A 57,671-nucleotide genomic window follows, 5' to 3' on the forward strand; every position below is an offset into this window, starting at 1 on the left:
AACCCAGCACGATCACTATAAACAGGATGGAAGTAATGTAGAATGTGCCCACCAGGAAAATAAGGTTCAGCACAGAATGAAGACCATATTTCCCAATGGTGAACGCCATAGCTCCGAAAGCCCCGATAGGCGCAAGCTTCATCAGCATATGCACGATCTTGAAGACCGGAGCAGACAGGTCCTGAAGGAATTCAGTGACTTTAGCGCTTTTTTCTTTCGTCAGGACCAGGGCCACACCCATAAGGATGGCTACCAAAAGGACCTGCAGTATGTTTTCACCAACCAGCGGACTAAACAGGGTTTCCGGGATAATATTCATGATGAAACCCGTGAGAGTAGATTCGTGTGCCTTCTGCTGGTACTGTGAAACATCCCCGGAAAGTGTGGCCGGATTAACATTCAGTCCATGTCCCGGCTGCAGCAGGTTGCCCACGACAAGTCCGATGATCAGTGCCAGGGTTGAGAATGTAATGAAATAGATCATTGCTTTCATGGCAATTCTCCCGACTTTCTTAAGATCGGTCATATGCGCAATCCCGAGGGTAAGGGTAATGAAAATCACCGGAGCAATGATCATTTTCACCAGCCGGATGAAACCGTCGCCCAAAGGCTTCATTTTTTCACCCAGTTCCGGGTAAAACCTCCCTAAAAGAATTCCTGCAATGATGGCGACAACAACCTGGAAATAGATCTGCCGGTAAAATTTCTTCGTCTTCAAAATCAATCTTTAAATGTTCAGAGCCGGAAATTAAGAAAATTAATCTGAAGTATGATAAAAGTCAGTAAAAGTTTCGGCGGGGCTGAAAGCCCCGCCGAAACATATAACGTCTAAAACGGTGTTAAAAACGACCAGTGATTGACTGTCATCATTCTATGGCTACGGAATCATCACCCCTGCCGTCCGCTACAGCCTGGATATTACCATTGTCATCCCGGGTGATCATTTCGGTTTTTCCGATCTGTTTGACTTTTTCAAAAGTGTAATTCTTAGCCTTTAATTCTGCTATGGTGCTTTCAGGGAAGTTTTCCTCCACCTTTATTGTTTCAGGCAGCCATTGCTGATGGAATTTCGGGGCATTAACGGAGATATTCGCGTTTTGCCTGAAATCAACCACATTGACAATCGATTGGTATACTGAAGTTGGAATCGTAGTTCCTCCGGGTGTACCCACAACCATATACGGTTTTCCGTTCTTAAGAAGGATTGTAGGCGTCATGGAGGAGAGCATTCTCTTGTTAGGCTGTATGGAATTGGCTTCACCACCTACAGCACCGAACATATTCGGTACACCGGGTTTAATGGAAAAGTCATCCATTTCATTGTTAAGGAAGAATCCGGCTCCGGATACCACGACCTTGCTGCCATAATAGCCGTTAAGCGTTGTGGTGACAGAAGCTGCATTGCCGTCTTTATCCAGCACGGAGATATGGGTTGTCTGCGTCGATTCTTTGGGCTGGGCAATGATCTTGCCAACTTCAGAGCTTGGGGTTGCCCTATCAAAGCTGAAGTTTTTCCACCGGCCCTTCAGGTACTCATCAGAGATCAGGTAATTGGTTTTATCCTGAATAAAATCCGGGTCACCCATATATTCGGCACGGTCTGCAAAAGCCCTTCGTTCCGCTTCTGCCATGATCTGTACAGCTTTTGTTGAGTTCTGCTGGTATTGCTCAAGGTTTTCAAAGCTTGCCATCCTGAGCATCTGGGCCAGGAGGAGCCCGCCGCTTGACGGCAGCGGCATGGAAACCACACGGTTGCCTTTATAATCGAATTCAAGCGCCTTTCTTTCTGCGACCTTATAGTTTTTAAGATCCTGCAGGGTGATAATCCCGTTGCCCTTCTTCATTTCCGCAACGATGAGGGCAGCCGTTTTACCTTCGTAAAAACCTTTGGCACCCAGTTTCTGGATCAGCTTTAACGTTTCCGCCAGCTCTTTCTGGATGAGGATGTCGCCTGCCTTCCAGGGTACATCCTTAACAAACGCATTGGCTGTCGTATTGTGTTTTTTGAATGCATCCCTGTGCCTGTTGAGCATATCCGCTTCCTGTTCCGTGACGGCGAATCCTTTTTCAGCTAAGTCAATTGAGGGCTGGATGATCTTTTCCATCGGAAGCCTGCAGTATTTCAACGTCGCAAAAAAGCCTGCAACACTTCCGGGAATGCCTACGGCAAGCCGCCCGTTCTGGGAAAGGTCTGTACTGGCTTTTCCGCTTTTATCAAGGTACATATCCCTCGATGCTTTCAGGGGAGCAGTTTCCCGGTAATCCAGGGTAAACTTTTCGCCGTTGTTTTTGACGCCGACCAGAAATCCGCCGCCGCCAATATTGCCTGCCTGAGGATAAACGACGGCCAATGCATACTGCGTAGCAACTGCTGCGTCATAAGCATTGCCGCCCATTTTCAAAATGCTGGCACCGGCTTCGCTGGCCAGCGGATGGGCGGAGACTACCACACCTTTGTTTTTTACTTTTACCTCCTTTACAATCGTAATGTCTGTGTACTGTGCTGAGAAATATTGCGTTATCAGTACCCCTATAATGATCATCTTCTTCATGATAAAAAATATACCCGAATTTACAATTTTGTTTTTGAATAGGGGGTTAAAATCTTTATTTTTGCTTCAATCAACTAAAAAGAAAACAATGGAATCCTATACGGAAAAAATCCTGATTACCGGTGCTTTGGGCCAGATCGGCACAGAGCTTACCAACCGCCTGGTTGAAATTCACGGCGCAGACAATGTAGTAGCTTCGGGTCTTGACAAATGGCAGGAAGGCATCAGCTCGGCAGGTCATTATGAGAGACTGGATGTGACCAATACAAAATTGGTGAGGCAAGTCATCAAAGATTATGAAATCACTACGGTATACCATCTGGCATCCCTGCTGTCAGGAACTTCGGAAAAACAGCCGCTGTTCGCATGGAAACTGAACCTGGAGCCTCTTATCGATTTTTGTGAAATGGCGAAGGAAGGGCTTATCAAAAAGATTTTCTGGCCAAGCTCTATTGCGGTCTTCGGGAAAGGGATTCCAAAAGAAAATGTGGGGCAGGAGGTAGTGCTGAATCCTACCACCGTATATGGGATCTCCAAAATGGCAGGGGAGAAGTGGTGCGAATATTACTTCGATAAATACGGCGTAGACGTTAGAAGCATCAGGTATCCCGGATTGATCTCCTGGAAGACTCCGGCAGGCGGCGGGACTACGGATTATGCTGTGGAAATTTTTTATAAAGCCATAGAGGACGGAAAATACACCAGCTTTATTTCTGAAGATACCGCCATGCCGATGCTGTATATGGATGATGCTATTGAAGCTACCCTGAAATTGATGGATGCTCCTAAGGAGAGCCTGACGGTCCGTTCATCGTACAACCTGGGCGGAATGTCTTTCACCCCCAAACAGCTGGCTGAAGAAATCAGGAAAGAAATCCCGGGATTTGAGATCAGCTATGAGCCCGATTTTAGACAGGCCATTGCAGATTCCTGGCCGGCATCCATTGATGATTCCACGGCAAAAAACGACTGGAAACTTTCTTACAATTTCGGAATTTCCGAAATGACTCAGGACATGATTAAAAATCTAAGAATAAAATTAGGTAAAAATTAATGCTTTAATTTTAACTTTAAATAAGAGTATTTTTAACATCTGATTTTTAATATATTATAATAATTATCTAGAATTATATTTAAATGGTATTATTGACTTTTAATATTGTTACTATTGAAGCCTCCTGTCAAAATGGGAATGAAATCTCTGATGAAATGAGGTTGAATATAACTATAGATAATACCAAAGCCATACTCAGGATTTTAGATCTTCATGATGTAAAAGCCAGTTTCTTTATTGAGATTTCCATCACAGGAAAACTTAAAAATCTTATCAAAGCAATTTCATCCCAAGGGCATGAAATTGCTTTTTATAATAAGAATTCTACCATCGAAAATATTGAGGAAACTAAAAAAGAAACGGAATATTTCCTGGAGAAACAGATCAGGGGCATCCGTCAGAAAGACGTGCTGATCCCTTCAGAAGACCTGAAGATGATCGGGTTTAATTATATATCGCGGATCGATCATGCCCATGTGCTTTTTCCTTTCAAGCGGTTAAAGACTACCACAAAGATTACAGAAGAAGACGGATTGAGCATCATTCCCGAAAGTATTTCTCCCTACAGCCAATTGCCTTATAATGATTTTATTTTCCAGTTCCTGCCGGTGAAATACTATCAGAATATGGTCTTTGAAACCCTTAAAAACGACGATTTTGTACTCATCTATCTGGAGTCCTGGCAGTTTACGGACCTGAATAAACACCGCTTTTCTGTCCCCTTCTACAGGCGGCTGAATGCAGGCAAAAAAATGGAGGACAAACTGGATGCCCTCCTTAACTGGATCAATGAAAAAGAACTGGCTACTTCCCGTGTCAAGGATTATATTTTCTGATCTTTTTCTTCATTCATGCAAACCGCCAGAAGATCGGTTGAGTATTGCATATCTTTCTGAAATAGGATAACATCACTGGAATACCCCGAACTGAAGTCATTCTGAGCAATATTTCCTGTAGCAGGTGCATTTCCTGATTTTAATTTTTTCAGGTAATCAAATGCCTTCTTTTGCAGTTTTAACAGGAAAACACGTAATGGATAAGGATATACCGATAATGTCGAAGGAAGTACCATTAGCCGTTCCTTTCTGGTCCGTTTAATTTCTTCAAGGACCAGGTCTGAATCTGACCCGATTTTTAAAATTTCCACTTTGTCAAAGTGCCGTTCAAGCAGGTTTGTAAGGCTTTCCGGGCTGTATTCTTTCAGATGGAAAATATTCCAGGGCTGCTGGTATCTGAATAGCCGGTGTTTCTTATCCGGAGTGGAGATCATTAACATTCCGCCAGGATTCAAAAGCTTTTTTAATGTTGATGCATACGCCTGGTCATCCGGAACATGTTCTATGACCTGAAACGAAGTAATGACATCGAATTTTTCGTTTCCCAATTCGGCAATCGTCATAAAGCTCAGGTTAGGGGACAGGTATTCCTTCCTGGCAAAATCAACCGCCTCCCTGCTGATATCCACGCCTGTAACGCTTTTTGCCTTCAGGGAAAGCATGTGGGAACCGTAACCTGAGCCACAGCCAAAATCGAGCACTTTTTTACCTGCTGCAAATTTTTCAGCATATTCATAAGTAGCAATATGCATCAGGTGCAGGTACAGTTCAGATTTGTTTTTAAAGCTGCCGTTCACGATATGTCTTTCGCCGGTATCTTTCATAGATCTACTTTCTTAAATATTTAATCAGGATAGTTCAAAAAGCGTTATTTCAGGTAAAACACCCACTCTTCCAGGGTAACCCAGCACGCCGAAACCGCGGTTCACATACAGCATTTTGCCCTCGCTTTCGTATAGGTCAGCCCATTTCGGATAGCGGTACTGCACAGGCGACCATTTGATGTTTTTAAGATCAAGCCCGAACTGCATGCCGTGTGTATGGCCGGAAAGCGTCAGCTGGACATTTCCCGGATGTTTTTTAACCACATAATCAAAATGGGTAGGGTCATGGCTCATCAGGATTTTAGCAGCGGATTCCGGGACGTTTTTAAGGGCTTTATCAAGATCCCCGAACTGAGGGAACGGTTTGAGGCCCCAGTTGTCTACCCCAAGGATATACAGCTGTTCGCCGTTCTTCTCAATGATCCTGTGCTCGTTACGCAGCATTTCAAAGCCGGCTTCTTTTTCATATCCGATCAGGGTTTCCAGGTTTTTCCTTTTTGCATCCAGGGAATTCCAGGTAACGTAGTCTGCATAATCATGGTTTCCCAGCACGGCAAATTTACCGTCGTTTGCGTTGATCGTTGAAAACAGGGGGATGAACGGCTTGAATTCCTCTGCCACATTGTTCACCATATCCCCGGTAAACAGCACCAGATCAGGTTTTTGCTCATTGATCAGGTGGATGGCATGTTCAAGCTTTGAAGGGTCGGAGAAGCTTCCGCTGTGGACATCCGAAATCTGAACGATCTTGTATCCCCTGAAACTTTCGGGCAGGTTTTTTATTTTGACCTTTACTCTTCTTACTTTATGCCGGTATTTCCCGAAGGTGATCCCGTCGATGAACAATGCCGAAAGCACACCACCGAGACCCAGCCCTAAAAGGCTTAAAAACTTCCTTCTTTCCGGGAAAAGATGCTCATCCGGCTTTGCAAGGCCGATGAGATAGGTTCCGGTACGGAAGATATCATCGATCAGCAGGAATAAGACAATGAATATTTTAGGCAGGATCGCCACCAGGAACAGCGACATCATCAGATGGATTCTGAAAGGGTTTCTTTCCGAACGCTGGAAATGAGTGATCTCGTACGCAAACACGCCGTAGATGGCCAGAGAGATAATCCAGTACCCGAGCCTCAGCCAGAAGTTGTCCGTAAGGGTCCTTACTGCCTGGTAAACATAGATTTCCAGGACCAGGAAAATTGCTGCTATAAGTAAAAAATTCTTTTGCATAGGGTGGTTTAAAAAAGCACAAAGAATAACTTCCCTGTGCTTCTGAATTTATTAATATTAAATTATGGCTTAAGGAAATCGGTAAACAATAGCATTGATGTTCATTCCGGCTCCCACCGAAGTCATCACTATGTTGCCTTTATCTTTAAACGATTGACCCTCCATTTTTCCTTTAACGATAAGATCGAACATGGTAGGAATGGTGGCCACGGATGAATTTCCGAACTCCTGGATCGTCATCGGGGAGATGCTGTGGTCGTAATCTTTGATTTCATACAGCTTATGAAGCCTTTCGATCATCGCATAGTCCATTTTGGCATTCGCCTGGTGGATCAGGATCTTGTTAATATCCGTGATGGAAAGTCCTGCATCGTCAATGGTTTCTTTAATGGCTACGGGAACATTTTTAAGCGCGTACTCATAAATTTTTCTTCCCTGCATTCTTACGAAGAGTCTGGTCTGGTCGGATTCTTTATTGATGGAAGGTCCGTTCGCCAGGTAATCCAGCTCGGGCCCGTTATCACAGATCGTATTATGAGCAATGATTCCCACATTTTCCTGCTCGGTAGCCTGAACCACAACAGCACCTGCGCCGTCGGCAAAAATCATCCTGTTCCTGTCATAAGGATCGGTTACACGACTTAATGTTTCGCCACCGATAACAAGGATGGTTTTAGCGGTTTTGGCTTTGATCAGGGTGTCGGCAAGGATTATGGCTTCCACCCATCCCGGACATCCGAAAAGCATATCATACGTAACGCATTTTCTGTTCCGGATTCCAAGTTTGTTTTTAACTCTTGCAGCCATGGTCGGCATGAAATCGGCATACCCGTGAGGTGTAACTTCTCCGAAATTGCTGGCATAAATAATATAATCCAGCTCTTCACCGTCGATGTTGGCATCTTCAAGCGCTTTTTTGGCCGCTTCGTAACCGATTTGCGAATTCGAAAGATCATCTTCTATGAATCTGCGGTTTTCGATTTCCGTAATTTCTACAAATTTCCCGATAGTTTCTGCAGCAGGTTTGTCAATCTTTATTCCGTCTTCCGTGTAAAACTCTGAATCTAGAAAGAAATCTCTACCAATAATTCGGCTGGGAATGTAAGACCCGGAACCAATGATGATCGTATTCGGCATTCGTTAATATGTTTTTTTTAAAAATGCAAAGTTAATAATTAATCTTAATAAGAAAGAATTAAAAATATTATTAAATTTGCAAAAATGTACTTTACCCCTTATGAAAAATAACGCATCCCTGAAAGGTTTATTAGTTGCAGTTGTGGCGTTTATGGTTGCTTTTGGGATCTACTACTTTTTTCTGGCAAAAAGAAACTACTACGTTATCGATAACCCTACTTCCGGTACTTTTTACTTCAAGATCAACAATGGCTCGGAAGGGATTATTTCCGGCGGGCAGACGGTTCCCGTAGATCTGGACAAAGGCAAAAATTCTATCAAAGTATTTGACCAAAACAAAAGACTCCTGTACGATTCTGCTTTTGAAGTGAACAAGATCCGTGGCCTTTTGAATATCGCACATCAGGATTATTATATCAATACCCAATATTATGGGTACAACCTTAAGAAAGATTCATTACTTTTGGAGCTCGATAAAACGATGATCGACGGAAAACCTTACCTGGGAGCGCCTAAACGCTTCACTAAGCTCTATACCGACGATTTCTACTACAATGTGGATGAAGACTATGACAAGCTCATTAAAAACATCCAGAAAGTGGAATCCAGATCGAAAATTTTCAGGAAGCAGGATTTCCTCAATTATTATAAAGAATACTATAAGTTTTAAGTTTTGGCAAAAGATATCAATCAAGTAACGCCCTACAATTCTGAGGCTACCAAAAAGAGCCAGGTAGAGGATATGTTCGACAATATTGCACCTAAATATGATCTTCTGAATCATGTTTTATCCATGAAAATTGACGTTTTATGGAGGAATATCCTGGTGAAATGGATGAAAAAAGATGAACCCCGCGAAGTGCTGGATGTGGCTACAGGAACGGGTGATCTGGCCATTGCGGTTCAGAAGGGAACACAGGCCAGAGTAGTTGGTTTGGATTTATCGCAACAAATGTTAAATGTTGGCGTTATTAAAATAAAAAAACTTAATTTAGACGGCAAAATTTCAATGCAAAAGGGCGATGCGGAAAATCTTTCATTTGAAGACAACCGCTTTGACGCAGTATCCGTTGCATTCGGAGTAAGGAATTTTGAAAATCTTACCAAAGGTTTAGCAGAGCTAAGAAGGGTTGTGAAGGATAACAAGAGTGTGTATATACTGGAGTTTTCAAAGGTTGAGGGTTTTATGGGGCCACTGTATATGTTTTATTTTAAAAATATCCTGCCGGCCATCGGCAGACTGGTGTCTAAGGACAACAGGGCATACACATACCTCCCGGATTCTGTAAATGCTTTTCCGTATGGGGAGAAAATGAAGCAGATTCTTTTAGATACAGGATTTAAAAAAGTTGAATATAAAAAACTAAGTTTAGGTATAGCCACAATTTATAAAGCAACAAAGTAACCTATGAATAAATTTCTATTAAAAGCACTGGTTTTAGCCTCAGTAAATGTTGCCGTGTTATCCAACGCGCAATTCAGAACCCGAAACAGAATGGACAAACTGGAAGAGTTTGATCAGCAGACATTCAGCTGGGGGTTCTACTTAAACGGCAACAGGCTGGATTACCGCATCGTCCTCAACCCGAGATACGGTATGAATGGCAATCAGAATCTTGTGACCTCTAAAGAAAGTTATAGCTTCGGCGCCGGATTGATCGGTAAATGGAGGCTGAACGACTATTTGGATCTCAGACTGGAGCCGGGCTTGCAATTTGCTCAAAGGCAGCTTACTTTCAATACCCAATCCAATGACATCTATGCCAACGGAAGCTTAACGAATGCTCCTTTTACCCCGATTCCGTTAACGGAGAAAGACCGGGTAAGGGATGTAAAATCAACTCTGGTGGATATTCCGGTATTGCTGGAGCTTCACGGTGACCGGTGGTACAATTCCAGGCCTTATGTGGCAGCCGGGGTCAACTATATCGTTAACCTGCAGTCCAATTCAGACTCTACGGATGATAACCGTCAGCAGGTATTCAGGTCTACCACCCATAATTTCGCATGGTCTGCGGAAATGGGGGTCCAGTTCTACTTCAATAAATTTAAGCTTACACCTGCCATCAGGGGAACCTTTATCATGAACAATGAGATTGTGGCAGATAACGCTACGACACCGCCATACTGGACGGCTGCTATGTCTACGTTGCAGACCAGGGCAGTAATGTTCGTGTTGAAATTCGAATAAAGACAAAAATAGAAATATACGGGAAGGATGCACGTTTGTGCATCCTTTTTTCGTGCGATTCCAAAATATAGGGAGTTTTATTTTTGTTAGTGTTAATATTTTTTTATTTTTGCTACTAGTTAGAATAAAACCTGAAATGCTTCAAGACTTAGAAAACAATTTTTCAGAGCTGGAAAAAAAGATTGCGGGCCTGCAGAAAAGCCACAGAAATCTTACCGAAAAATTTTCAGAGCTGAATACGGAGCATGAAGAGCTGAAGAAGAGATACGATGAGGAACGGAAAAGAAATCAGGTATTAGCAGAAGAACAAAAACATATAAAACTTTATTCAGCGATATCAGGAAACCCTGAACACAACAGGCTAATGAAAAACCACATTAACCGATTGGTGAAGGAGATTGATTTCTGTATTGCTCAGCTTCAAAACAGTGGATTGTAATGGAAGTAAGAAGAATTACCATTAATATCGCCGGAAGGGTATATCCGCTGAATGTTCCCGCAGCAGAAGAAGAAACGCTGCGTAAAGTGGGGAAGCAGATTGAAAATATGATCAAAGATTTTGAACAGAATTTTGATGTAAGAGACAAACAGGATGCCCTGGCCATGTGTGCCCTTAAGCTGGGAACCAATGCCGAAGTGGTATCTGCGAACTATGATAAGACCGTACATTCTGCCAGCGAAAGATTAGCAAAAATTGCACAATCGTTGAACGAAGTAAAGGAATAATATAAGAGGGAATAGATTTTTTTCCCCGGAAAGACTGCCTACAATAATTCTAACACATTAAAGGTAAACTCAACGCTAAACAATTACCGGACAAATGTTCATGGAATGGCGTGCCGGATCCGTCCGGATTACAGACCATGAAAATCAGTTCAAATCGTGTTGATTAGGAGTTTACTCTCAATCTCTGGATTATTGTGGGCTTTTTTTATGTACAAAAACAGGATATAAAGACAATTAAAACTTAATATACATTATGATAGAATTTATAATCGGCGCTATTTGCCTGGTAATCGGTGCAGTTGCAGGGATCCTATTCTCTAAAAGCTCACTTAATACTAAAGGGAAATTCATTATTGACGATGCCAAGAAAAATGCCGAAAATCTTATAGAAAAAGCCAATGTACAGGCGGAATCCATAAAGAAAGAGAAAAACCTTCAGGCTAAGGAAAAATTCCTGGAGCTGAAATCACAGCATGATGCTGATATCCAGGCCCGAGAAAAGAAAATGCAGGAAGTTGAAAAAAGGATCAAAGACAAGGAGCATAAACTTAATGATGACCTCAGTAAGGTAGGAAAGCTTGAAAAAGACCTTGACAAACAGATTGCAGACTATGCCAAGAAGAATGAGATCTTAGAAAAGAAACAGCACGACCTGGATACGGCTACCGCTAAAAAAGTGGAAATCCTGGAAAAAATCGCCAACTATACTGCCGAGGAAGCCAAAGCAGAACTGGTAGAGACCATGAAGGCTGAAGCCAAAACCAGAGCACAGGCACACGTTCAGAGCATCATGGAAGAAGCCCAGCTGAATGCTAAAAGCGAAGCCAGAAAGATCGTTATCCAGACCATCCAGAGGATCGGAACCGAGCAGGCTATTGAAAACTCCGTCTCCGTATTCAATATAGAATCCGATGAGGTGAAAGGAAGAATCATTGGTAGGGAAGGTAGAAATATCCGTGCCCTTGAAGCTGTTACCGGCGTTGAAATCATTGTTGACGATACTCCGGAAGCCATCCTTCTTTCATGCTTTGACCCTGTAAGAAGGGAAATCGCAAGATTATCCCTCCACAGGCTGGTAACAGACGGAAGAATCCACCCGGCAAGAATTGAGGAAGTCGTGGAAAAGACAAGGAAACAGATCGAAGAGGAAATCATTGAAGTAGGAAAGAGGACTATCATCGACCTGGGTATCCACGGATTGCACCCTGAGCTGATCAAGATCATCGGTAGAATGAAATACCGTTCCTCATATGGACAGAACCTGTTGCAGCACTCCAGGGAAGTAGCGAATATCGCTGCTACGATGGCTGCTGAATTAGGACTGAATGTAAAACTGGCGAAAAGAGCAGGCCTTTTACACGATATCGGTAAAGTTCCTGAACAGGAGTCTGAACTTCCTCACGCATTACTCGGTATGCAGTGGGCTGAAAAATACGGGGAGAATCCTGAGGTGGTAAATGCCATCGGAGCCCACCACGATGAGATCGAAATGAAGTCGTTACTATCTCCGATCATCCAGGTAGCCGATGCGATTTCAGGGGCAAGGCCGGGCGCAAGACGTCAGGTGCTTGAATCTTATATCCAGAGGCTGAAAGACCTGGAATCTGCTGCATTGAGCTTCGACGGAGTATCCAGTGCGTACGCGATCCAGGCGGGTAGAGAACTTAGGGTAATGGTAGAAAGCGGAAAAGTAAATGATGAAGTCGCTTCCCAGCTTTCCTATGATATTTCCGAAAAGATCCAGAATGAGCTTACCTATCCGGGACAGGTTAAAGTAACCGTAATCCGGGAGACCAGAGCCGTGAATATTGCGAGATAATCAGAAGAAAAAGATATTTGACAAAAACCTTTCAGGAAACTGGAAGGTTTTTTATTTTTATCCAAATTAAAACGCAACATGCAGGAACTTTCTTTATCGTCAAAGATCAAACACATACTTTCCATTCCCGTGATCATTTCTGCTTTAGGGTACTTTGTAGACATTTATGACCTTTTGCTGTTCGGCATTGTACGGATCCCAAGTCTCAAAGACCTCGGACTGAACCCGGATACTGACGGAACCTTTATCCTGAACTGCCAGATGGCCGGCCTGCTGATCGGTGGGATATTTTGGGGTATTTTCGGTGATAAAAAAGGACGGCTCTCCGTTCTTTTCGGGTCTATCCTCGTGTATTCGCTGGCTAATATTGCCTGCGGATTCCTGCCCTATTTTCCTAAAACCCACCTGGAGTACCAATATGCAGCTTTAAGGTTTATTGCAGGTATCGGGCTGGCCGGAGAACTGGGAGCGGGCATTACCCTGGTTTCCGAAAGCCTGCCGAAGAATCTTAGGGCAATAGGGACTTCCGTGGTTGCCGGTTTCGGGTTGATGGGAGCGGTAGTTGCCCAACTGACGGTAGAACTGGCCGGCGGATGGAATATTTCCTATATCATTGGCGGTGTTCTGGGTATTGCACTCCTTTTTCTGAGGATCAGTGTTTCAGAATCCGGGATTTACAAAACAATGGAGCATAAGGCTGTTTCAAAAGGCAATTTCCTCTCTTTCTTTACCCATAAAGACCGGTTCATACGGTATCTGAAATGCATCGCCGTGGGATTGCCTACGTGGTACTGCATCGGCATCCTGGCCGTTCTGGCGAATCAGTTTGCTCCTGAGCTGGGAATCAGGGATATCAGCCCTGGTAAGGCTATTATGTGGGCTTACGTAGGTATTTCAGTAGGGGATCTGCTGAGCGGTTTTATTTCCCACGCACTGAAGTCCCGGAAAATGGCCATTTTTTATATGCTGGCTTTTACCGTTGTGGGGGTGGCCAGCATGCTGTTCGGCCATACGGATTCCGAGACCAAATATTATCTGTTCTGCGTTTGGCTCGGCCTGGGAACAGGCTATTGGGCTATGTTTGTAACGCTTGCGGCAGAGCAGTTCGGAACCAACATCAGGAATACGGCAACCACGACTGTCCCGAATATGGTCAGGGGACTTGTTCCGGTCATGATTTTTGCTTTTGATTTTTTTAAGAAAGATTTCTCCGTGGTAATCAGTGCTGCGATTGTAGGGGTGATTGTATTCGGGCTTGCCTTTTATTCTTCCTTTACCATATCGGAAACCCACAATAAGGATCTTGATTTTACAGAATAATTACAGGTGTTTAAGAAATATTTATGAAGGTTTCTGCGTTATAAGATTAATAAGTCAGTCATAATAAATAATTTATAAAAATACTATTAAATTATGCTGTGAATAATTAATATTTGTTTAACTTTGAAGCATACCAAACAATTTGTTTAATCTATAAAAATCCAAAATCACATGTCAAACAACATTTTCAAAAACGCAAAAAAATTAGGGAAGTCTGATCTTAGAAACATCACAGGGGGAATCAGCGGAAACCCGGATCTCAGCCAGTGTAAATGCAGCTGTTCAGGTGCCGTTACAGGTCCTGCTTATTGCGTGAAGTATATCGGATGTCCGCAGGTATATACCTGCAACGACCAGGTATAATGCTGAGGATCTTAAATTAAAAAACATTTCCACATTTAATACGCAGAAGCCTTCCGGATTTCCGGGAGGCTTTTGTACTTATTGCATAACCTTGCCAGGGTTCAAAACCCTGACAAGGTTACAGGTCAGAAAAGCTTTTGTCACGGTCGTTGCGGTACCGGCTGTTTTTTTCTGAACCGATTTTCTGCTGGGAATAAATGCTGTTGTGCCCGGAAAAGAGATAGGAAACCACACAGGCAATGGCAACATAGATGCCGCATTCGGCGCCGAAGAGTTCAATACCCATCAGGATGCAGGCCAGAGGCGTATTGGTCGCTCCTGCAAATACGGCCACAAAACCCATTCCGGCAAGTAATCCGAACGGGAGCGGAATGAAAAGGGATAAGGCGCTGCCCAATGCTGCGCCTATGAAGAACAGCGGGGTAACTTCCCCGCCTTTAAAACCTGCGGCAAGAGTGATGATGGTAAAAGCCATTTTTAAGGCAAAATCATACATCGGAAGACGGTGTTGAAATGATTCCGTGATGACCGGAATTCCGAGGCCTATATAACGTGTTGTTCCCAATGCAAAAACAGCCAAAGCAACTATAATTCCTCCGATGAACGGACGAAGCGGCGGAAATGCTATCCTTGCTCTTAACACCGCGCCCGTTTTATGGAGCAGCTTACTGAATGCTGCTGCGCAGATCCCGAAGACCATTCCCGCGATAATGCTGTATATTACCGGTAAAAAATCAGGAGCAGGGATTTTTCCGATGTGGTAATGGGTATGCTTTGCTCCCCAGAGATCCGTCATGAGGCTGGCCAGGACTGCGGAAACAAAAACCGGAAAGATAGCATGGTACCGGATTTTCCCGATGAACAGTATTTCCAGGGCAAAAACGGCTCCGGCCAGTGGCGTCCCGAATACAGACCCGAAACCGGCCGCGATGGCTGCCATCAGCAGTGTTTTTCTGTCATCACGGTTAAGGCTGAAAGGTCTGGAAAGCTGATCCGAAATGGCTCCTGCCATCTGAAGCGCCGTTCCTTCACGCCCAGCCGAACCCCCGAAAAAGTGTGTCATCACGGTGCCCAGGTAAACGAAAGGTGCCATTCTGAACGGAATCGTTTTTGCGGGATCATTAATGGTATTCAGCAGAAGGTTATTCCCGGCTTCCACCTCCTTGCCCCAGTAATGGTATAAAAGCCCAACAGCCATACCTGCAACAGGTAAAAGCCCGATAAGCCAGAGATGGTTTTCCCTGAAATCCGTAGCCCATTGAAGGGAAATGAGAAAACCTGCGGAAGCGGTCCCTACCAATGCTCCGATGACTAAGCTGATGCACAGCCATTTCAGCACATAAGGCAATGCCGGATATTTCCTGAAGAAAAACCTGATGTTAAATAACACTATTCCGATATAATTTCGATGACGTACAGACATAGTTTCCTGATTCAATTACGGTTAATAATCTATTAATCAGGCGTCATCAGTCCCGTATGAAACGGGGCGGTTGGGTAAGGAAGAACACCATTTCCTTTTGTAAGGCAAAGATAAAAATAATTTTTAGTTTTTATAATGCATCGCCTTGTCAATCTCAACAGGGTTATTGTATTTTTTGATGATCTCCTGCATGCTTTTAACCTGAGCATTCAGTTCATCGATAGTAGAAACCTCTTTTGCGTTGATATTGATGTGCAAAGTGTCATTCTTAGTGAAGTTTGTTCTTTCAAATGAAAAAGGATCATCAAAAAATTCTGTTAAAAGCTTTTGCCTCTGTTTTTCATTAATATAAATTGCTTTATTCCCAAAATTGGATTCAAGAAAGTCCTCGGTATGAAATGTGTCCGATAATTCCCGGCTTTTAATAAGGTTGTAAATAAAATTTTTCTTTGTATCGTAAATTTCGAAAACCAGGCCCGGAAGTCCGGAAAATTTGAAAGGTCCTTCATTAAAGGGAATCTCCTTGCTAAACCAGGCTATCCAATTTCTTCCTCCAAATGTTGCAGTCGCCTTTTGCAGCGTATATGGCTGGACCTGTCGGGTTTCGCCGGAGATCTTCCAGTTTATTTTGTCGGTAGTTTTAAAGGAATAATATCCAAATTTAATATTGATAAAATTTTCGTTTTCACTGGTATTTGTTTTCCTTTTTACCACTTGCCCGGTCATGTCAATATGCCTGTTATCAATATTTCCGAACTTTTTATTGAGGGAATCGTTAACCAAAAGGTCTCTTCCATAAAATTTCATCTCTCTCGAATTGATATCCAGAATCATGTTGTATTTCTGATAATCTGCGTCGGTAGAATCCATTTTACACTGAAGCTCATAGATAAACCGATGCGTTTGTGAATTCAGTACGCTGATAATCAATATGAAAAAGAGTATTGGAATTTTTTTCATGGTTCATCTTTTTGATCGGATTTTATTTAAAATAAGGATGTTCAGAAATATATTTTTTACTTATTTTAATGCTGTCAAACATGTCCTTATCACTCGAATCCTGCTCCAAAAACCAATACTGAAGACCTGCTTTTTCCCGGGCTTTAAAAATTCTCTCAAAATCGATGGTTCCGTTTCCGATTTCTGCAAAATCTTTTGAGCCGGCTTTCATGTCTTTTACATGCCACAGCGGAAATCTTTTCGGATATTTTTCGAAATAAGACAACGGGTCAATTCCTGCTTTTGCCATCCAGTACAGGTCAAGCTCCATTTTTACCAGTTCCGAGGAAGAGCAATTTAAGATAAAATCATATACAGTGCCCGATTCATCAAGCTTTTCAAATTCAAAATCATGGTTGTGATACGCCATCTGCATTCCGGCTTTCCGGACAGTAGTTCCTGCAGTATTGAGAAGGTCGGGCAATTTACGGTAATTCTCAGGTGTCCTTTCTTCCGGGAAAATATACGAGCAGACCATATATTCTGCACCCATATTCTGCATATCTTCCACTGTTTTTTCCCAGCCGTGGAGCAATGTCCCAGGATCAGGATGCGCGATTCCTGTGGTGTGGTGCGAACTGACTACGCGCTGGCCGGTATTCTTCAGGATGGATCTGAACTCATTCGCGGTCCGGCCGAAAAATGTCCCGTTATAACCATAGATTTCCAGGTCTGTAAAACCCATTTCAGCGAGTTTTTCCAAAGCTTTTTCCGGGTCGGCAGAAAGTGCTTCTCGTACCGTATACAACTGGATGCCCAATGTTCTGTTCTGGTGGTGGTTCTTTTTATGTGTCATTCCGCAGGAGTATAATCCTAAGAGCCCAAATGATGAAAGTCTGATGAAATCTTTTCTTTGCATGTGTATTACAGGAACGGTTTCATTTCATTTTCGATCTGGCTCCTCAGTTCCATCAGGCGTTTGGCATACTGTTCAAGCTGCTTTTCCTCATCGGTTTCGGGTGTCCATTTGGGAACCGGAAGCTTTTTACCATTCTCGTCTACGGCAACAAACACAATAATGCAGTGGGTTTTCTTTTCGAAATCCGGCTGCTTCAGGTTTCTGGAATAGACGTTGATGGCAATATGCATGCTCGACGTCCCGGTGTAAATGACCTGGGCATCTACTTTGACCACTTCACCGATCTTGATGGGATCATAAAAACGGATTCCTCCCACATAGACTGTAACGGAATAATTCCCGCTCCAGGTCGTGGCACAGGCATAGCCGGCTTGGTCGATCCATTTCATGACGCTTCCGCCGTGTACATTGCCTCCGTAGTTGACATCCGAAGGCTCGGAAATAAACTGAAAGGTGATAGGTTTATTCTGCATGCTGAAAAATTTCGAATAAAGATATTTAATAATTTCCGGAATTTTAGATTAAATCCTACTTTTGACCTTTGAAACTCCTGAAAAGGACAGCAAAATAAAAGAAACCGACAATGAAGAAAGTATTTTACCTCAAAACATGTGATACCTGCCGGAAAATCATGGCTCAGTTTGACCTTACCGACTGGGAGCTGCGGGAAATTAAAAAGGATCCGGTAAAGGAAACCGAACTGGAAGAGATGCATCAAAAAAGCGGATCATACGAAGCACTGTTCAGCAAGAAATCTACCCAGATCAAATTGAGGGGGCTGGATTTAAAAACGCTTGGTGAAAAGGACTTCAAATCGCTGCTACTTGATCATTACACTTTTCTCAAACGACCGATTTTTATCACTGATGAAAAGATTTTCATTGGTAATGACCAGAAAACCGTTGCAGATCTCAGGACATTTTTCGGGGTTGAATAAGTGATGAATCCCGCCAGTAGAACAATGACCATCCTGCTGATCTGTTGTTCAGCCTGCATTCCTGTTCAAGCCCAGCAAAAGAAACCATCGGAGACTGTTGCAGATAAGGTAAAGCCGGCAATACCGGATACTTTATCCTACCTCAAAGCTTTTGAAATTCATAAAAAGGACTATATCGGCAAGCCATTCTCTGTTCTTTTAAATAAAATGACCCTGATCAAACCTAAAACCGTCTGGACAGTTCCCGGTAAATATGACCATAATGTGATTGAAAAATCTGTATTCCGGTTTTATACACTGAACTATCCCGTGATGAATGAAACCAAAATGCTGATCACCTGGGAGTCTCCTCTGTCCTACCGAACAGTAAGCAGCAATACCCAACGGAATAAGTTTTATTTTTCCGAATCTGAGGAGAAGTTTTACGGAAAGCAGGTAGTGAAGAATATTCTGGTCTATCGGTGACAGTTGGAGTGTAATATGGTTAAAGGGTAAGAGTGTTGGAGTGTTATAGGGTTGGAGAGATTTAGGGTTTGAGTGTCTGAGCGTAAAGGATTTGAAATGAGCTAGTGAGTTTTTATAGTATATGCTTAGGTATTGATGTGACGAGTGGCCTATATTGATCTCGTCTGAATATTAGTCAGAATTTGAAATAGGAGAGGAGATTGATGAAATTAGGTTTTGATCGCCAGAAAAGCCTATGGAATATCTGTAGTCCTACTGTAAACAGACAATCACACCAGACAGATCCATAAGCTTTTTCAGTGGATCACGAGGCTGTTGTTATTTTTTCTCAATACTGTTGCCAACTCCGCTGGAAGATACAGCCGGTTTTCCGGTCTTCGTAGGAGCGCTTTTGTAATATACTTTATTACTGGTCCCTTCAACAACAATGCTCGAAACTTTATCTGTCATGATCGTATTACCGGATCCGGATACTTCGAGTCTTGATATACGTCCATTGATAGTAATGATGTTATTGGCCCCGGAAACTTCAGCGTTTCCGCCTTCTGAGATATAGGTCTTTGTCTGGCCAACGCCCTCAACTGAAATCGTCTTATTGTTTTTTGATTGAGTCCCTGCCTGTGCACTTACATATTGTACACCAAATAAAAGAATGCATACAGCGGCTAATTTTTTCATAATAATGATTTAGGAAACTGATAGCAAGGAAAATGCCAATTGAAAAAATGGATAAAAAAAGCCGTCCTTTCAAAGGGACGGCTTAGTATATTGTTGTTCCGGTCGTTATACGAAAGGGGCCTTCACAACTTTAGCCGGGATATTTTTGTTCCTTACCTGGATAAAGATTTCTGATCCCAGTTTGAAATGCGGCTGATCTACGTAAGCCAGTCCCAAACCGATTTTCTTCATCGGGGATTGGGTTCCTGAAGTTACTTTGCCGATCACGTTACCTTCAGCATCAACCACCGGATAGTCGTGTCTCGGAACACCTTTGTCCGTCAGCTCAAAACCAACCAGTTTTCTGCTTACGCCTTCTTCTTTCTGTTTGGCAAAGGTATCTTTTGAAACAAAATCCTTATCGAATTTGGTGATCCATCCCAGTCCGGCTTCAATCGGCGACGTAGTGTCATCAATGTCGTTTCCGTACAGGCAGAATCCTTTTTCCAGTCTCAGGGTATCTCTGGCAGCCAGTCCGCAAGGGATGATGCCTTCTTCTTTTCCGGCTTCCATGATGGCATCCCAAAGTTTCTCAGCCGATTCGTTCTTAAAGTAGATTTCGAAACCGCCGCTTCCGGTATATCCGGTATTTGAAATGATCACGTCGCTTACACCGGCAACGGAACCTACGGTAAAATGATAGTAAGGAATATCTGAAAGCTGAGTGTCCGTAAGTTTCTGAAGAATTTCAGTTGCTTTAGGCCCCTGAACCGCCAGTAACGACATTTCGTCTGAAGCATTGGTCATTTTTGCCCCGAATGTATTGTGTTTTGAGATATGATCCCAGTCCTTTTCGATATTGGAAGCATTAACAACCACGAAATACTTTTCGTCTTCCATTTTGTACACGATAAGGTCATCCACGATCCCTCCGTTTTCATTCGGAAGGCATGAATACTGTGCTTTTCCGTTTTCCAGAGCGTCTACGTTATTGGTGGTTACCCACTGTAAAAGTTCCATGGCCCCCGGACCTTCCACAAAAAACTGTCCCATGTGGGAAACATCGAATATTCCGGCTTTTTCTCTTACGGCAAAATGCTCTTCCGTAACTCCTGAATATTGTACAGGCATTTCAAATCCTGCGAAAGGTACGATCTTCGCTCCCAGGGAAACATGTTTGTCGTACAGGGCTGTTTTCTTCATTTTCTATTGTTTGTTTATTTCTTTACGCTAAAACTATTGAGGGATTCGCTGAACAGCTTGCTGTAATTGCCGTTCCAGTATTTCTGTTCACAGTTGACGGAAACCAGGTAAAGGTCTTTCCCTTTCTGGAATACTTTGGTGATCCAGAAAAGCTTATTCTTTTCATCCGCATATTCATATACGTATTCCGTATATCCTTTTTTACTGCCTCTGCTTTTCACTTTTGATTCGTCATCACCGGATTTGTACAGGTCTATGATGAACTTTTTGGTTTCCGTTTTCGGGAGGTTCAGGTCATGGTATTCCGAAATGGTAACGGCTCCTATTTCATTCCCGGGAAAGATGTTGATGATATCGCTGTCATTCGTCAGTTTCCAGCCTTCAGGGTAGGAGATGGAATAGTGTTCATTGTCATAGGTCTTCGTGGGTACAGTCTGCGCTGATATCAGTCCCGCGGCGAATAAAAAGAATATTCCGAATATATTTTTCATGATCTGAGGTGGTCTTTGTATTCCTGTAAAATAATTTTGAACCACTCCGTAAAATGTTCGGGATTTTCAGACAGTTCGCGGTCCAGTTCTTCCATGGAAATGTAGCGTACTGCTTCCACTTCTTCACGGTTGAGATAGAATTCATCTTCGTAGGTTCCTGTGAATACGTGGTCCAGTTCATGTTCCCAGAGTCCGCTGCCTACATCGGCTTTATAAATGAAACTGAATTTTTCGGAGAGTTCTGCGTCTATGCCCAGTTCTTCCTTTACCCTGCGGCGGGCACCTTCCAGATACGATTCATCGGATCTTGGATGCGAACATACGGCATTGGTCCACTGGTTCGGGGAATGGTATTTGCCGGTAGCCCTTTTCTGCAACAGCATTTCGCCTTTGCTGTTGAATAAGAAAACGGAAAAAGCACGGTGTAACAGTCCGTTGATATGGGCCTGCTGTTTTTCCATAAGCCCCAGAACCTCATCACCAGGATTCACTAAAACTACGAATTCTTCCATCCCCACAAATGTAAGCCTAATAAATGTATTTTGGAAATTTTTGATGAATATCATAAGCGAGGTGGCTGAAACAATGGAGATAAGCCTCATTTATACCATGCCTGTATCAGAACAACAGGCCCGTCTGTATTGCGGATTTTTTAAATGTAAAACAAGTTTAACATACTTTTTACACACAAAAACCTTAACTTCGTAGTTCAAATCGTAATAATGGAGTTAGAACACAAAGACCACATCAGTCCAATTCTTAAGGACGGAATCAAAAATTACCTGATCGATATAGACGGAACCATTACGGAAGATGTCCCTAACGAGGAACCCGAAAGAATGGTGACCTGTGAGCCTTTCCCGGACGCACTGGAAACCATCAACAGATGGTATGACGAAGGCCACCAGATCTGCTTTTTCACTTCCAGAACCGAAAACCTGAAGCAGATTACCATCGACTGGCTGGATAAGCACGGATTCAAATACCATAGTGTGCTTTGCGGAAAGCCAAGAGGCGGAAACTACCACTGGATAGACAACCACCTGGTAAGGGCTACACGGTACAAAGGAAGGTTTACCGACCTGGTGGAAAAACAAGTAACCATAGAAGTTTTTAGAGAAGACGAATAAATTGAATTGAAAGGCCGGCCTTTTTTAATCTGTAGGAGGTTGAAAAAGGCCGGTTGGATTATAATAACATGATAAAGTATTTATGAAAGTTTTAGCAAACGACGGGCTGGACCAATCCGGCATTGACGCACTTACTGAAAAGGGCTTTGAAGTGATTACCACCAAAGTGCCTCAGGAATTCCTGATGGATTATATCAATGAACATAAAATCCGTACCCTGCTGGTGCGCAGTGCCACACAGGTAAGGAAAGACCTGATTGACAACTGCCCGTCCCTTGAGATTATCGGGAGAGGAGGTGTAGGAATGGACAATATAGATGTGGATTACGCCAGGGAGAAAGGCATCCATGTCATCAATACTCCGGCGGCTTCATCAGAATCGGTAGCCGAGCTGGTATTTGCACATCTTTTTTCAGGTGCGAGATTCCTTCAGGATTCCAACAGGAAAATGCCGGTTTCCGGAGATACGGAATTTGCAGGCCTTAAGAAAGCTTATGCAGCAGGAATAGAGCTGCGCGGAAAAACCATCGGTATCGTAGGAATGGGAAGAATCGGGCAGGAAGTGGCGAGAATCGCTTTAGGATTAGGCATGAGGGTAGTAGCTGCGGATAACAATGTAGGAAGAGCAAGCATTAAGGTTAAATTTTATAACAACCAGTTCATCAACGTGGATATTGAAACCGAACCTTTACAGGAGGTCCTGAAGCATTCGGATTTTATAACCCTGCACGTTCCGGCACAGAAAGACGGCTACATGATCGGTAAAAATGAATTCGACAGCATGAAAGACGGTGTGGCGGTCATCAACTGTTCGAGAGGCGGTGTGATCGATGAATCTGCCCTGATTGACGCATTGGATTCCGGAAAAGTAAGGTTTGCAGGGCTTGATGTATTCATCAATGAGCCTACGCCATCCAAAGCTGTCCTGAATCATCCTAAGATTTCCCTGACGCCACATACCGGAGCCTCCACGCTGGAAGCTCAGGACAGGATCGGGTTGTCCCTGGCAGATCAGATCTGCAGCATTTTACAGATTCATTAAATCTTTGACATCAAAACAGAAACACCTCTTTTTCAGAGGTGTTTTTAATTTATAATGTATTTTTGCTTTTAAGGATATCCCGGATTTCCATAAGGAGCTTCTGGTCCTGGGTGGGGCCTGCCGGAGCAGCTTCCTCTTTGCGGACAATCCTGTTGGCCGCCTTGACTATCCAGAACAGCACAATGGCAATACAAAGAAAGCTGATAACAGCAGACAGAAAATTACCGTAGGTAACGCCGTTCCATGACAGCTTTGATATATTTTCCGCGCCGGCTGCTTTCAGGGCAGGATTAAGGATCAGCGGTGTAATGACATCTTCCACCAGTGAAGAAACGATTTTCCCGAACGCGCCTCCGATAATTACACCGACAGCCAGATCGAGAACATTGCCTTTAAATGCAAAAGACTTGAATTCTTTAATCAATCCCATAATTTATATTTTTTATATTTTTCAAAATGATTTTAAAAATATAAAAATTTTCAGATATTTTTTGTCTTTTTTCCTTAAAATTATCTATTTCGTATTGATTTAATCCCGATACAAAGATGAAATTCCTTCCGGATCGAAAAATATTCGTACCTTTTTCTGACCAAATTTAAAATATCCATGAAAATATTGACTTCTGAAGACATCCGGAAATGTGATCAATACACCATACTCCATGAGCCGGTCTCATCCGTACAATTGATGGAACGTGCTGCATTAGCCTGCACCAATTGGATTGCCGAGCATTGCAAGAGCCATAAGAATATAGCTGTTTTCTGCGGTACCGGCAACAACGGGGGAGACGGACTTGCCATAGCAAGGCTGCTGCATTCGAAAGGGTTTGATGTAGAGATTTTTACCAACAACCTGAAAGCTAAATTTTCCGAAGACGCTGCAGCGAACCTGAAAAAACTAAGGGATATTCCCGGCCTTTCGGTAAAGAGCTTTAAAGATAAGCTCAACTACCGCTTTGACAGTAAGACAATCATTATTGATGCACTTTTCGGGACCGGACTTTCCAGGCCTCTGGAAGAAGACTATAAAGAAGTGGTTACCCAGCTGAATGCAATGTCAAACATCAGAATTGCGATTGATATCCCGTCCGGCCTTCCGGCAGATGGCACGATAGCCGAAGACGCTGTAGTCCTTAAAGCAGACTATACCCTGAGTTTCCAGTTCTGGAAGAAAAGTTTCCTCCACCCGGAAACCGGGAAATTTGCCGGAAAGGTCGTGATCCTCGACATCCACTTAAGCGAAGATTTTATTGAGGCAACAGATACAAATGACTATGTGATTGACGATAGCGTCATCGAAAGTATCTTCATACCCAGGGAAAATTTTACCCACAAAGGCAGTTATGGAAAAGTATTGGTGGCAGCCGGAAGTTACGGGAAAATAGGCGCAGCGGTCCTGGCGACAAAAGCTGCCCTCAGAACCGGTGCAGGGCTCACACTTACGCTGGCTCCTGCATGCGGATACAGAATTTTGCAGGCCTCCTGTCCCGAAGCAATGTTTATTGAAGGTGGTGACAGGTATACCACTCATTTCGAACATGATGAAGACGCCGTATACGGAATCGGACCCGGATTAGGTAAAGAACCTGAAACTGCTGCTGCCCTGATGAAATTCCTGAAAAAGCATAAAAAACCTTTGGTGCTTGATGCTGATGCCCTTAATATGCTGGCAGAAAATGAAAAATACCTCAGACTGATCCCGGAATATTCCATCATTACGCCCCATCCGAAGGAATTCGAAAGGCTGTTCGGGAAAACAGACAACTCATTTGAAAGGGTAGCGCTGGCCCGCAGGAAGGCAGCTGAATATAAGATTCACATTGTACTCAAAGACCACCACACCCAGGTTATAAGTCCGGATGGAAAGGTATTTTATAATATCAACGGAAATTCAGGGCTCGCCAAGGGCGGAAGCGGCGATATCCTGACCGGCATTATTACTTCGCTTCTGGCGCAGGGCTACTCTGAAGAAAATGCCGCCATGCTCGGCATCTGGCTTCACGGCAGGGCGGCCGACTTTGCCGCTGAGAAACATTCAAAAGAATCAATGTTGCCTACCGATGTCATCGATGCCTTAAGCCGCGCTTTTGAAGAGCTGAATAAAAAGGTAATGGTAAAACTATAAAATAAGAAAGGCAAATCTACCTATGCAGATTTGCCTTTCTTTTTATTTATGTGTGCATCAATCAGGTTTTTCGTTCTCTGCCTGAGTAATGGTAAACTTTTTAGAAACGATCATGATGATGACTCCTGCAATCATGAAAGGGATTGACAGTACCTGTCCGGTGTTTAATGATCCTATCTGGATGAATTCGTCCCCCTGGGGCATCTTCAGAAATTCTACAAAGAACCGGATGGCCCAGAGAATAATGAAGAACAGTCCGAACAACCATCCCTGCTGGTACTTTTTGTTTGTTTTCCTGTACAGGATCCATAGTAAAATAAACAGGCATACATAGCCGAAAGCTTCAAACAGCTGGCTGGGATACCGCGGAACAGTCACTCCGTATTCGCTGCTCTGCTGCGGAAATAGTAGAGCAAAAGGGGAATTGGGATCTACTGGTTTCCCGATGATTTCAGAATTGAAGAAGTTACCCATCCTTACAAAAGCTCCTCCCAAGGCCACAACGATTCCGAGGCGGTCATATACCCAGAACGGATTCTTTTTGATGATTTTGAAGGAATAGTATAAAGTGGTGAATATCAATGCAATAGTAGCTCCATGGCTGGCCAGGCCTGAAAATCCGGTAAATTTAAGCCCTCCTTTGGTACTGATCGGTAAAAATACACTCCAGAAATCTTCCCTGAACAATTCCGGCTGGTAGAAAATGACATGGCCTAACCTTGCTCCCAGGATCGTCCCGATCAGGGTCCAGGTGAACAACGGCTCCAGGTATTTCTGGTTCACATTGTCGATCTTGAAAATCCTGGACATCAGCAGGTAACCGAAACCGAATGCAAAAATAAACATCAGGCTGTAGAAGTGCAGGGTAACAGGCCCTAAAGTGATTCCTTTCGTAGGATCCCAGATTTTAAAAGGCGTTTCCAGCTTTACCTGATCCGTGGCAGCAATAGGTTTTGATGTTTTTACGGCGTACTTGAATTGTTCAGCATTTTCTTTGGTGACAGGCAGTTTAAGCATTCTGAAGTCCTTATCAAAAAACTGGTACCCTCCCTGTCCGAATTTTTCCATGGTTGCAGCGCTGTAATTGAAATAGGAAGGCTCAAAATTGGATTCATTAAGGATAACAAGCGTATTGTCCTCAGTTTTCCTATCTGCAAAGGCATTAAGGTCCCCGATCTCCGTTGTGGTATAAATCTTAACCGGAGTGCCTGCCGAGTTCACCTTTAAAGTTCCCTCAGACATACCGTCCGGATAGCTCTGGGCAAAAATGCATTGCGTCATAAAGACCAGTATGAACAGGTAAATCCTGAAAAAAATGCTATTCATGTCTATTTTATTTTTTAGTAGTTTAAATTAAGGTTTTTTAGGGGGAACAGGATCATAACCGCTCCCGCCCCAGGGGTGGCAACGGGCAATTCTTTTCAGGCCGAGCCACAGTCCTTTGAATGGTCCGTGAACCTGTAGCGCCTTTACCATATAATGCGAACATGTAGGCTCATAACGGCAGTTCTTGGGTAGCAACGGCGAAATGAACCATTGGTAAAACCGGATCAGAATTACCAAAGGAAAAGTAATGATTTTATTGAATGCAGGTTTCAAAACAATGCAAAAGTAGGGTAAAAAAATAAAAGCGGGATTACATTACCGCGGTTTTGTTGTTAATTGTTGGGTAATGCATCAATAAAGTGCGGAACCGTTATCAGTGCATCATTTGTGATCGTACGGTACCATATACCGGCATTGTGAATTTTTAATACCTGTTTATTTTGTTTTATATTTACCGCAAATTCCGGTTCTGCATCCATATGAGTTCGCATCGATGCGCCGTAAAAGACCTGATCTGCTTATGAAAAATCTATACAGTTTCCTGATGAATTTCAAAACCCTGCTGATATTCAACGGTATTGTACTGACAGGTAAAATCCTATATTCCTTTCTTACCGGTTTCAACGGCAATACCTTTGAAGACTGGAGCATTGCCGAAAACTTAGTCCGGTATGGGAGCTATTCCGAGTTCATCAGTATAGGGCCAACCGCTTATAAGCTGCCTGTATATCCTTTGTTTCTTTCCGCCTTCATGTTTCTTTTCCAGGATTACGCCAAAGAAGTCATCGTGATTGCGCAGCATATCATTTACTTTTTCATTCCGGTGCTGATGATCAGGATTTCGGGAATGTTCAATATAAAAAATGTCGGGCTGCTTACCGGCTACCTCTTTCTTTTGTCGCCTGCTTATTTTATTTATTCCAATACACTTGAAAGTACCAATGTTTTCATCATCATTTTCATGAATTTCCTGTACCAGTGGAGCAACGTCTGGCTGAAAGGCTTGAATCCGGCGCGGATCATCCGGCTTTCAGTGAGTACGGCTTTGCTGTTTTTGTGTCAGGTCGTCGTGGTGCCTTTAGCTTTATTGCTTTTGATGTCATTGTACATCTTCAGAAGAGCCAATCTGAAACCGCTTGCCCTGGTATTTGGTATGGTCGTTCTCGGGTATTCACCCTGGGTCATACGCAATTACCTCACTTTTGACAGGTTGGTTATCTCCAAAACCCCGGTCTGGCAGAACCGGTATTTCGGCTATTATTCAGATGTGCAGGTTTTTAAGGATCTTCAGGTGTATTCGGTATCACATGAGGCTGAAATCCTGCGCATGAGACGGAATACCGATGAATTCAGGATGGAAGATCTGTACCGGCGTGAAGTGAAGAAAATAGAAACGGCCGAGCCCTTAATTGTCGTTAAGAAAGCTTTGGCGAATACACTGATGCTCTGGTATGTACCCTCCAGGTATTACCATGATCACAGCCTGTCGATATGGATCACGCGTAAACTGTATGTAATTATCCTCAATATCTTAACGGTCTGCTCACTCATCTTTCTGTACAGAAAGAAATCGTGGAAGCTGATGGCTTTTTCAGTCCTGCTTTTTTTGAATTTTACTGCTCCTTACGCGCTTACGCATAGTGCCAATACCCGTTTCAAATTAGATTTTGAATGGTTCCAGCTTTTCCTCACTGCATACCTCCTGTATTTTACGATCCTTAAACGGAAATATGAAGATAAAATGCTTTGTTAATCAGTTTTTAGATATGAAATACTCACTTTTGCTTTCTTCAAAACAGTATTATAACTGAATTTCCTGAATTGAATCTGTAAGAAAATGATCTGATTAAGATGGTTTCTTCATGATTATTGCATGTATTTCATACATCTGCTATCGATAGCGGGATTAAAAAATTAAAATTTAACTTTGTAGTATCAGTACAGATTCTTGCAGGCAGGTGATGTCTGATAAGGTCTGTTTAAAATTCAACATCTTGAACCAGAATATACCATTAGCTGAAAAATTAAGGCCTAAAACACTCAATGATGTTTTGGGACAGGAACACCTTACCGGAGAAAAGGGGACAATAAGGAAAATGCTGAACAACAATACCCTGAATTCTGTGATCTTCTGGGGCCCTCCTGGAACCGGGAAAACGACACTGGCAGAGATCATCTCTGAGCAGTCCGGAAGGAAGTTTTATAAACTTTCCGCCGTTTCTTCAGGAGTGAAAGATGTACGTGATGTGATTGAAGATGCCAAAAAGCAGAACCTTTTTTCCGGTAAGTCACCAATTCTGTTCATTGATGAGATTCACCGATTCAATAAATCGCAGCAGGATTCTCTTCTCCATGCCGTTGAAAAGGGATGGATTGTCCTGATCGGTGCCACCACAGAAAATCCGAGTTTTGAAGTGGTATCGGCATTGCTTTCCAGAAGCCAGGTATACATATTGAAAGCCCTGAGTTATGAAAAGCTGGAAGAACTTATCGATATTGCTTCTGAACGGTACAATCATGATGAAAATACCCGTTTTACAATATCCGAAAAGGAAGCCTTTATACAATATTCCGGAGGGGATGCCAGAAAACTGATCAATTCTGTAGAGCTCGTGCTTAATCAGTACAAAGACCATTCAGACAGGGAGATCACCAATCAAGATGTCATGGAAGTATTGCAGGAAACGATGGCGCTGTACGATAAAAACGGTGAGCAGCATTATGATATCATTTCAGCATTCATCAAATCCATGCGCGGCAGTGATCCTAACGGTACGGTATACTGGCTGGCTAGAATGATTGCCGGAGGGGAAGATATTAAATTTATAGCCAGAAGGATGCTGATCCTTGCTTCGGAAGATATCGGGCTTGCCAATCCGAACGCACTCATCATGGCTAACAGTTGTTTTCAGGCCGTTAATGTAATCGGAAATCCTGAAGCCAGGATTATCCTGAGTGAAACAGCCGTTTACCTTGCGGTGTCCCCGAAAAGCAATTCTACCTATATGGCCATCAATGAAGCATTGGCCCTGGTCAAGAAGACGGGTAACCTTCCGGTTCCCCTCCACCTGAGGAATGCACCGACCAAACTGATGAAGGACCTTGATTATGGCAAGGAGTACAAATATGCTCATTCCTATGAGGGCAGTTTTGTAGATCAGGACTTCCTGCCTGCTGAAATTAAGGATATTAAACTGTATGAACCGGGGAATAATGCCACGGAAAAGAAAATATATGAAGAACTGAAGAAAAAGTGGACTAATAAATATTAAAGGATACTGTATAAATATCCCTTATCATCTATTTTGTGGAAATAAATAAGGTTTTCTTTCCTTCGTAATCCTTCACTTCCGTTTTTGCTATGATATCTCCGTAGACTCTGGTAGCGGTATCACTGAAAATATATCCATCAATAACTACCGGATGTTCTTTAGGAATACTGAACTGCTCATTCAGGGAAGCCAGAGAAATCCTGTCCAGGTTCTCGTAACCGGATTTAATCTTGAATTCAGAAATTCCGTTATCTGCAATAAACGCATATTGTTTCAGGCTCTGTGGGAGATTGGCGGCGGTCTTATAGACATTCATGCTCTGGATCATATCCTTTTTATTATTGAACATATCCACTATTCCTACAATACCGTTGGCTACTGCAAACCTGGTAGCTGTATTTTTCTGTGCAAAAAGCATAGCTGACGACAGTATTAAAAGGGAGTAAAATAATTTTTTCATAATAAAAAATTTAAAGCATGATTAAAAACGGTATAAATATACTTAATTTTTATGAATAATGATTGAAAATGCTGTTTCGATACATCATTTGACAGCGCATTCTTTCACGGATTCACGGTTTTTCTGGATTTTGTTTATCAGCATTTTTGATTAATGACTGTATTATTTTCTTCAGCCTCTGAAATATAAATGAACTTAGTAGTAAAATGATGCCTAAGATAATGAATGCAATGATCCTTGAAACATGGTCCATCTGCCATACGTCATACAGGTATAATTTAATAATCGTAATCCCGGTAAGGAAAAAACCGATCTTACGCAGTTCTATCAAATCTTTTTTGATCCCGGTATAAATAAAAACGCTGGCAAGCAGCATCCAGATGATCGGTAAATACAGGGTGATATAATGTTTTCCGTATAATCCGTCGTGTACTCCGATTCCTTTGCCCAGAATGTACAGATGGCCGATTTCCAGGCTTAGGGTAACAATCCATACAAATGAATTGATTCGGTAGTCGAATGGTGGACGGTGTACTTTTTTGTTTGAGAAAAAATTCCATACAGTATAGGCTAAAGGAATAAGGTATAGCGCATACACGAAATAGAAAGTACCCGGTATTGTGTGGTGCAGAATATTATCGGCCAGGAAAGAACCGTTGATGGAAATGTGAACTGCAGTCAGGATCAGCAATGAATAATTGAGTATGTTTTGTACAGGCCTGTTGATTTTAAGTACTTTGCTGCATAAAAGTAGTATGAAAATATAATATAGTGTATATAATGCTGCAATACTGTCGATTACAGTTAAAGGTTGAGCTGAGATATGGTACAGCAGTTCAAAAAGAAGGGTAGCATAGATAAGGCAGTATACAGTAGCAGAACATATCACCTCCAGCCGTGAGTAGGGCGTTTCATCCGTTTCGGTTTTCCTTCTGATCAGCAAAAGATTAATCACGGCACTTAGTGCAGTTACACAGCTTGTGATGAATACCGGATTGAAGACAATGTTTAAGTTTTCTTTTTCAAAATACCGGGCCCATGTAGCCATCTGTGCTATCATCACCAACGGAAAAATGACGTAAAAAGCCTTCCTGAAGATAATATGTCCGTTTTTTTTCAGGATAAAGAGCAACAGGGTAGCCTCAATGGCCCATATACTGGTAATGAGGTGTGTGTTGAGTTGTAAAGCCGCAGCAACCGTAATCAGGCTGATGGTGAGTGCGCTAAAAACTGAGTAGCTGGTACCGGATCTTTTTGCCCGGTATTCGCGTATTGCAAGCATGAGATTGAGCAAGGCAAAAACCAGCGGGAAGATGATAACAGGTTCCAGATGAAGCGTGTTGAATATATAGACCAATCCTGTAATGCTGAAAAAATTAAGTAAGACCAGCATCAGGATGTCTGCGGCCAGGAGCGTCCGGTTTCTCACAAATCCCTGAAGCCCGTATGCATAAAAAAGAACATAGGAGAGGAGGTAGAAGTAAATGGCCGGGGCTTCCGTTTTTGATGCCGTCCAGTAGGAGAGATAACAGAAAGTCAGGATAAAAGAGATCCAGCCTGTATTTCTCCGTTCCCTTAACCACACAATAATCAGCATTCCTGCGTTCAGGACCATGATGTAGGAGAAGAGAAAAAGATAATTGCTCTGCCCTGTACTGATCATTAACGGAGCGGCAAACCCGCCTAATAAAGCAAATATACTGAGCGTTTCACTTTTGTATGCATAAGAAAAAGCAATGGACAGCAAAGTAATCAGGCAGGTAACGGCAAATGCGACCTGCTGTGAAAACAGATGGTAATCCCGAAAGGCAATGGTTACCGTGAAATACAGTACAGAAATTCCGCCACCCGTGATGACAGAGGAAAATACAGCGTAATTTTTCCTTACCGGATATCCGATTCCTATAATCAGAAGACCGGCTATGAAACCTATTGCTGCTCTCGCAGTTTCTCCGATCCAGTTATTGTCTACGGCATATTTGATAAAGTAACCGATTCCCAGGACAAGGGTAAAGATTCCTACGACGGTAAGTGCATTTTGTTTCAGGAATTCAGACAACTGGGAAAACCAGTTGTTCCCTTTCTGATGAGGCATTTCCTGATCATCCGGCTTTATTATCGGGAGTTCTGCACGAGCAGGAGTAGATTTTTGATGATCGAGTTCTTCTGATATTGCCGGCAGAGAGCCGGAATTCACCGCTGTACCGGCAGACCTGTTGCTGATCTTGCGGATTTCCTGTTCCAGACGGCGGATCTTTTGATCCATCCGGTAAAGAACAAATAGGATAACGACCAGGATAAAAATGAAAAATATATAGTTCATTGCAGAGCACTCTTTCAAATATACACAATTGATTCATATAAATAATTAATCCACCATACAAACGCATGATGGATTAATCGTGTAGAGTTATTAAGCTATATGTTTTTTAGTCGGATATCTTATAAATGTAAAAGTTTGAGGTACTGGTAGCCAAAATACTGCCATCCAGAACGCTTGATCCTGTAAGACCAAACGAAATTTTGTCTCCGGCCTGTAGAGGGTACAGCGAATTCACATTGCTTTCGGAAATGGTCAGACTTAAAAGAACCAGATTGGCACCAGAAAATGAACGGCTGTCGATCACTGTAGAGACACCGGCTCTGGTTCTGACCAATCCGACACCCGGAGAATTAGGTAATAGTGCTGCCTGTAGCCCGGTACCGTAACGGAAGTAGAACCCAATGGCATATACTCCTGTGGAAGGTACTGTATACGTATTGTCATTATCTGAAAATAATGATGCCTGTCCCACAGTTCGTTCTGCATTCACAAAATTAACGGCACGGAAACCGCTGGGGAAAATCCCAAGACTTAAAAGCGTTACGGAACCCGATGCTTTTCTGGCTGCGTATACTGAACTGTTGACGGTTGACCCACCTCCCGAAAGAAGTGCGGGATCTAATCGCGATACTTCTGAATTCGTCTGATTAATCGCCAAAACCTGATAGCCTGAAACACTGGATCCCTGAGGAGTCTGTCTGATAATTACATTACCGTTTACATCAAGGGTAGACTGCGGTGTTGTAGTATTGATCCCAACTTGGGAGAAAACAGGAATTGCAGCAATGGACAGAAGCAAGGTGTAGAACTTTGTTTTCATGTTAAAAAGATTAAATAGTTAATATTTAGTGTAGATTAGTTTCATTCAAATATAGCAAAAATTATGCTTAAGAAAGTGAATTTTTTTTCTTTTTTCATAGGTTATAAGTTTATGATTTTAATTAAAGCACGGATTTGTATAAAAAATTTAAGTAAAAATAACGATATCGCTAATTTAAAACTATTTTTTTTAAATCAAAATAAATTTATGTCACATTGGGTAGACTTCAAGAAAAATGCAGATGATCTGATTATTTAATAATCCTGATGTGGAAGAATTTCGATTATATTTTATTTCTGTAGTTTTTTTTTATAAAAGCTGGAGAAAACCATAATATATAGCCGTCTATCTTCGATATTGCCTTACAATTAAAACAATAACTATGCTTTGAATAACAAATATGATATAGGCAAGTGCCTGTATGACAACTTTATAGAAAATGATGTAAGAAAAGAAAGTACAGGTATGCAGAGCTATCGATAATCCTGTCTTGATTATACTGAAAATAAATCTGTCTCAAAAGCGCCTTATTGCTTTCTGTATAATAGATTAAACAGATAAGAAAGATCAGGCAGAATGGTATCCTGACTTTTGAGACAGCATTTAACGATATAAAGTTAAGCCTCAAGAAGAAATTCTTTGTAGCTTCCCAGAAAATCAACTTCCGCATGGATGGATTTCAGCTCCTCCAGCGCATTTTCATGCAGAACCGATTCCCATTTGCCTGCGATATTAATATAAAAGAAATAATTTCCGAGACCGGTTTTCAGGGTCCTGGATTCTATCTTGCTTAAATTCATTTTTCTCCAGGCGAACACAGAGAGCACCTGATGAAGACCGCCGGCATGGTCTTCAGGAAGGGTAACCAACAGCCCTGATTTTTCACCCAGCACTTCAAGTTGTGCGTTGTTATATAGTTCATTGCCTTTGGATATGATAATAAACCGTGTATGGTTCTGCTCAAAATCCTGAATGTTGCGATGGATGATTTTCAGTCCATACAGGTTCGCTGCAAACTGGTTGGCCACGGCTGCAATCCTGAGCTTTGGATTTTCCGAAACCATCAGTGCTGCCGCTGCTGTGGAAGAAAAATCCTGCCTGATGGTATTTTTATAATGCGTGTCCAGGAAATGAAAAGTCTGCGCTAATGCCTGCGGATGGGAATATATTTTTTCCAGTTCCTGCTGTTCATTATCGGGATGAACCATCAGATGATGGGCAATCGGCATTACACCCTCTGCTTCTATTTTGATCGAAGGGATCTTATAAAGGTAATCAAGGGTCATGGACACGGTACCCTCAATGGAATTCTCCAGTGGAACCACAGCTTTATCAGCGGTCCCGTTTTCCACCGCATGGAAGCAGTCCAGGATGTTGGCCTGCGGAATCAGTTCGTCGTGCGGGAAGAACTGGGTAGCGGCCAGCTGGGTAAAACTTGCCTGTGGCCCTAGAAATGCAATCTTCATCATATGTATTTAATGTTTCCAGTTGTTTTCAATCAGTTTCAGTAAAAAATCCGGACATTTAACCACTTTTTGTGTGGCTGCGTCCAGAAAGAAAAGAGTGGTGGAGGCTTCGGTAATCTTTACACCTTCTTCATTGAAGATTTCATAATCGAATTCAATCCTTACGCCGGGCATTTTTTTTACAAAGGTATGGATCTCCAATTTCTGATCATATAAGGCAGGTTTTAAATACTTAATTTTATACTCCGAAACCGGCAGCCAAATTCCCTGGTTTTCAATCTCATTATAGGGCATTCCTATGCTCCTGAAAAGTTCTACCCGGCCCACTTCAAAGTACTCTGCATAATTGCCGTAGTAGACATATTTCATAGGATCTGTTTCTCCGTAACGTACTCTTAATGAGTGTGTTGTGTGTATCATAATCAGGCTTAATTTATACATACAAATATATTTTTAAATAATCAATACCTGCAAAATTTTTTTTTGAAAATAAAAAATTGGACCTTTGTCTCCCTTCTACAAAACGTACTAATCTAAGAATAATCAGGGCATAAGTTATGGGTGAAAATTTAATGTTGATATGGCAGAAATGCCTTCAGTTTATGCGGGACAATCTTAACGCTGCTGAAGATAATTCTGATTTAAAAAAACTCGAAAAATCCTTCGACCTTCTGTTTGATAAAGTCCAGCCGATTTCTTTGGTGGACAATAATCTTACATTAATGGTACCGAGTGATTTTTACAAGGAATATATTGAAGACAATTACCTGTCTTTACTTTCGGCTGCCCTGAAGAAGAACATCGGGAAAGGGGTTAAGCTGTGGTATTCCGTAATGGAAAACAAGCCGGCAGGGCTGGAAAAACCTGTCACCATGAATATGAAAGGCAAAAGCGTTCCTACGCCCAAAGTTCAGGAAACTTTGCCACCGGGATTTTCATCCAATATCGTCAATCCTTTTGTCGTTCCGGGGATCAAGAAAGTGAATATCGATTCCAACCTGAAATCAGATTTTTCTTTTGATAATTACGTAGAAGGAGAAAGCAACAAGTTTGCGGCAACCGTAGCACGGTCTATTGCAAAAAGACCAGGAGCAACCGCATTCAACCCATTATTCTTATATGGAGGATATGGGGTGGGGAAAACCCACTTAGGGCAGGCCGTAGGTCTGGAAGTAAAAAGCCAGTTCCCGGATAAAGTGGTTTTATACCTTTCCTCAGAAAAATTCATCCAGCAGTTTATCTCTGCAGCCAAAGCCCATAAGCAGACTGAGTTTGCCAACTTTTACCAGATGGTGGACGTACTGATCATTGATGATATCCAGTTCCTTTCCGGAAAATCGGCTACTCAGGACAGTTTCTTCCATATCTTCGATTATCTGCACCAGAACGGGAAACAGATTATCCTGACTTCCGATAAGGCACCGGCAGATATCATGGATATCCAGGACAGGATTGTATCCAGGTTCAAATGGGGACTTTCTGCTGAGATCAAATCTCCGGATTACGATACCCGTAAGAAGATCATCATCAATAAGCTGAGCCGGGACGGTATCGTGCTTACAGATGATATGCTGGATTTCCTTGCTTCTGAGACGAAGACCAATGTAAGAGAGCTGATCGGGGTGATCAATTCCGTGATTGCATATTCAACCATTTATAAGTCTGACCTGAGCCTTGAGCTGTTGAAGGATACCATCAATAAGATCGCGGCCAATCAGAAAAAAGTCATCAACATCCCATATATCCAGGAAGTGGTGTGCGATTATTTCGGAATTAAAAGGGAACAGCTGCTTTCCAAGACCCGAAAAAGAGAAATTGCACTTCCGAGACAGCTGGCAATGTATTTTGCCAAGGAATTCACCAATGCCACCTTTACCAAAATTGGTGAAGAGATGGGAGGGAAGGACCATTCTACTGTAATGTATGCCTGCGATACTATTAAGGATGTCTCTAAAATTGATAAGGAAGTAAAAAAATATGTAAAGGAGCTTACCGAAAAAATAAAGCACTAAACTTTACATTGACATACACCGAAAAATGAAGAATATCCGTATTCTTCATTTTTTGTTTAGTTTTGTAACGCAACAAACATTGTAACATTTAAAAGTACTCAACCGATGAACATACTGATGGTCTGCCTGGGAAACATATGCCGTAGCCCGCTTGCCGAAGGGATTATGAAAACCAAGCTTCCGGAAGGCTTTTCTGTAGATTCTGCAGGAACCATTTCGCAGCATGAAGGCGAGCACCCGGACAGAAGAGCTGTTAAAACAGCAGCCAATCATGGAATAGATATTTCCCGACAGGTTTCCAGGCCGATTACTGCCCAGGATTTTCAGAATTTTGATAAGATCTACTGCATGGATATTGATGTATACGAAGATGTCATCTCCAAAGCAGCTGATGAAGAGCAGCGCCGGAAAACAGCCCTCTTCCTCGAAGCCGCCGGCAATCATGAAAATGCGGAAGTGCCCGATCCTTATTGGGGCGATATGGAAGATTTCGAAGACGTGTATCAGCTGCTCGACAGAGGGTGCGAACAGATTGCCCGCCAGTTAAAAGCTTTTATCACGTCAGATTAACATCCAGCCAGGTGTACAATTACCTCCTGTTACTCATAACTCACAACTTATAACTCATAACTCTAATGCTTTTCCTTCTCCCTGCCTACCTTTCTGAAAATACTTCCATCACTCATTTTTCACCGGTGATCAAAGATTACATCATGCAGACGGATTATTTCTTTGTTGAAAATGAAAAAACCGCAAGGAAAGTAGTAAAATTCTTTGCGCCTGAAAAGAAGCAGTCTGATCTCAAGCTTTTTCTGCTGGACAAGTACACGGAGAATGCGGACATCCGGGAAGCGCAGGCACTTATGCTGAGAGGGCAGGATTTCGGGCTGCTGTCTGAGGCAGGGCTTCCCTGTATTGCCGATCCCGGAAATCTGATGGTGAAGTGGTGCCATGAGAAGAATATCAGAGTAATCCCTATTTCAGGGCCTTCGTCTATTATCCTGGCCTTAATTTCCAGTGGGTTCAATGGCCAGGAGTTTACGTTCAATGGATATCTTCCCATTGATAAAAGCGAGAAGAAAAAACAGATCCAGCATCTGGAAAGCATGGTTCAGAAAACCGGATATTCCCAGATTTTCATGGAAACACCGTACCGCAACAATCAGCTGCTGGAAGACCTTATCAAGTTCCTGTCGCCCAATACAAAGCTCTGCATCGCTGCGAACATCAACGATCCTGAACATGAATTCATCAGGACAAAAACCATAAAAAACTGGCAAAAAGAAAAACCTGAACTGCATAAAGTCCCTACGGTATTTGTACTGGGAAGATAATACATTTAACTCTAAGATTTATTTTCTGCCAGAATCATAAGTGTCTTTAACCATAGGAGAATCCTGAAATTAACAAGGTTGAAACAGAACAACACATGAGTTGAAAAGCAAGAGGTTTTTCAATATGCAATCGTATGACAGATTAGGTATTAATTTCTGAAAGATTCTTATATAATTATGTATTAATCAAGATACATCATACAAATCAAAAGTATTTGTATCGTCGCATGTAGCTTAGCTCCTGTCATTTTAACAGCTTGTTAACGTATGCTTTGCATCATTCTTGTTTATGCAGAGGTACAACATCAAAAAATCAAAAATTATGTCAGAAAAAAAATTAGCAGGAATCTGGATGGATAAAGAAAAGGCTATTGTCGTTAAAAACCATGATGCGCAGAATGCATTTAAATTCTTCCTGTGCAATCCCGTGAAAGCTGAGATACAGCATGGGAATTCCAGTGAAAATGCCGGTAATAATGCTGAAAAGACAAACAGAGCCAAATATTTTAAAGAAGTTGAGCATCTGCTGATCAATTCCCAGGAAGTGTACATTACCGGTCCAGGTACCATTCAGGAGGAGTTCAAAAATTACCTTCATGATACGGCTCAATTCAAGAATTTAACCGTTCATCTTGATACTGCGCAGCAGATGAGTGATGAGCAGGTTCTTGAAAAGGTGAAGGAATATTTTAATGCTTAAAAATGATAATGCAATAACGGATCCGGATGTCTTTTGACATCCGGATTTTTTATATATTTAAAATATGAAAGGAAAACTATTGCATCCTTTTCCGTTCTTCCTCACTCGCTGTTTTTCTGTTTCGGGGAGCAGATATGTTATTACCAAACCGGTATAGCAGACTAAGCGTAATGAATCTGCTTTCGCGCTGATAGAAAAAGCGGCTCTGCTGATCCCGGAAATGAATGCTCACCAAATTGTTGTTGGTATTAAAAATATCGGTGATGGTAAATTTTAGTGTTCCGGCATTTTTCAGGACGTTCATCTTGACCCCTAAATCCACAAAGAAATTGGCACGCACCCGGTAAATACCCTGTATTCCGGAACTGTTGTAGGTCCCATTGATTTCCGCTTTCAGTCCGGTTTTTTTATCTATCGAAAACGATTGGCTCATCGAGCCGGAGAATGAAATCATGTGATTGTCATAACTGCCTGATAAATAATCTGATTTTTCTCGCTGGCGGTATATATCTGCTAAGATATTCACGTCCCACCAGGATGCAGGCTTTACCGGTGCCGATAAACGAATTCCCGCCATAGTGCTAAGCCCGAGGTTAGCCTGGGTGCCGTAATATCTTTTCGTATCATTATCCTGAATATTAATATTGGTGAACACATCGCGGGTAGAGGTGTAGTATGCCGTAAGGTTATATTTCTTACTATAGGTATAGCCTGCTTCCAGACTATGGACAAATGCTGGCTGCAGAGCAGGGTTTCCTGCATAGACACTGTAAGGAGATAAGAAGCGTTTGGCGGGATTCAGCCGGTTGTATTCCGGACGTTCGATGCGATAGGCATAATTAAACTGAAACTCATGATTTTCACAAGGTTTGTACTGAATGAATACCGTGGGAAACAGCTTGAAATAATTTTGTTCGTTCAGCAGGTTCAGGTTCTGTTCGTATCCTCTGGTACGGGTGTATTCGCCTCGCAGTCCACCCTGTAAACTCCATGACCCGAAATTACCCGATACACTAGTGTACGTGGAAGCTACCTTTTCACGGTAAGTAAAATGGTTGCGGTTGGCTTCTACTGCTTTCAGTTCAGCGCCGTCACGGTTGAAATAGTCAAAAATACTGATGCTTTCTGTACTGCTGTATTTGATTCCTGATGTTATTTCCAGTCCTTTCGCTGCTTTAAAATAATAATCTGCTTTTCCCGACATGATGCTGATTTCCTGAGAACTTGGAGTATAAATATGGAAAAAATCGGAAGTAAGGCTGCCATCGGGAAGCAAGGTAACATTATCTGTAAAAGGCCGGTTAACGTTTCGGAATGGAGCATAATCAAGATCAATATTCAGGCTGCTTTTAGCGGAATCAAGTTTTAGGTTGTAATTAAGGTTAAAGGCATGCTGGCTTCCGAGTGTAGAAGCATAATTATCGGTATTCAGGGTAGAATCAAGCTTCATGGCAGGCGATGTGATTTCTGTAATGGCGGGGCTTTCAGAACTGCCTTTCCGGTTATTTCCTGTTATCAGGAAGCCCAGCACCTGGTTGTCAGAAACCTGGTAGTCAACCCCCAAACGGTAATCATGGGTGTCTGAATCGTATACGGTACGGCTGAGACTGTTCCATAAAGAATTTCCGTAATTGATGAAAATATTATGGTCCTGAATGGTTTTGCGATGGGTAAATCCGTAATTTCCATACATATTCCATTTATTTTTACGGTAAGTGAAGGTCGTATTTCCGGTATAGCCGGTATAGTTGCCCTGATTGATTCCGCCACTCAGACTCAGGTTGAAACCTTGTTTCTTTGCTTTTTTGGTCACAATATTAACTACTGAAGCTCCTTCAGCATCAAACCTGGCTGGGGGATTGGAAAAAATCTCGACCTGGGAGACTTGGTCCGAAGGCATTCCCTGAAGGTAGGCGGCCAGATCATCTCCTGATAACTGCAGTGGCTTTCCGTCCAGGTAAATCCGGACATTTTTACGATTGGCGGTTACTGTATTGGCGGATGTGATCTGAATACCGGGCGCTTTTGTCAATGCTTCCCACGCGCTTCCGCCCGAAGCAATAATGCTGTTTTCCACATTAAAGCTGACACGGTCGATCTTTCTTTCAATAAGCGGCTTTCTTTTAGTCAGGGTTACTTCCTGTATTGTATGCTCATTCCTGTGCATGGTAATCATCATGCTTTCTTTCGGAAGCTGTACTAACATTTCTACAGGCTGATAGTCCGGCAATGTTACGGTCAGGGTATAATTTCCGGCTTCCGGATAGCCCATACTAAAATTTCCGAGATCGGAAAAAACTGTAGCTACCTTTTTTTGATCTTTTGATAACGTAACCGTTGCGGCATCCAGCATCCGGCCGTTACCATCCTGTATAATTCCTTTTTGAAGGATTTGGGAATACATGAGTCCTGAAATAAAGATCAGGAGATATAAAATTGCATTTTTCATAAGGCAAACCTACGTCAGTCTTATGTTAAGGCCTGTTAAGCAGAGTTAAACAGCATTAACCAAGGTTAATTAAGGTTAAATCTTTACCGGCAGGTTGTTCAGTCTGGGTAATTATCATCAAATTAGCGGGATGAAATGGCTCTCCAACCAATATGCTTATCCGCTTGTTATTTTCGCTATGATCGCTAGTATCGGTCTGCAGACTGCCTGGCTGATCCAGCTGTTTAATGCCCAGCAGGTGCAGGTGAAAAGAGACCTGGACCAGGCCGTGGCGGATGCCGCCCGCATGAGTGAATACCTCAGTGTAGCTCCGGGGCATGAAAATAACGAGAATTTTCGGAATTTTTTCCTCTCTCCGGAATGGCTACAGCTGAAACAAGCCTATTCCAGTATGCGGAACGTGGGAGTCAGCAGCCGGTTTGAGACAGAATTAAAAAACGACAGTACGCTGATTAATATAGAGTTAAAGATTGCCAATAAGAAATCCGGTTCGAGAAAAAGAAAGGTGATTTCTGTTTTTGATGATGGCGAAACCCTTCAGTCTGTGATGGCGGCAGATAAAAAAGACCTGAAGCGGATGGACAGTCTGGTAGAAGTCGAATGCAGAAAGCAGAATATCAATGAAGATAGATTTTTCATCCTGTACAATTATAAGACCGGTCAGCCAGAATCTGAAAAAGACTGGAACAGAGCGAAGAATGCTGATTATCAAAGCAGGCATTTCGGGTATAACCTTAATTTTTTTATCCATACTTATCAGCTGGTAGTTCCTTCTATCACTAAAACAGTTGTTTACCGGATGCGGTATTACCTGATTTCTTCATTGCTGATGATCCTTCTCACCGGCCTTGTTTTCCGGTTTCTATTTAAAGTAATCCGCAGCCAGCGTTTGTATACTCAGGCGCGGCTTGCCTTTACCGGAAATATGACACACGAGCTGAAAACACCGGTTGCCGTCATTGAAGCTGCATTGGATTCCATTACGCGTTACCAGTTGACTAATGATCCGGGCCGCATGGAAAATTACCTGGCCATCAGTAAAAATGAAATTAACCGCCTGAACCTGATGATTGATAAAGTGCTGAGCCTGGAGCAGCTGGATAACGGCGAAATCAACCTTCGGCCTGAACTTTACGATGTGCAGCAGGGATTGGAAAATGTGGTGTCTTCGATGAGATTACGCAACAGAAGCGGCTCGGTACATATCGACTACATCCCGTCTGAAGAACCGTGTTTTGTGGATGGGGATCCCGTACATCTTACGAATGTCTTTTATAATCTGATGGATAATGCCATTAAATACAGTGGATCTGAAGTACTCATTCAGGTATTGTGCACATCTGTGGATGACCAGATCGTGGTAAAAGTTCAGGATAACGGTCCCGGGATTGCCAAGAGTTACCATGAGCGTATTTTCGAACGGTTTTTCCGGATTCCCGAACATAATGATATCCACACTGTAAAAGGAACCGGCCTCGGTCTGCATTATGTAAAAGAGATCATTGCTATGCATGGAGGCAGCATTGAAGTTTTAGACCGGCCTGAAGGAGGAGCCGCTTTCATTATCCATTTACCCGCCTATCATGAAATATAAAGTACTGTACGCCGAGGATGAAGCTACCCTGGCAGAGATTATCGGTGACGGCCTCAAAAGCAGCGGCTATGAGGTAGCACTCGCAACGGACGGACAAAAAGCTCTGGAGCTTTTCCGGTCCGTAATACCTGATATCTGCGTTCTCGATATCATGATGCCATTAAAGGATGGATACACTTTAGCAGAAGATATCCGCAAAATGGACAATAATGTCCCTATAATTTTTCTCAGTGCCAAATCTTTGGGCGATGATGTGGTGAAAGGATTCAGGAGCGGGGGAAACGATTACCTTAAAAAACCTTTTACGATGGGTGAGTTGCTGGTACGCATGGATGCTTTGCTCACCAGGTTCGGGAGTGCTCCGCCGCAGCATACTCCGTCTTCCAACCGGAAAACATTTGGCGGCTGTGAACTGAATACCGTTAGTCAGGAACTGAATACGCCAAAAGCAAGCTATAAAATTTCCTATAAAGAAACTGCTATTCTTGAAATGCTTTTAGAAAACAGGAATGATTTGCTGTCCCGACAGACGGCACTGCTTAAAATCTGGGGTGATGATAGTTATTACAACACCAGAAGTATGGATGTCTTTATGTCGCACCTGCGGAAAATGCTCAGAGATGATCCGGAAGTAGAACTGATGAGCATTAGGGGAATAGGATATAAACTGATTTGCTGATATGAATTACCCACATCGCTGCTGGATTTTCTAAAATTCCGATTTTATAGTACACAACCAGCATTCTGATGCCGTTTCTGATAAAATTTCAGTCATCTCATCATATCCATGATAAAAAAGAAGAGTGATTTACCGTTCAAATACATGCTAAAAGCCGCCATTTACCAAACACCGAATACAGGTTTTAGTAAATTTTGATACATTAGTTATAATATTTTAGATATGGAAATAAGCGTAACAGTAAAGCAGCTAGGGAGAAAGCACCCGCTTCTCCATGAAGAAAAAATGTCCATTTCCACTGAAGAAACACAGCTCTCGGTAGAAGAACTGATCCGCCTCATTGTCCTGCAGCAGGTAGAATCATTTAATACCCAATCTTTCGAACAGGAAGATGCTGATTATACCAAAGCTCCGCGGGAAGACTATTTAAACATTCTTACGGATACAGGGAAAGCAGGATTCGGAAGCATATATAACGAAAGGCGTGCTGATCCTGAAAAAGCCCGGGAAAATGCAATTCAGGCCTTTGAAGACGGTATGTATGCCATTTTTTACGGTGATGAAGAACTGCAGGATTTGAAACAGGAGATTGATCTGAGCCAGGGCCGTACCTTCGTTTTCATCCGGCTTACGTTTCTGGCAGGAAGCTACTGGTAAACATTACATTAACAATCACATATATGGAAATTACAGAAAAATTAGCCTCTAAAAAAATTGCAAATTACCATGCCAATTTACGGAAGAGTTTAAAAGAGCAGACTGAAAAAGGGTTGTTATCCAAGATTTTCTCACCGCCTCAATTGAAGCAGGAAGTCGCCGAATTAGGGCTTCTGCTGGCTGGTAAAGAAGAGTATTATCAGGAATTGGAGCTCGGCAGCAAAAAGTCTGAAAATCTTAAAAAATACATCAGGCCCGATATCTGGGAAGATAAAGAGTACTACAAACTGCTGGTTTACTTATTTGGTTCCCAGGCACCGCTGGTGAAATATGCTTGGGACAGGATGCCGTATAAAATGTACCAGACCGGTTATTACCGAAGGTCTTTCCGTGCTCCGGAAAATGAACGCTACACATTTCTTAACCAGGTTAATTTAGTCAGGGGATTACTCCAGTTTCCCTGCATCTACTCATATAACAACGGGTATGAATATTATGGACTGTCCTTGGAAGAACAGATCATTTACGACCATGCCATATCCAATAATGTCCATCAGTTTTACATCTGGTCGGCAGCGATAGACAGCGGAAATACGGAGATCTACCAGCTGATCGAGGATATTGTTTTCAACAAGCATCCGGAAGGTAAAATCACCCAGAAAATAATCAAAGCTCTGCTGAACAGTGAACAGCAGCATTGCTGGGAACTGGTGGAGAAGCTTTTGCTGGCAGCCCAACGGCAGGAAGGACTGCGGCAAACTGTACTGGAGGCCCTTGACGAGACAAGTATAGGTGCCCTGCAGTATATGATACGCGTTATGGTGGAACATAAACTGTCCCGATTTTCATCTGTGGTCCGTGCCGTAGACACCTGGACCGGCTTAGGATGGGAGGCGGAAAAAGAAACGGTGGTACGGAATATCCTGTCACTGGCTGATCAGTATTTTACTCATCCCGAACAGATCCCGGAAGCTGTAGAAAGCAAAAATAATAATGAAGCTTATATGGCGCTCTGGGCACAGGGAGTGTGGGGTGTTGACAGGACCGTTCCGTATCTTCATCAGCTGCTTGATCATGGAAGCACGGACAAGAAATGCCTGGCTATAAAATTTGCCGTGGAAACCCAGGATCCTTATATACAGATGCCATTATATTATAAAGCAGTCCTGGAAGGAGATATTCAGGTGCTTGCATTTTCCGGGCAGCCTATGTCTGCTCTGCTGAAAGCCAATGCAGCATCAGGGTTTTATATAGGAAATACCGATTACCCGGATTTCTTCGAAAAACTCCACGAGCTGACCCAAAAAATCAACGTTAAAGAAAAGAAATTTGAAGGCAGGGTCTTTTCCTGGCTGAATGCTGCTTTCAAAAAGAGCCATCTCTTTGCCTCTATGTTCTACCTGGTAGGAGACGATCTCAGTAAGCTTGACCTCGTGCTTTCGTACTTTGAGGAATTCGAGCTGTCTCTGAGGGAGGAACTTGCCAGAAGCCTGCTAGGTGATTTTTACTGCTATTCTTATTCTTATAATTTCGGAAAGCAGGACAAAAAAATCACTCCTTTTCAGAAAGAGTTTGCATTCAGAATTATCAAAGACCGGGGCGAATCTATGGTGGCTTCAGGAATCAATGTATTGCAGCAGGAGGCTCTAGCGGCTGAAGAGGTGATGAAACTATCAGATCTGTTCAAAAGAAAAGGTGGTGCTCTGAGGAAAAAACTTATTGAGCTTGTATTGAAACAGGAAGATGACCATATTGATCCGCTGATCGACCACCTGATAACCGGTGATATTGAACAGCGAACCGCTGCCCTTGATATCATGCTTCAGCTGCAGAAAGAAAAGAGGATGCAGGCGCAGATAGCCCGATGGATGGAAGGATATGCTGAAAAATTAAAAGTGTCCCAGAGGGAGCAGATGCTTCTGGATCAGATCCATCCGTCAGGAAACAAGGAGACTGTGTCAGCTGCCAACGGATACGGATTCTATGACCCGTCCGTAAAAACCCCTTATGAACTGCCAAAACCCACACCGGGTTCCTTATATATCCAAGCGACCCAAAAAGACCGGTATGGTTTCACGAAGCCCTTGGACTATATCCGGAAGGAACTCACGAGTCTTAATGACCTGTTTCTTCAGAATACAGATTATGAATATGAAATCCATGTATGGGATGGATCGGTAGAAAAGCAGCTGATGGGAAATGATTTCCGCCAGATAAAAAGCAATACCGAGGGATTTACCAATGAAGAACTGGCTCAGAACTATCCGCTGCATGAGCTTTGGGAACAGTGGTACAAAGATTCGGGACTACAGCCGCGCGACCTCTTTCTGCTGACCTTTGCAGAGCATTGTGACCGTGCGGTTTTCAGGGAATTTCTTGAAAAGTACGTATTCTTCCACCGGGATTTCCTTCCTAACCCGATGAAGGACGGCTATTACTGGAATAATCCTGTAAAAAAAATTATGGTCTCCCTTCAGCACAAATTTGTTTTTGAAGAACAGACGGATTTCCTTATTGACGCGTGCAGTACGATGTTTGCCCATTTACCGGACAATGTCATCAGCTACAAAGCAAAAAAGAACGAATACTATCAGAACTACGGTACCGGATGGCAGCATACGGGATATTTCAGGATTTTTTTACAGTCGGTTCCGTTGTATACGCTTACGGATGAGCAGGTCATCAAAGTGTGGAATTTATACCGCTGGATGCAGTTTACCGGACTGGAAGAAAATATCCCGCTCACGGTACCGCCATTCTATCTTTTCTGCAGGGCTTACGAACTGAAGGCCATCACAGAAGATGAATTGTATGAAGGTATTTTCACAGAAGAATCAGCCATAAAGGAACTGACTACAACGCGGTTCCACCATCGCAGTATGCAGTATCTGGAAAGGTTTCCTTTTTTAGAGCCTATGATACAAGAAATCCGAAATAAATTCCTGGATATCGAACTGGTCCGCGGGGATGCCGGAACACCGGTCTCCGGATTCGTTCAGTCATTCCAGACCATTTACGGGACAAACCGGTTTGCTCAGATCCTGAAAGGTATAGGAAAGTCCGGGCTTTATGCCAATTATATATACAGCTACAATAATGAAAGCATGACCAGGCAGAAGCTGTTCTCCTACCTGCTGTCTAATTGTGAACCATTGGAGACCGATACCCAGGAAGTTTTTGATGCTATCGTGAGTAAAGAAGAGATCAGTGAACTGCGTCTGTTGCAGGCAGCACTGTATGCTCCGCAATGGCAGAAGCTGGTCAGCGGTTACCTGGGATGGAAAGGATTGGATTCGGCCATCTGGTGGATGCATGCCCACACCAAAACAGGTTCATACCAGGCTACCAGTTCAGTTGTTGAAAGTGAAGTGGCCAAATATTCTGCGGTAGACCTGCAGGATTTCAAAGATGGGGCTGTGGACAGCGAATGGTTTGCAAAAGCGTACAGGGAGCTTGGTAAAGCGCGTTGGGAAATGCTTTACGAGTCTGCCAAATATATTTCGGACGGAAACGGACACCGCAGGGCGAGGCTGTATTCGGATACGCTGACGGGAAACCTGAAGATCAAGGAAGTTGCGGCAAAAGTCAAAGACAAGCGCGACCAGGATTATCTCCGTGTGTATGGACTGGTACCGCTGAGCAGGACCAATCCGGCCAAAGATGTCCTGAACCGGTATGAATACCTGCAGCAGTTCAAAAAAGAGAGCCGGGAATTCGGTTCCATGAAACAATCCAGTGAGGCACTGGCCATCCGTATTGCCCTGGAAAACCTGGCGCGGAATGCAGGGTATCCTGATCCGGTAAGGCTCACCTGGGCCATGGAAACCCGGCAGATCCAGGAGCTTTTATCGAAAGAAACCCAGGTAACGGTAGACGGGGTTACCGTAGGACTGGTGATTGAAGAAGACGGGAAAGCAGAACTGGCCGTGTTCAGGGATGACAAACCCTTAAAGTCCATTCCTCCGAAAATTAAAAAGGATAAAGGTGTTGTTGAACTGATCAGCAACCGGAAAACCATGCGTGAGCAATGGTCGCGTTCCCGGAAAGGCCTTGAGGAAGCGATGGTAAGAGGAGATGTATTCATGCTGGGCGAGATCAAAAAGCTTTTTGAACATCCGGTGATTGTCAGGCATCTGGAAAAGCTGGTCTTTATATCGGATGATTCCATAACAGGCTTTTTCCGGGATGGGAACCTGATCAGTGCCCATGGGGAAATCCAGGAACTTTCCGAAACCAGTACGCTCAGGATTGCCCATTGTGTAGACCTGCATATCCACTCCGTCTGGAGCGATTACCAGCATTACTGTTTTGAGGAAAAGCTTGTTCAGCCTTTTAAACAGATATTCAGGGAACTGTATGTTCCTACGCCGGATGAATTGCAGGAAAAATCAGTATCACGGCGTTACGCAGCGCATCAGATTCAGCCTAAACAGGCGCTGGCACTCTTAAAAACCAGAGGATGGAAAGTGGATTATGAAGAAGGCCTTCAGAAAGTCTTCCATCAGGAAGGTTTCCAGGTAAAGCTGTATGCCATGGCCGACTGGTTCTCACCGGGAGAAGTGGAAAGCCCAACCCTTGAAACGGTAGAGTTCCATTCACTAAAAACGTATAAAAACATTCCGTTTGAGGAAATCAATCCAAGGATATTCTCAGAAGTGATGCGGGATATCGATCTGGTGGTATCGGTAGCGCATGCCGGAGGCGTGGATCCTGAAGCCAGCCATTCATCTGTTGAGATGAGGGCCGTCCTGTTGAAAGAAACGGCACGGCTGTTCAAGCTTGATAATGTGCGGATCGAAGGCTCGCATGTGCTGATCAAAGGAAACCTTGCCGATTACAGTGTGCACCTGGGAAGTGCAGTGGTCCATCAGGTTCCCGGGAAATACCTTTCCATATTACCTGTCCATTCACAGCACAGAGGCAGGCTGTTCCTGCCATTTGCGGATGACGACCCCAAATCTGCGGAAGTCATGTCCAAAGTCCTGTTGCTGGCAAAAGACCGGGAAATTCAGGATCCGACGATTCTTTCACAGATCCGGCAGGAGTATAAGTAAAAAAAATTATTGTTTTTTAATTTTTTATGATGAATAAGGCAGCCTGTCATTGGACAAGCTGCCTTATTAAATTCTAGGAGTACAATCTTTACGATTTGTTTGTTTTTCTCCTTCTCCAACGCTTCAAGAGGACTACAAATACAGGAACCAGCAGCAGAAACGGCCATAACGAAATTAAACCTAAGAAGAAGGAAACAAAAGTGTTCCATCCTTCTGTCAGGGAATCGCCAAACCGGCTTCCGAATCCAATGTTGGAAGTGGCAGAAGTCCGGACCTTTTCTTTGTAGAGGCTGAGGTCCAGGGTGCTGTAGTTGACACGGTCATCAATAAACCTGAGCTTGCCTTCGGAGACATCAATTTCATCCTCCAGTTCACGGATGTTCTCCTGGATTTCAAGCATATCTTTGGTTGTCTTTGCACTTTTCAGCATGTCCCTGTACTTTTCCAGGTATATTCTTTTGTTGGCTAGTTTGATGGAAACATCAGTATATTCTTCCGTAACGTCATCTGATGAAATATTTTTGGACAACACGGCACCTACACCGTCTGAGAAGGAATTCACCAGCGCATCAAAACCCTGATGGGGAACCCGAACCATAATATTCAAGATTTCATCGGTATCCGTATTCCGGAATTCTTCTTTCTGAATGTACGCTTTATTTTTCTGAATGATTGCATTCACCTGATCCTGCGCCTTCCGGATATCGGTCACCTGTATCCTCATTTCCCCGTTTTTAATGATCTTTTTTGAAACCGTTTCAACAGGCGTACGTGATTTCTGTTCATTGTTTGCTGCATTGGAAACAGCACTGCTTACGGCCTTATCCTGTGAAGTTTTTTCCATTGGAGGCGGTGGAGGCATTTCATTTTGTGCTACAGCAGTTTCAGGAGTACTGTTGACAAAGTCAGCATTTAATGCATTTTTATTTCCGGATTGGCTGCAATGGATAAACATTAGAAAACATACAGGCAAGAACACATTTTTCATAATACTGTTTTTTACAATATTAAAGAAAAATAAGATAGGATAGGTAATAGGGTTGAAGTACTCGTCCATTTTCAGTTTACATCAGGTTGCTATACCGATAAACTTAACCCAAAAAACCTGAAAATGATTAAGATCTGATGGATGTTTATTTTTGTTTCTTTTTTATATCAAATTTTTGTTAATGCAAAGCTTATTTTCCTATGCCTCATATAAGCTGATCAGCTTCATCAGCGGCTCTGCCGCCTTTTTTTACTTTCTCTGAAATGTGCTTTATGATGATCATACTTTGCGTCAGTTGTCTGTATTTCCAGGCATGAATTCATACTGAACGGGCAATAGGTGAATTGATAAATCCTTTTTGGATGGCCTGTAGTCAATTTTTTTTTTCAGTATAAATTAGTTTCCGTTGCGTGCTGATATTCTTAACAGGGATTATAGTAAGGGTATGAATGAGAATCTTTTGATTCTTGGTTCATTGATCAGGTCTTTTACTCACAACTTCTGTTACGGGATACAATCAACCATATATTTTTCTATTTTTATCGTATGAAAAACAGTCTTTTAATCCTTCTGGGAATCCCGTTTTCTGTTTGTGCGCAGGAAATACCGAAACTTACCGATGAAATGGCGATGAAACTGGCTGAAAAGCCCCTGCATTGCATCAATCAGGAATATCCTAATAAAACGGCCCATATCATCAACAATGCAGGGGAAGTTCCGCTAAGCCCAAAGCACCTGCACCCCAGTTTTTACGGATGCTTCGACTGGCATAGCTCCGTACACGGCCACTGGATGCTGGTACGGCTTCTCAAGACAAAACCGGATCTGAAAGCGGCCCAAGAAATTGAAGCTGTTCTCGACCGCTCCCTGACTAAAGAAAACCTTCAGGCAGAAGCAGATTACTTCACCAAATACCAGCTTACCACTACCTTTGAAAGAACATACGGCTGGGCCTGGCTGCTTAAACTGGATGAAGAGCTCATTACCTGGAACCATCCCAAGGCTAAACTATGGCACCAGAACCTGAAGCCGCTGACGGATAAAATACTGGACTCGTGGAAAACATTCCTTCCTAAGCAGACGTATCCGAACCGGACCGGTGTCCATCCCAATACCGCATTTGCCATGGCTTTCGCCATCGACTGGGCCAGAGCCAATCAGGATAAGGCTTTCGAGGCTCAACTGGTGGAAAAGGCTAAATATTTTTACCTGAAAGATGAAAAAACACCGGCTTATCTGGAACCTGATGGCTCAGATTTCTTTTCCCCAAGCCTGGAGATTGCGGACCTGATGAGAAGGGTGCTTCCACAAAAAGAATTTGTTGTGTGGCTGAATACGTTCTATGAAAAGCGGAGCCTGGAAAATATTGAGAAGATTCCTGTAGTCAGTGACCTGAGCGATTACCAGACCGTTCACCTGGTCGGACTGTCGTTTTCAAAAGCCTGGTGCATGAAAGGCATTGCCCAATCGCTTCCGGCCGGCCATCCGCTGAAAAAGCAGTTCAATACCACAGCCAGCGTATTTTTGTCCAATGGCTTGCCGCTGCTGTTTCAGGGCAATTATGGCGGCGATCACTGGCTTGCCAGTTTTGCGGTCTATGCGCTGGAAGACGAGTAAATTATTATATGAATACTGCAAATAGATTTCAGGAGAGCAATTGACGGCAGATTACCTTAGTATCTGATCCCCACTTTCTTCAGGATAAAGCTCAGCAGCCAGATTGGCCCGACCAGCAAAAACTGGAGGTCTTTGAGGAAAGACGGTTTCTTACCTTCGATCTTATGGCCTACAAACTGGAAGATCCAGGTAATGATGAAGACGGAAAGGTAAACCAGCCATGGCCTTTCCGTACGGGTATTCACTCCGAATGCAAAGCTTTCCATCAGCACCATCAGCGCCAGCATGATGCTGCCGATCAGAAAAGACAGCCGCATATAGAATAAGGTGACCAGAGCCATGGCTGCAAGACTTACATAACTGATGCATCCGATGTAAATAAAACAGATGGATTTTGAAGGAATCAGCGAAATGAAGCCCAGGATCGTCCAGAATATCAGGGGCACACAGATCCAGTGGATCAGTTTATTGGTTGCATTTCTGTGGCTTTCTGCATATTCTGCAAAAAGCAGGTCAATTTTTCTCATACCGGTCATTTGGAAGACACTAAAATAATAAAATTTTGTAATTGAGCTCAATGATTGGTACTGAAAACTTGCATCACTTAAAAAATCCAAGTAATCCATCAGAGGTCCATCGATACAAATCGTTATTAAAATGAATGCAGGTCGATGTGGAAAATACAGATATCCTCAATCATGACTTCCTTTGAATTCCTTACATTTGCGGTATGTCTGTCCTGGAAAAATTCGGCGTTGAGATTTTTACGCAACACAACATTTTCGAGCGCATTGCGGTTGATAAGCCCTTCCGTCCCGATAATCCGGCCTTTATCTTTATCAAGACCGGAACCATCAAGATGAAACAGCATTTCAGGGACCTGGAGCTTTCCGCCAATATGTTTATGGTAACGGATCCGCAGACGGTCTATGAAATGATCTCTGTCAGTGATGATTTCCAGTCCAGGATGGTATCGTATAAGCGTGAATTTATTTCAGCATTGTCGCTCAAATTCAACAGGCTCATTACCTACCGGTATTTCAGGCAGCAGATGAATATCGGCGTCCCGTTTCAGGCTGATGAAATGGAAGTGGTATGGAAAAGCGTCAATTTTCTGAAATATATCCTCGACTCCGAAACGGAAATGACCTACAAAAAAGAGATTGTGGAGCACTTGTTTTCTGTGTTCTGCTATCAGATGGCCGGAATCATCTCAAAAGAAGACAGCAACGCGATGAACCAGATGTCCAGGCAAGAGGAAATTGTTTTTATCTTCCTGAACGACCTGGCCAAACACCATCATACGGAACGCAGTGTGGAGTTCTATTCGGAACGGCAGTCGATTACAACCAGACATCTTTCGGCAGTGGTCAAAGAAGTGACGGGAAAGTCTGCCAGCCAGGTAATTGCACTGGTAGTTCTCAATGAGGCTAAAGTCTTATTAAACTCCTCCAAAAAGCCGGTTTCGGAAATTTCTTCCATTCTTGGATTCAGCGATCCTTATTCGTTTTCCCATTTTTTCAAAAAGCATTTAGGCGAAAGTCCGTCACAGTACAGGAATCAGTTCGAAAGCTGAAATCTTACATTTGAACATCTTTTTCCAAATTTCAAACATTTGTTTGACTTTCTTGGTGCCCTAACTTTGCACTCGTAAAACAAGGTACAATGGTAAAGAATATAAAAACAGCACTGTCTATAATGGCAGCGGTCTTTCCTGCGCTGTTTTTTTCCCAGGAAATCAGGCAGATGACCGCAGAAGAGGCGGCGCAGCTCGCAGTGCAGAATCATCAGCAGCTGAAAGTCTCAGCACAGAACATCAATATTGCCCGGCAGAATACCGAAGTGGTAAAACTTCAGAAACTGCCGACAATCACTGCCTCCACAAGCCAGTTCTATCTGGGTAATGCGGTAGCTATCGATAAAGACTTTTCGAATACAACCACCATACAGATGCCGCATTACGGAAGTTCCTATGCCGTTCAGGCTACCCAGCTGATCTTCAAAGGAGGTCTGGTCAACAAATCCATTGAGCTGGCCGGACTGCGTGAACAGCTTTCTGAGTTAGATCTTGAGAAAAACAGGCAGGATGTGAAGTTCCTCGTCATTTCCAATTATCTGGATGTGTATAAGATCGTCAACCAGCAGGAAGTTTTCCGGAACAATAAAAAACTTGCGCAGGAGCGGTTGAAAAACGTTCAGAAGTTTTATCAGCAGGGAATGGTGACCCGGAATGAAGTGATCCGTGGAGAGTTGGCGATTAAAAACCTCGACCAGGGAATCCTCACGCTGGTGAATAACCGTAAAATCCTGAACTACAATCTTACTATTGCTTTAGGCCTGCCGGAAGATACGCAGATTGTCCCCGTAGAAAACCTGGAAAATAAAGAAGCCGGAATCGGAATGGATTATTATATGACCCTTGCCCACGACAGCAATCCGGTGATGAAATCCGCGAAAACCAATATTGATGTGGCTGACAAGAATATCGACATCATTAAAACGGATAAAATGCCGACGATAGCAGGATTTGGAGGTTATTCGCTGCAAAAACCCATCACCACAAGGAATCCGGTCCTGGACATGTATTCCGGAGGATGGCAGACCGGAGTTTCACTGACGTATAACATTGACAATCTTTATAAAACCAAAGAAAGGGTGAAACTGGGGGAACTTCAGAAAAACCAGGCTTATGATGCCATGACGCTTACGCAGCAGAATATCGATATGGCAGTAAATGCAGCCTATGTAAAATACCAGGAATCCATCCAGCAGGCAGATATCCTGAATGAGGCTAAAAAACTGGCGGAAGAGAACTACAAAATCACGGAAGCCAAATACCTCAACCAGCTTGCCGTGCAGGCAGAAATGATTGATGCGCAGAACCAGAAGCTCCAGTCCGAACTGGATTTTGCCAATGCGGAAATCAATGTCCTGTACCAATACTACAATCTTCTGAAAACAACCGGAACTCTTTAATAACAGTACTGAAAACAATGGAAAACAAGGAACATACAACCACTACAGCTCAGCCGGCTCCTGCTTCATCAGGTGCGGTGGCGAAGAAAAAAGAAACTAAGAAAAATAAGATCAGGGCCATCATTTCAAATATCGTGGTATTCCTGATCATCGGATTCGGCCTGTTCTGGCTGGTCCGGGAATATTTCCACGTAGGCGATAAGACCTATACGGAAGCGGCGCAGGTAGAGGAATTCATCAACCCGATCAATACCCGGGTTTCCGCCTACATTAAAGATATTAAATTCATCGAGCACCAGCAGGTGAAGAAAGGCGATACCCTGGTGATTTTAGATGACCGTGAAATCCTGACCCAACTGGGACAGGCGGAAGCGGCTTACCAGAATGCACTGGCACAGCGTACCGCAACCAGCTCATCTGTCAATACCGTTTCCAACAATGTCAATGTAATGGAATCCAATATTGCCGGAGCCAAAGCCCGGTTATGGAATGCCGAACAGAATTTAAACCGGTATAAAAACCTGCTGGCCTCCGAGGCGGTCACCAGGCAGCAGTATGATCAGGTAAAAACGGAATATGATGCGCAGAAAGCAGCTTACGAAACCCTGGTGAACCAGAAGCAATCTGCCAATCTCTCCACCACGGAAGTGAAAAGTAAATTCGGGATCATCGATGCGGAAATCAAACGGACCAAATCGGCACTGGATATGGCAAAAATAAATTTATCCTATACCGTGATTACCGCTCCTTACGATGGCGTCATGGGAAGAAGAACCATCTCCGAAGGCCAGCTGATCCAGCCCGGACAGCAGGTAGCCACCATCGTACTGAACGGACAGAAATGGGTCACAGCCAATTTCCTGGAAAGCCAGATGCCGGATGTGAAAATCGGGGAGAAAATGATGATGACGGCTGATGCTTTGGGAGGGAAATCATTCGAAGGGGTGGTTACGGCCATTTCAGCCGCTACCGGATCGCGGTATTCCAGCGTACCGACGGATAATTCCACCGGAAACTTCATCAAAGTGCAGCAGCGGATCCCGGTACGGATCGAATTTACTTCCGCCAATACGAAAGAAGATATTGCGAGGCTGAGCGCAGGGATGAACATGAATGTGAAGATTAATACAGGGGAGAAATGATTTTGAGAGGTCAGATATTAGATTTCAGACACAAGATTTCAGATGTCAGATATCAGATGTCAGACTTTAGAATTCGGATAAGTAGTATAAATGTCATACATACAAATAAATCTGATGATCTGCAATAAGTCTGTAAACACACCGAAATTAAAAATAACACCGTCTGAAATCTTGTGTCTGAAATCTGAAATCTAATATCAAATTAATTGGAAAAAATGAAAATCACCAGTAAATAAAAAATAGAATTTTTAAAATGCTACCGTCTGACATCTGATGTCTGATGTCTGGTATCTGAAATCTGATATCTAAAATCTTACTTTTAACAACCAAACAATGTACAACAAAGGACTTTACCACGACTGGGTGCCGAAACCCGTACAGCTCCTGCTGATGGTCTTGCTGCTTGCCGTAGTGATGCCGATCGGGGGTGTATATACCGGGAACATCAGTTACCTGGTCAGCGGAACCGGTTCCATGACCGAATATTTTATGTGGGCCAATTATGCTTCCACCATCGGGATGGGGGCGTGTATGCCAATCGTACTCAGGATGAAAATGCGGTTTAAGGTACGGGATAAAATGACTGTACTCCTGGTTCTGCTGGGACTGCTGAGCTACATCAATTCTACGACCTATGAGCCCATGATTTTTGTATTCAGCTCATTAATCATCGGATTCCTGAAAATGATGGTTACCATAGAACTTTTTCTTCCGTTGATGGCTATGATCGGCAACCGGGGGATGTTTTACGGTGCATTTTACACATTTGTGCTGGTGCTGAACCAGGTGTCTGCGTATTATGCCGTAGACATTTCCATCCGGTACAACTGGCAGCAGTTTTATGTGATCGCTGCGGTAGGATGTTTTGCGCTGGCTTTACTGCACTGGATTTTCATGCATGACAAGTATTTTGCCCTGAAAGTGCCGCTGCATTACATCGACTGGCTCAGCATCCTGCTTTTCGTTTCCACATTTATGTGTTCAGCTTACGTGTTCTCCTTCGGGAAACAGCAGGACTGGCTTCATTCAAAGAAGATTATGGATGCAGGTATCGCAGCTTTCGTAAGTTTTTCCTTATTGGTGATCCGGCAGCTGACCCTGAAACGGCCGTATTTGTCATTCAAGATATTTTCAAAAAACAATGTGCTGCACGGCCTGTTCATGCTATTCTGGCTCGGGATGTTCCTGGGTACGACTTCTATTCAGAATACTTTTGCGGTAGGCGTATTGGGATATGACCAGCTGACCAATGCACGACTTAACCTCCTGATGATTCCGGGACTGGTACTCGCCGGTGTAACGGCTATATTCTGGTTCAAAAGAGAAATTCCCTTAAAAATGTTCATCTTTTCAGGCTTTTCGGCCATGATGGGATATGCCATCATCATGTATTTTTCCATGGTGCTGGAATTCAACTAC

Annotated in this window: 54 protein-coding genes and 1 riboswitch (2 of these 55 cut by a window edge); of the genes, 30 read left to right on the top strand and 24 right to left on the bottom strand. The window is 43.0% G+C overall.

Annotated elements, in window-relative coordinates; all coding sequences use genetic code 11:
• A protein-coding gene (locus CGB83_RS19055) for a dicarboxylate/amino acid:cation symporter (RefSeq protein ID WP_100077674.1) crosses the window boundary here: on the bottom strand, positions 1–718 show its 5' portion. It extends 563 nt beyond the left edge of the window; 718 of the gene's 1,281 nt are visible here — the first part of the coding sequence; the start codon lies at positions 716–718; its stop codon lies off the left edge, out of view.
• 148 nt (positions 719–866) lie between these two features.
• Entirely contained in the window at positions 867–2,552 is a 1,686-nt protein-coding gene (gene ggt, locus CGB83_RS19060; RefSeq protein ID WP_100077257.1) for a gamma-glutamyltransferase, read from the bottom strand.
• An 88-nt stretch (positions 2,553–2,640) separates the two neighbouring features.
• On the opposite strand from ggt, the gene CGB83_RS19065 reads away from it, so the two are divergent.
• Both CGB83_RS19065 and CGB83_RS19070 read left to right on the top strand, forming a co-directional pair.
• A complete protein-coding gene (locus CGB83_RS19065; RefSeq protein ID WP_100077258.1) occupies positions 2,641–3,606 on the top strand; it encodes an NAD-dependent epimerase/dehydratase family protein in 966 nt (321 codons plus the stop codon).
• Positions 3,607–3,761: 155 nt separating this feature from the next.
• Positions 3,762–4,442, top strand: coding sequence for a polysaccharide deacetylase family protein (locus CGB83_RS19070; RefSeq protein WP_228420009.1), 681 nt, complete (start codon positions 3,762–3,764; stop codon positions 4,440–4,442).
• On the opposite strand, the gene CGB83_RS19075 is transcribed toward CGB83_RS19070, so the two are convergent.
• The 3 genes from CGB83_RS19075 to CGB83_RS19085 form a co-directional block, all read right to left on the bottom strand.
• Positions 4,430–5,266, bottom strand: coding sequence for a class I SAM-dependent methyltransferase (locus tag CGB83_RS19075; RefSeq protein WP_100077260.1), 837 nt, complete (start codon positions 5,264–5,266; stop codon positions 4,430–4,432). The genes CGB83_RS19070 and CGB83_RS19075 overlap by 13 nt on opposite strands.
• Positions 5,267–5,290: 24 nt before the next feature.
• Positions 5,291–6,496, bottom strand: a complete 1,206-nt coding sequence (locus tag CGB83_RS19080; protein ID WP_100077261.1) for a metallophosphoesterase — start codon at positions 6,494–6,496, stop codon at positions 5,291–5,293.
• A gap of 69 nt (positions 6,497–6,565) precedes the next feature.
• On the bottom strand, positions 6,566–7,633 hold the full coding sequence (locus tag CGB83_RS19085; protein ID WP_100077262.1) for a 3-oxoacyl-ACP synthase III family protein: 1,068 nt from the start codon (positions 7,631–7,633) through the stop codon (positions 6,566–6,568).
• Between the two features lie 100 nt (positions 7,634–7,733).
• Here CGB83_RS19085 and CGB83_RS19090 point away from each other — a divergent pair, with 100 nt between their 5' ends.
• The 8 genes from CGB83_RS19090 (at position 7,734) to CGB83_RS19125 (ending at position 14,052) form a co-directional block, all read left to right on the top strand.
• Positions 7,734–8,303 carry a hypothetical protein gene (locus CGB83_RS19090; RefSeq protein ID WP_100077263.1) on the top strand — a complete coding sequence of 190 codons (570 nt, stop codon included), beginning with the start codon at positions 7,734–7,736 and terminating at the stop codon, positions 8,301–8,303.
• A 3-nt stretch (positions 8,304–8,306) separates the two neighbouring features.
• Positions 8,307–9,038 (top strand): bifunctional demethylmenaquinone methyltransferase/2-methoxy-6-polyprenyl-1,4-benzoquinol methylase UbiE, encoded by a 732-nt coding sequence (gene ubiE, locus CGB83_RS19095; RefSeq protein WP_100077264.1) that lies wholly within the window; start codon positions 8,307–8,309, stop codon positions 9,036–9,038.
• A gap of 3 nt (positions 9,039–9,041) precedes the next feature.
• Positions 9,042–9,824, top strand: coding sequence for a type IX secretion/gliding motility protein PorT/SprT (porT, locus tag CGB83_RS19100; protein ID WP_100077265.1), 783 nt, complete (start codon positions 9,042–9,044; stop codon positions 9,822–9,824).
• Between the two features lie 136 nt (positions 9,825–9,960).
• Complete coding sequence (locus tag CGB83_RS19105) at positions 9,961–10,263, top strand: hypothetical protein (protein ID WP_100077266.1); 303 nt, start codon at positions 9,961–9,963, stop codon at positions 10,261–10,263.
• Positions 10,263–10,550, top strand: a complete 288-nt coding sequence (locus CGB83_RS19110; RefSeq protein ID WP_100077267.1) for a cell division protein ZapA — start codon at positions 10,263–10,265, stop codon at positions 10,548–10,550. The genes CGB83_RS19105 and CGB83_RS19110 overlap by 1 nt, the downstream gene beginning before the upstream one ends.
• A gap of 253 nt (positions 10,551–10,803) precedes the next feature.
• Positions 10,804–12,369: a ribonuclease Y gene (gene rny / locus CGB83_RS19115; RefSeq protein ID WP_100077268.1), complete on the top strand. Its 1,566-nt coding sequence runs from the start codon at positions 10,804–10,806 to the stop codon at positions 12,367–12,369.
• 78 nt (positions 12,370–12,447) lie between these two features.
• Positions 12,448–13,689: an MFS transporter gene (locus CGB83_RS19120; RefSeq protein ID WP_100077269.1), complete on the top strand. Its 1,242-nt coding sequence runs from the start codon at positions 12,448–12,450 to the stop codon at positions 13,687–13,689.
• 171 nt (positions 13,690–13,860) lie between these two features.
• Positions 13,861–14,052 carry a hypothetical protein gene (locus tag CGB83_RS19125; RefSeq protein WP_100077270.1) on the top strand — a complete coding sequence of 64 codons (192 nt, stop codon included), beginning with the start codon at positions 13,861–13,863 and terminating at the stop codon, positions 14,050–14,052.
• Between the two features lie 118 nt (positions 14,053–14,170).
• Here the strand turns inward: CGB83_RS19125 and CGB83_RS19130 are convergent, their stop codons facing one another.
• The 4 genes from CGB83_RS19130 to CGB83_RS19145 all read right to left on the bottom strand — a co-directional run bounded on the left by CGB83_RS19130 (position 14,171) and on the right by CGB83_RS19145 (position 17,806).
• Positions 14,171–15,442 carry a voltage-gated chloride channel family protein gene (locus CGB83_RS19130; protein WP_228420011.1) on the bottom strand — a complete coding sequence of 424 codons (1,272 nt, stop codon included), beginning with the start codon at positions 15,440–15,442 and terminating at the stop codon, positions 14,171–14,173.
• A 63-nt stretch (positions 15,443–15,505) separates the two neighbouring features.
• Positions 15,506–15,579: riboswitch (Fluoride riboswitch) on the bottom strand.
• Positions 15,580–15,598: 19 nt separating this feature from the next.
• Positions 15,599–16,435: a GLPGLI family protein gene (locus CGB83_RS19135; RefSeq protein WP_100077271.1), complete on the bottom strand. Its 837-nt coding sequence runs from the start codon at positions 16,433–16,435 to the stop codon at positions 15,599–15,601.
• Between the two features lie 22 nt (positions 16,436–16,457).
• Positions 16,458–17,270 carry a sugar phosphate isomerase/epimerase family protein gene (locus CGB83_RS19140; protein ID WP_228420013.1) on the bottom strand — a complete coding sequence of 271 codons (813 nt, stop codon included), beginning with the start codon at positions 17,268–17,270 and terminating at the stop codon, positions 16,458–16,460.
• 68 nt (positions 17,271–17,338) lie between these two features.
• Positions 17,339–17,806, bottom strand: coding sequence for an acyl-CoA thioesterase (locus CGB83_RS19145; protein WP_100077273.1), 468 nt, complete (start codon positions 17,804–17,806; stop codon positions 17,339–17,341).
• A 110-nt stretch (positions 17,807–17,916) separates the two neighbouring features.
• On the opposite strand from CGB83_RS19145, the gene CGB83_RS19150 reads away from it, so the two are divergent.
• Together CGB83_RS19150 and CGB83_RS19155 are read left to right on the top strand one after the other, a co-directional pair.
• Positions 17,917–18,270, top strand: a complete 354-nt coding sequence (locus CGB83_RS19150; RefSeq protein ID WP_100077274.1) for an arsenate reductase family protein — start codon at positions 17,917–17,919, stop codon at positions 18,268–18,270.
• Positions 18,271–18,273: 3 nt separating this feature from the next.
• A complete protein-coding gene (locus CGB83_RS19155; RefSeq protein WP_100077275.1) occupies positions 18,274–18,735 on the top strand; it encodes a hypothetical protein in 462 nt (153 codons plus the stop codon).
• Between the two features lie 318 nt (positions 18,736–19,053).
• On the opposite strand, the gene CGB83_RS19160 is transcribed toward CGB83_RS19155, so the two are convergent.
• From CGB83_RS19160 to idi, 4 genes are all read right to left on the bottom strand, one after another.
• Complete coding sequence (locus CGB83_RS19160) at positions 19,054–19,413, bottom strand: DUF3060 domain-containing protein (protein ID WP_100077276.1); 360 nt, start codon at positions 19,411–19,413, stop codon at positions 19,054–19,056.
• Positions 19,414–19,518: 105 nt separating this feature from the next.
• Positions 19,519–20,595 (bottom strand): glycine cleavage system aminomethyltransferase GcvT, encoded by a 1,077-nt coding sequence (gene gcvT / locus CGB83_RS19165; protein WP_100077277.1) that lies wholly within the window; start codon positions 20,593–20,595, stop codon positions 19,519–19,521.
• A gap of 14 nt (positions 20,596–20,609) precedes the next feature.
• Positions 20,610–21,086: a hypothetical protein gene (locus CGB83_RS19170; protein WP_185117390.1), complete on the bottom strand. Its 477-nt coding sequence runs from the start codon at positions 21,084–21,086 to the stop codon at positions 20,610–20,612.
• On the bottom strand, positions 21,083–21,598 hold the full coding sequence (idi, locus tag CGB83_RS19175) for an isopentenyl-diphosphate Delta-isomerase (protein ID WP_100077676.1): 516 nt from the start codon (positions 21,596–21,598) through the stop codon (positions 21,083–21,085). Before idi ends, CGB83_RS19170 begins: the two co-directional genes overlap by 4 nt.
• 210 nt (positions 21,599–21,808) lie before the next feature.
• Between idi and CGB83_RS19180 the strand changes: the two genes are divergently transcribed.
• Positions 21,809–22,216, top strand: coding sequence for an LNS2 domain-containing protein (locus tag CGB83_RS19180; RefSeq protein ID WP_100077278.1), 408 nt, complete (start codon positions 21,809–21,811; stop codon positions 22,214–22,216).
• Positions 22,217–22,298: 82 nt separating this feature from the next.
• Complete coding sequence (locus CGB83_RS19185) at positions 22,299–23,258, top strand: D-2-hydroxyacid dehydrogenase (protein WP_100077279.1); 960 nt, start codon at positions 22,299–22,301, stop codon at positions 23,256–23,258.
• Between the two features lie 49 nt (positions 23,259–23,307).
• Here CGB83_RS19185 and mscL read toward each other — a convergent pair whose 3' ends face one another.
• Positions 23,308–23,688: a large conductance mechanosensitive channel protein MscL gene (mscL, locus tag CGB83_RS19190; RefSeq protein ID WP_100077280.1), complete on the bottom strand. Its 381-nt coding sequence runs from the start codon at positions 23,686–23,688 to the stop codon at positions 23,308–23,310.
• A gap of 177 nt (positions 23,689–23,865) precedes the next feature.
• Between mscL and CGB83_RS19195 the strand changes: the two genes are divergently transcribed.
• Complete coding sequence (locus tag CGB83_RS19195) at positions 23,866–25,383, top strand: NAD(P)H-hydrate dehydratase (RefSeq protein ID WP_100077281.1); 1,518 nt, start codon at positions 23,866–23,868, stop codon at positions 25,381–25,383.
• Positions 25,384–25,440: 57 nt separating this feature from the next.
• On the opposite strand, the gene lgt is transcribed toward CGB83_RS19195, so the two are convergent.
• Both lgt and yidD read right to left on the bottom strand, forming a co-directional pair.
• Positions 25,441–26,307 carry a prolipoprotein diacylglyceryl transferase gene (gene lgt, locus CGB83_RS19200; protein WP_228420185.1) on the bottom strand — a complete coding sequence of 289 codons (867 nt, stop codon included), beginning with the start codon at positions 26,305–26,307 and terminating at the stop codon, positions 25,441–25,443.
• A 429-nt stretch (positions 26,308–26,736) separates the two neighbouring features.
• Complete coding sequence (gene yidD / locus CGB83_RS19205; RefSeq protein WP_100077282.1) at positions 26,737–26,982, bottom strand: membrane protein insertion efficiency factor YidD; 246 nt, start codon at positions 26,980–26,982, stop codon at positions 26,737–26,739.
• A gap of 247 nt (positions 26,983–27,229) precedes the next feature.
• Here yidD and CGB83_RS19210 point away from each other — a divergent pair, with 247 nt between their 5' ends.
• Positions 27,230–28,462, top strand: a complete 1,233-nt coding sequence (locus CGB83_RS19210; protein ID WP_157761467.1) for a hypothetical protein — start codon at positions 27,230–27,232, stop codon at positions 28,460–28,462.
• 241 nt (positions 28,463–28,703) lie between these two features.
• Positions 28,704–29,981 carry a replication-associated recombination protein A gene (locus CGB83_RS19215; RefSeq protein WP_100077678.1) on the top strand — a complete coding sequence of 426 codons (1,278 nt, stop codon included), beginning with the start codon at positions 28,704–28,706 and terminating at the stop codon, positions 29,979–29,981.
• Positions 29,982–30,009: 28 nt separating this feature from the next.
• Here CGB83_RS19215 and CGB83_RS19220 read toward each other — a convergent pair whose 3' ends face one another.
• The 5 genes from CGB83_RS19220 to CGB83_RS19245 all read right to left on the bottom strand — a co-directional run bounded on the left by CGB83_RS19220 (position 30,010) and on the right by CGB83_RS19245 (position 35,470).
• A complete protein-coding gene (locus CGB83_RS19220) occupies positions 30,010–30,441 on the bottom strand; it encodes a hypothetical protein (protein WP_100077284.1) in 432 nt (143 codons plus the stop codon).
• A 112-nt stretch (positions 30,442–30,553) separates the two neighbouring features.
• Positions 30,554–32,764 carry a DUF2339 domain-containing protein gene (locus tag CGB83_RS19225; protein WP_100077285.1) on the bottom strand — a complete coding sequence of 737 codons (2,211 nt, stop codon included), beginning with the start codon at positions 32,762–32,764 and terminating at the stop codon, positions 30,554–30,556.
• Positions 32,765–32,870: 106 nt separating this feature from the next.
• Entirely contained in the window at positions 32,871–33,584 is a 714-nt protein-coding gene (locus CGB83_RS19230) for a hypothetical protein (RefSeq protein WP_100077286.1), read from the bottom strand.
• 617 nt (positions 33,585–34,201) lie between these two features.
• Positions 34,202–35,050: a prephenate dehydratase gene (gene pheA, locus CGB83_RS19240; RefSeq protein WP_100077679.1), complete on the bottom strand. Its 849-nt coding sequence runs from the start codon at positions 35,048–35,050 to the stop codon at positions 34,202–34,204.
• A gap of 9 nt (positions 35,051–35,059) precedes the next feature.
• Complete coding sequence (locus tag CGB83_RS19245; protein WP_100077680.1) at positions 35,060–35,470, bottom strand: acyl-CoA thioesterase; 411 nt, start codon at positions 35,468–35,470, stop codon at positions 35,060–35,062.
• 137 nt (positions 35,471–35,607) lie between these two features.
• Here CGB83_RS19245 and dnaA point away from each other — a divergent pair, with 137 nt between their 5' ends.
• The 4 genes from dnaA to CGB83_RS19265 all read left to right on the top strand — a co-directional run bounded on the left by dnaA (position 35,608) and on the right by CGB83_RS19265 (position 39,096).
• Positions 35,608–37,062: a chromosomal replication initiator protein DnaA gene (dnaA, locus tag CGB83_RS19250; protein ID WP_100077288.1), complete on the top strand. Its 1,455-nt coding sequence runs from the start codon at positions 35,608–35,610 to the stop codon at positions 37,060–37,062.
• Between the two features lie 105 nt (positions 37,063–37,167).
• Entirely contained in the window at positions 37,168–37,632 is a 465-nt protein-coding gene (locus tag CGB83_RS19255; RefSeq protein ID WP_100077289.1) for a low molecular weight protein-tyrosine-phosphatase, read from the top strand.
• 65 nt (positions 37,633–37,697) lie between these two features.
• Positions 37,698–38,396, top strand: coding sequence for an SAM-dependent methyltransferase (locus CGB83_RS19260; RefSeq protein ID WP_100077290.1), 699 nt, complete (start codon positions 37,698–37,700; stop codon positions 38,394–38,396).
• 322 nt (positions 38,397–38,718) lie between these two features.
• Entirely contained in the window at positions 38,719–39,096 is a 378-nt protein-coding gene (locus CGB83_RS19265; protein WP_100077681.1) for a hypothetical protein, read from the top strand.
• A gap of 76 nt (positions 39,097–39,172) precedes the next feature.
• On the opposite strand, the gene CGB83_RS19270 is transcribed toward CGB83_RS19265, so the two are convergent.
• The gene (locus CGB83_RS19270) at positions 39,173–41,545 is read right to left on the bottom strand and encodes an outer membrane beta-barrel family protein (protein WP_100077291.1); all 2,373 of its coding nucleotides are present in this window, start codon (positions 41,543–41,545) and stop codon (positions 39,173–39,175) included.
• Positions 41,546–41,675: 130 nt separating this feature from the next.
• Between CGB83_RS19270 and CGB83_RS19275 the strand changes: the two genes are divergently transcribed.
• The 4 genes from CGB83_RS19275 (at position 41,676) to CGB83_RS19290 (ending at position 49,529) form a co-directional block, all read left to right on the top strand.
• On the top strand, positions 41,676–43,139 hold the full coding sequence (locus CGB83_RS19275; RefSeq protein WP_100077292.1) for a sensor histidine kinase: 1,464 nt from the start codon (positions 41,676–41,678) through the stop codon (positions 43,137–43,139).
• Positions 43,129–43,818 carry a response regulator transcription factor gene (locus tag CGB83_RS19280; RefSeq protein WP_100077293.1) on the top strand — a complete coding sequence of 230 codons (690 nt, stop codon included), beginning with the start codon at positions 43,129–43,131 and terminating at the stop codon, positions 43,816–43,818. The genes CGB83_RS19275 and CGB83_RS19280 overlap by 11 nt, the downstream gene beginning before the upstream one ends.
• Positions 43,819–44,040: 222 nt before the next feature.
• Entirely contained in the window at positions 44,041–44,475 is a 435-nt protein-coding gene (locus CGB83_RS19285) for a hypothetical protein (RefSeq protein ID WP_100077294.1), read from the top strand.
• Positions 44,476–44,498: 23 nt separating this feature from the next.
• Entirely contained in the window at positions 44,499–49,529 is a 5,031-nt protein-coding gene (locus CGB83_RS19290) for a DUF4132 domain-containing protein (RefSeq protein WP_100077295.1), read from the top strand.
• A gap of 88 nt (positions 49,530–49,617) precedes the next feature.
• Here CGB83_RS19290 and CGB83_RS19295 read toward each other — a convergent pair whose 3' ends face one another.
• A complete protein-coding gene (locus CGB83_RS19295; protein WP_100077682.1) occupies positions 49,618–50,517 on the bottom strand; it encodes a DUF4349 domain-containing protein in 900 nt (299 codons plus the stop codon).
• 546 nt (positions 50,518–51,063) lie between these two features.
• Between CGB83_RS19295 and CGB83_RS19300 the strand changes: the two genes are divergently transcribed.
• A complete protein-coding gene (locus CGB83_RS19300) occupies positions 51,064–52,134 on the top strand; it encodes a DUF2891 domain-containing protein (RefSeq protein WP_100077296.1) in 1,071 nt (356 codons plus the stop codon).
• A 56-nt stretch (positions 52,135–52,190) separates the two neighbouring features.
• On the opposite strand, the gene CGB83_RS19305 is transcribed toward CGB83_RS19300, so the two are convergent.
• Positions 52,191–52,661 carry an Mpo1 family 2-hydroxy fatty acid dioxygenase gene (locus tag CGB83_RS19305; protein WP_100077683.1) on the bottom strand — a complete coding sequence of 157 codons (471 nt, stop codon included), beginning with the start codon at positions 52,659–52,661 and terminating at the stop codon, positions 52,191–52,193.
• Between the two features lie 203 nt (positions 52,662–52,864).
• Between CGB83_RS19305 and CGB83_RS19310 the strand changes: the two genes are divergently transcribed.
• The 4 genes from CGB83_RS19310 to CGB83_RS19325 all read left to right on the top strand — a co-directional run.
• Positions 52,865–53,710, top strand: a complete 846-nt coding sequence (locus CGB83_RS19310) for a helix-turn-helix domain-containing protein (protein ID WP_100077297.1) — start codon at positions 52,865–52,867, stop codon at positions 53,708–53,710.
• A gap of 89 nt (positions 53,711–53,799) precedes the next feature.
• Complete coding sequence (locus CGB83_RS19315; RefSeq protein ID WP_100077298.1) at positions 53,800–55,110, top strand: TolC family protein; 1,311 nt, start codon at positions 53,800–53,802, stop codon at positions 55,108–55,110.
• Between the two features lie 17 nt (positions 55,111–55,127).
• On the top strand, positions 55,128–56,252 hold the full coding sequence (locus CGB83_RS19320; protein WP_100077299.1) for an HlyD family secretion protein: 1,125 nt from the start codon (positions 55,128–55,130) through the stop codon (positions 56,250–56,252).
• 333 nt (positions 56,253–56,585) lie between these two features.
• Positions 56,586–57,671, top strand: partial view of an MFS transporter gene (locus CGB83_RS19325; protein WP_100077300.1) — the 5' portion only. 507 nt of this gene lie beyond the right edge of the window; 1,086 of the gene's 1,593 nt are visible here — the first part of the coding sequence; it begins with the start codon at positions 56,586–56,588; its stop codon lies off the right edge, out of view.

This window comes from Chryseobacterium camelliae (genome assembly GCF_002770595.1).
Classification (GTDB): domain Bacteria; phylum Bacteroidota; class Bacteroidia; order Flavobacteriales; family Weeksellaceae; genus Chryseobacterium; species Chryseobacterium camelliae.

What these genes read in the sequence shown, in the direction of transcription:
- CGB83_RS19090 (WP_100077263.1), top strand. Translation starts at nt 7,734, where the DNA reads ATGAAAAATAACGCATCCCTGAAAGGTTTATTAGTTGCAGTTGTGGCG.
- CGB83_RS19170 (WP_185117390.1), bottom strand. Translation starts at nt 21,086, where the DNA reads ATGAAAAATATATTCGGAATATTCTTTTTATTCGCCGCGGGACTGATA.
- CGB83_RS19305 (WP_100077683.1), bottom strand. Translation starts at nt 52,661, where the DNA reads ATGAGAAAAATTGACCTGCTTTTTGCAGAATATGCAGAAAGCCACAGA.
- CGB83_RS19125 (WP_100077270.1), top strand. Translation starts at nt 13,861, where the DNA reads ATGTCAAACAACATTTTCAAAAACGCAAAAAAATTAGGGAAGTCTGAT.
- CGB83_RS19310 (WP_100077297.1), top strand. Translation starts at nt 52,865, where the DNA reads ATGTCTGTCCTGGAAAAATTCGGCGTTGAGATTTTTACGCAACACAAC.
- CGB83_RS19265 (WP_100077681.1), top strand. Translation starts at nt 38,719, where the DNA reads ATGTCAGAAAAAAAATTAGCAGGAATCTGGATGGATAAAGAAAAGGCT.
- CGB83_RS19220 (WP_100077284.1), bottom strand. Translation starts at nt 30,441, where the DNA reads ATGAAAAAATTATTTTACTCCCTTTTAATACTGTCGTCAGCTATGCTT.
- CGB83_RS19320 (WP_100077299.1), top strand. Translation starts at nt 55,128, where the DNA reads ATGGAAAACAAGGAACATACAACCACTACAGCTCAGCCGGCTCCTGCT.
- CGB83_RS19185 (WP_100077279.1), top strand. Translation starts at nt 22,299, where the DNA reads ATGAAAGTTTTAGCAAACGACGGGCTGGACCAATCCGGCATTGACGCA.
- dnaA (WP_100077288.1), top strand. Translation starts at nt 35,608, where the DNA reads ATGGGTGAAAATTTAATGTTGATATGGCAGAAATGCCTTCAGTTTATG.
- CGB83_RS19315 (WP_100077298.1), top strand. Translation starts at nt 53,800, where the DNA reads ATGGTAAAGAATATAAAAACAGCACTGTCTATAATGGCAGCGGTCTTT.
- porT (WP_100077265.1), top strand. Translation starts at nt 9,042, where the DNA reads ATGAATAAATTTCTATTAAAAGCACTGGTTTTAGCCTCAGTAAATGTT.
- CGB83_RS19150 (WP_100077274.1), top strand. Translation starts at nt 17,917, where the DNA reads ATGAAGAAAGTATTTTACCTCAAAACATGTGATACCTGCCGGAAAATC.
- CGB83_RS19290 (WP_100077295.1), top strand. Translation starts at nt 44,499, where the DNA reads ATGGAAATTACAGAAAAATTAGCCTCTAAAAAAATTGCAAATTACCAT.
- CGB83_RS19300 (WP_100077296.1), top strand. Translation starts at nt 51,064, where the DNA reads ATGAAAAACAGTCTTTTAATCCTTCTGGGAATCCCGTTTTCTGTTTGT.
- CGB83_RS19075 (WP_100077260.1), bottom strand. Translation starts at nt 5,266, where the DNA reads ATGAAAGATACCGGCGAAAGACATATCGTGAACGGCAGCTTTAAAAAC.
- CGB83_RS19210 (WP_157761467.1), top strand. Translation starts at nt 27,230, where the DNA reads ATGAAAAATCTATACAGTTTCCTGATGAATTTCAAAACCCTGCTGATA.
- CGB83_RS19180 (WP_100077278.1), top strand. Translation starts at nt 21,809, where the DNA reads ATGGAGTTAGAACACAAAGACCACATCAGTCCAATTCTTAAGGACGGA.
- CGB83_RS19195 (WP_100077281.1), top strand. Translation starts at nt 23,866, where the DNA reads ATGAAAATATTGACTTCTGAAGACATCCGGAAATGTGATCAATACACC.
- CGB83_RS19080 (WP_100077261.1), bottom strand. Translation starts at nt 6,496, where the DNA reads ATGCAAAAGAATTTTTTACTTATAGCAGCAATTTTCCTGGTCCTGGAA.
- gcvT (WP_100077277.1), bottom strand. Translation starts at nt 20,595, where the DNA reads ATGAAGAAAACAGCCCTGTACGACAAACATGTTTCCCTGGGAGCGAAG.
- CGB83_RS19245 (WP_100077680.1), bottom strand. Translation starts at nt 35,470, where the DNA reads ATGATACACACAACACACTCATTAAGAGTACGTTACGGAGAAACAGAT.
- CGB83_RS19295 (WP_100077682.1), bottom strand. Translation starts at nt 50,517, where the DNA reads ATGAAAAATGTGTTCTTGCCTGTATGTTTTCTAATGTTTATCCATTGC.
- CGB83_RS19120 (WP_100077269.1), top strand. Translation starts at nt 12,448, where the DNA reads ATGCAGGAACTTTCTTTATCGTCAAAGATCAAACACATACTTTCCATT.
- CGB83_RS19280 (WP_100077293.1), top strand. Translation starts at nt 43,129, where the DNA reads ATGAAATATAAAGTACTGTACGCCGAGGATGAAGCTACCCTGGCAGAG.
- pheA (WP_100077679.1), bottom strand. Translation starts at nt 35,050, where the DNA reads ATGAAGATTGCATTTCTAGGGCCACAGGCAAGTTTTACCCAGCTGGCC.
- CGB83_RS19085 (WP_100077262.1), bottom strand. Translation starts at nt 7,633, where the DNA reads ATGCCGAATACGATCATCATTGGTTCCGGGTCTTACATTCCCAGCCGA.
- CGB83_RS19230 (WP_100077286.1), bottom strand. Translation starts at nt 33,584, where the DNA reads ATGAAAACAAAGTTCTACACCTTGCTTCTGTCCATTGCTGCAATTCCT.
- CGB83_RS19140 (WP_228420013.1), bottom strand. Translation starts at nt 17,270, where the DNA reads ATGACACATAAAAAGAACCACCACCAGAACAGAACATTGGGCATCCAG.
- CGB83_RS19135 (WP_100077271.1), bottom strand. Translation starts at nt 16,435, where the DNA reads ATGAAAAAAATTCCAATACTCTTTTTCATATTGATTATCAGCGTACTG.
- CGB83_RS19255 (WP_100077289.1), top strand. Translation starts at nt 37,168, where the DNA reads ATGAACATACTGATGGTCTGCCTGGGAAACATATGCCGTAGCCCGCTT.
- CGB83_RS19260 (WP_100077290.1), top strand. Translation starts at nt 37,698, where the DNA reads ATGCTTTTCCTTCTCCCTGCCTACCTTTCTGAAAATACTTCCATCACT.
- CGB83_RS19145 (WP_100077273.1), bottom strand. Translation starts at nt 17,806, where the DNA reads ATGCAGAATAAACCTATCACCTTTCAGTTTATTTCCGAGCCTTCGGAT.
- CGB83_RS19160 (WP_100077276.1), bottom strand. Translation starts at nt 19,413, where the DNA reads ATGAAAAAATTAGCCGCTGTATGCATTCTTTTATTTGGTGTACAATAT.
- mscL (WP_100077280.1), bottom strand. Translation starts at nt 23,688, where the DNA reads ATGGGATTGATTAAAGAATTCAAGTCTTTTGCATTTAAAGGCAATGTT.
- CGB83_RS19275 (WP_100077292.1), top strand. Translation starts at nt 41,676, where the DNA reads ATGAAATGGCTCTCCAACCAATATGCTTATCCGCTTGTTATTTTCGCT.
- ggt (WP_100077257.1), bottom strand. Translation starts at nt 2,552, where the DNA reads ATGAAGAAGATGATCATTATAGGGGTACTGATAACGCAATATTTCTCA.
- CGB83_RS19105 (WP_100077266.1), top strand. Translation starts at nt 9,961, where the DNA reads ATGCTTCAAGACTTAGAAAACAATTTTTCAGAGCTGGAAAAAAAGATT.
- CGB83_RS19070 (WP_228420009.1), top strand. Translation starts at nt 3,762, where the DNA reads ATGAGGTTGAATATAACTATAGATAATACCAAAGCCATACTCAGGATT.
- CGB83_RS19225 (WP_100077285.1), bottom strand. Translation starts at nt 32,764, where the DNA reads ATGAACTATATATTTTTCATTTTTATCCTGGTCGTTATCCTATTTGTT.
- CGB83_RS19065 (WP_100077258.1), top strand. Translation starts at nt 2,641, where the DNA reads ATGGAATCCTATACGGAAAAAATCCTGATTACCGGTGCTTTGGGCCAG.
- CGB83_RS19270 (WP_100077291.1), bottom strand. Translation starts at nt 41,545, where the DNA reads ATGAAAAATGCAATTTTATATCTCCTGATCTTTATTTCAGGACTCATG.
- rny (WP_100077268.1), top strand. Translation starts at nt 10,804, where the DNA reads ATGATAGAATTTATAATCGGCGCTATTTGCCTGGTAATCGGTGCAGTT.
- CGB83_RS19285 (WP_100077294.1), top strand. Translation starts at nt 44,041, where the DNA reads ATGGAAATAAGCGTAACAGTAAAGCAGCTAGGGAGAAAGCACCCGCTT.
- CGB83_RS19155 (WP_100077275.1), top strand. Translation starts at nt 18,274, where the DNA reads ATGAATCCCGCCAGTAGAACAATGACCATCCTGCTGATCTGTTGTTCA.
- idi (WP_100077676.1), bottom strand. Translation starts at nt 21,598, where the DNA reads ATGGAAGAATTCGTAGTTTTAGTGAATCCTGGTGATGAGGTTCTGGGG.
- CGB83_RS19110 (WP_100077267.1), top strand. Translation starts at nt 10,263, where the DNA reads ATGGAAGTAAGAAGAATTACCATTAATATCGCCGGAAGGGTATATCCG.